Raw genomic sequence first — 55,940 nt, 5'->3', positions numbered from 1 at the left:
CGCGCAGGTCCGGCCCGGCCCGCCCCTGCATGGCCGCATAAAGGGCAGCGGCATCCTCGACCGTGCGCGCCAGCGGGCCGACGGTGTCGAACCGCGCGGCCAGCGGCACGACACCGTCAAGCGACAGCGCGGTGTGGGTGGGCTTGAACCCGACAAGATCGTTCCAGGCGGCAGGCAGGCGCACCGACCCGCCGGTATCCGACCCCACCCCTGCGGCGGCCAGGCCGTGGGCGATCGCGCTCGCCGTCCCCGAGGAAGACCCGCCCGGCGCCGCCTCCGGGTCGTGAACGTTGGGCGGCGTGGCGGTCATGGGGTTCACCCCCAGCCCGGAAAAGGCCAGTTCGGTCATGTGTGTCTTGCCCAGGCAGACCAGCCCCAGTGCCGTGGCATTTCGCAGCACGACCGCGTCGCGCGCAGGCACCCGCCCAGCCAGCAGCGCGCTTCCCGCCTCGGTAGCTACCCCGGCACTGTCGATATTGTCCTTCCAGCCGATGGGGACACCATCCAGAGCGGACCGGCGCTGGCCCAGCCGGGCGCGGTCGCTGGCGGCGCGGGCCTCGGCGCAGGCTCGGTCGGACGTCGTTCGGGCAAAGATCCGGTCACGGCGGGGGTTGGCCTCGATCGCCGCAAGAAACGCCTCGGTCAAATCGCGTGGGTCGACGTTGCCCGCCGCGATCTCCCGACCGAGGTCGGAGGCGCTCTTGTCGCGCATATCCTGCATGTTGCCTCGTGACCGGCCCTGATCCTGAGGAACCGTAGCGGCCAAGCGGCGCATGGACAATCCCGGCACAGGGCGCATATTGCGCCCCATGGCACCGGACTCGGATATCCTGATCGTCGGCGGCGGGTTGAACGGCCCTGCCCTCGCCCTTGCCCTGGCCCGCGCGGGAATGACCGTGACCGTGATCGACACTCTGCCGGCAGCGACCCGGGAACTGCCCGATTTCGACGGGCGCGGCTATGCCCTCGCGCTCGGCTCGACCCGCCTGCTGGATCACATCGGAATATGGGACCGGGTCGCGCCAAACAGCCAGCCCATGCTGGAGATCAAGGTCACTGACGGACGCGCCGGCGAAGGACCGGCCCCCTGGATGCTGCATTTCGACCATGCCGAGATCGAGGAAGGCCCCATGGGCCACCTGGTCGAGGATCGCCATTTGCGGCTGGCGCTGCTCGAGGCCATGGAAGGCGAACCGCGCATCACGCAAATCGACGCCGACACCGTGGTCGCCCAGCAAACAGCGCCAGATCAGGCCGCGGTCACGCTGACGTCGGGGCGCACGGTCACGGGCCGTGTGCTTGTCGGCTGCGACGGGCGGGCCAGCGGCACCGCGCGCCGGGCCGGCATTCGCCGCACCGGGTGGGACTACGGCCAGACGGCCATCGTCTGCGCCGTGGCGCACGACAAACCGCACGGCGGCATCGCCCACCAGTTCTTCATGCCCAACGGGCCGCTGGCGATCCTGCCGCTGCCGGGCAACCGGGCGTCGGTCGTCTGGTCGGAAGAGACCGCGCGCGCCGAGCGGATCATGGCACTGGAGGCCGAAGGGTTTCTCGGGGCGCTGCGTCCCGCCTTCGGGTCTTTCTTGGGCGAGATCGCGCTGGCCGGGAAACGGTTTTCCTACCCGCTCAGGCTCACGCTCGCGAACGCCTTCGTGGGCGACCGGCTGGCCTTGGTGGGCGACGCCGCCCACGGCGTGCACCCGATCGCGGGCCAGGGTCTGAATGCCGGTCTGCGCGACATCGCCGCCCTGGCCGAGGTTCTGACCGATGCACGCGCGCGTGGCGAGGACATCGCCAGCCCACAGGTGCTGGCACGCTACCAGCAATGGCGGCGCTTCGACACCGCCACGCTGGCGCTGGCGACCGACACCTTCAACAGGCTGTTCTCGAACGACAACAGTCTGCTGCGCGGCGTCCGCGACATCGGCATGGGCGCGGTCAACGCGATTCCCGGCCTGCGCCGCGGCATCATCCGCGAAGCTGCAGGCCTGACCGGCGATCTGCCGCGGTCCATGCGGGGGTGATGCGAGATCCGGTCGCGGATCAGGGCAAGTTCATCTGCCGGGTAGAGGTTTGGAACCATGACAGCCTCCTGCCGCTCGCCTTGCCGCAAGAGGTTACCACCGTCTTAATCCAGTTGCCGGGCCTCGTCGATCAGTAGCACCGGGATGCCGTCGCGGATCGGATAGGCCAGGTGCGCGGCCTTGCTGACCAGTTCCTGCCGCTGGGCGTCATAGCTCAGCACCGCGTGTGTCTGCGGGCAGACCAGCGCCTCGAGCATCTTGCGGTCGAACCCGGGCGCGTCCGCGTCGGTCACTGGATCATCTCGTCGCTGCTACCCCCGCGCAGGGCATATTCGATCAGGGTGACGAGCGTTTCGCGCCGGGTCGAGAGGCTGGGCGCTTCGAGAAGCGCTTGCTTGTCTTCCGGGTCCAGCGGCAAAAGCATGGACAAGGAGTTGATCAGAAGCTCGGGGTCGGCCTCCTTGAGGCTCTCCCAATCGGTGCTCAACCCGGTTTCGGTAAAATACCGGTTGAGCAGACCGAAGAGGGCATCACGGTCGAAGCCCGCGTCGCTTTCGGCGGCCTTGGCGCGGTCGGGCTCGAACCCGGCCCAGTCCACATCGCAGCGGCGATAGGGCGTGAAACCCTCCACCTCGTCGCGCACCCGGAAACGCGACCGCCCTGACAGGGTAATCATGTAGCGGCCATCCTCGGTTTCCGAAAACGCGGTCACGCGACCGGCGCAGCCGATGCTGTGCAGGCGCGGCTCGTCACGGCTGGCCCCACAGGGCTGGACCATGCCGATCAGCCGCTCCGGCGTCTTGAGCGCGTCTTCGAGCATGGCCAGGTAGCGCGGCTCGAAGATGTGAAGCGGCAGTTGCGCCCTCGGCAAGAGCAGTGCCCCCGTCAGGGGAAACACCGGGATGGTCGCGGGCAGATCGGGGAGGTTCGCCATGGCAAATGAGCTAGACCGAAGGCCCCCTCAGGCAACGCCGTCAGGCAAATATCATCGAAGACAACCGGCGGCGCCCGTTCAACACAACCGGGTCGTTCGGCTTGAGCGCGTCGAAGATTGTCAGCAATTGGGCCTTGGCCGCGCCGTCGTTCCAGTCGGGCGCGCGCCGGAACAGCTCCAGCAATTCGTCGACCGCGCCGGCCGCGTCGCCCGAGGCATGCAGCGCCGTGGCCAGGTCCAGCCGTGCCTGGTGGTCGTCCGGGTCGGACTCCAGCCGGGCGCGCAACTCGTCGACGGGGCCGGCCTGCTCGGCCTGGCGGGCCAGGTCGATGGCGGCGCGGGCGGCCTCGATCTCGGGCGCCTCGGCGATCTCGGCGGGCACGCCGTTGATGACGGCCTCGGCCTGGTCGGGCTGGTCGAGTGCGAGGTAGGCGCGCGCCATACCGCCGAAGGCCGCGGCGCTCTTCGGGTCTTCTTGGGCGATGGCGGCAAAGGTCTGGGCGGCATCCGAGGCCGCGCCGTCGGTCAGCATCTGCTCGGCCGCCTCCAGCGCCTGGGTCATGCCGTCGGCCTCGCCCGCGTCACCGGCCGTGGCGGCCAGCTTCTGGACGAACTCGTCGATCTGGCTTTGCGCCAACGCCCCCTGGAAACCATCGACCGGCTGGCCCTTGTGGAAGGCATAGACCGTGGGCAACGATTGCACCCGCAGCTGGCCGGCAATCTGCTGGTTCTCGTCCACGTTGACCTTGACCAGCTTCACCTTGCCGCTGGCTGCCGTGACCGCCTTTTCCAGCGCCGGCGTCAGCTGTTTGCAGGGCCCGCACCACGGCGCCCAGAAATCGACGATGACCGGCACCTCCTGGCTGGCCTCGACCACGTCGGCCATGAAGGTGGCGTCGCCGCCGTCCTTGATCAGATCGGCCGCGGGGGCGGCATTGCCTTGTCCGAGTTCGAGCATCCTGTCTCTCCGCCTTTTTCTGGAGTGTTGTCGCCTATATGGGGCGATTTGGACGCAAGCGAAAGGGGGGTGTGCCGCCGATAGCGCGCAGCCGCTGCAGGCCTAAAGGTCGAACGTCGCGAACACCGGCGCGTGGTCGCTGGGCTTGTCCCAGCCGCGCACGTCGCGGCGGATGCGGCTGGCATGGGCGGCGCTGGAAATGTCCGGCGTGGCCCAGACGTGATCCAGCCGGCGGCCCTTGTCGGCGGCGTCCCAGTCGGGCGAGCGGTAGGACCACCAGCTGTAAAGCCGCCCGTCGGGGATGTCGGCCCGGGTCACGTCGACCCAGCCCCCGGCCTCTTGCGCGTCGCCCAGGTGGGCGACCTCCTCGGGCGTGTGGCTGACGACGCGCAGCATCTTCTTGTGGTCCCAGACGTCATCTTCGCGCGGGGCAATGTTGAGATCGCCCACCAGGATGGATTTCGCGGGCCTGTCACCGTGGAACCAGTCGCGCATCTCGCTGAGGTAGTCGAGCTTCTGGCCGAATTTCTCGTTGACCGTGCGGTCGGGTTTGTCGCCGCCCGCGGGCACGTAGAAGTTGTGGATCGTCACCCCGTTGTCCAGTTGCCCGGCGATGTGGCGGGCGTGATCCAGCCCCGCAAAATTCTGGCTGCCGACCTCTCGGATCGGCAGCTTGGACAGGATCGCCACGCCGTTGTAGCCCTTCTGCCCGCGAGCGACCATGTGGGTGTAGCCCAGCGCGCGGAACTGCTCCATGGGGATCTTGTCGACCGGCGACTTGCATTCCTGCAGGCAGAGAATGTCGGGCGTTTCCTCCTGCATCAGTCGGACGACCAGCCCCTCGCGCAGGCGGACCGAGTTGATGTTCCACGTGGCGAGGGTGAAGGGCATGGCAGTCTCCTGGGCGGGGGTGCGGATGTGGCGGCAGGCATAGCCGATCGCACCGCGGCCCACCATCCCCGCGCGGCCCACGACGAAAAAAGACCCCGGCGCAGCGCGTCGGGGCCAAAGTCCTACAGGGAGGTGGTGACGAACCCGTCGCCACCGGGGATGAAGCTAACGGCCCGTGGCGCACCATGTCTTGATCTGCATCAAGGGATCGCGATTTTTCGCCCGCTCAGGGCAGCGGGTCGGTGCGGTAGAGCTTGACCGTCAACCCGCCGTGGGCCACCGGCGGGCCGGGCGGCAAAAGGGGCAGGCCCGTGGCATGGGCCAGTTTCGCCTGCGCGGTGATGATCCCGACGCGCCAGCCCTGGAAGCGGTCGCGCAGCACCGCCCCGAGGCTGCCGTAAAGCGCATAAAGCGGCTTGGCGTTGCCGATGCGCGCGCCGTAGGGCGGGTTGACGATGACGATGCCGGGCGGGCCCTCGGGGCGGGTCAGGGCGCTGACCGGGGCCGTGTCGAACCGCGTCAGGTCGCCGACCCCGGCGCGCGCGGCGTTGTCGGTGCTCATCCGCACGGCGCCGGCGTCGCGGTCGGCGCCGTGAAAGCGCAGGTCGGTCTGCCCCGGCGCGCGGGCTGCCGTCATCGCCGCCCAGGCGGGGGGGTCGAACGTGGCCAAGTCCTCGAAGGCAAAGCCGCGCGACCGCCCCGGGGCAAGGCCCGCCGCGATCTCGGCCGCCTCGATCACGAAGGTGCCCGAGCCGCACATCGGGTCGAGCACCGGCTCGGCCCCGGTATAGCCCATCTGGCGCAGGAAAAGCGCCGCCATGGTCTCGCGCATCGGGGCCTTGCCCACGGCCGCCTTGTGGCCGCGCTTGTGCAGCGGCGCGCCCGAGGTATCGACCGAGAGGGTCACGAGGTTGTCCTCGATCCGGGCCTTGAGCGTCAGCGCCGCCGCGTCGTCGAGCGGCGCACCCAGCGTTTCCGAGATGGCCCGCTCGATCCGCTGTTGGGCGGCCTTGGCGTGATAGATCTTGGACTTGCGCGTCGTGACCTCGACCCGCAGGGGCACGTCCGGGCGCAGCACCTCGGCCCAGGGAAACTTGCGCGCCCGCTTGTCCAGCTGCGCCAGGTGGAAGGCGCGAAAGCGGCCGATCCGCGCCAGCACGCGCCCGGCCCCGCGCAATTCGAGGTTGGCGCGCCAGACATCCGGCCAGGTTCCCATGAAGGCCACGCCGCCGGGCCGGGCCTCGGGCAGGGGAAAGCCCGCCGCGCGCGCCTCGTCAGCGAGGGTCGCCTCCAGCCCCGGCGGCGCTTGCAGGAAGATTTCGAACGGGTCGGCCATGCGGGCGTCATAGCGGGGAACGCGGGGCTGGGCGATGGCAAAAGCGGATTGGTTGAAGCGACATGCGCGCGTCAGCGCCCCGTGCGAAGCGCGAAGATCCCGCACGGCCGGGCTTTGACAGGCTCCGTCCCGCCCCGCAGCGAACCGCGCGCTCTTGGCCTGAGCGGGCTACACCGAATGGGACGCAAACGTCCGGGTGAGACGCCGTGACATCGACGGGCCGCGGCGCGGCGATCCCACCGGTCGTGCCTTGTGCTTTATCCGGCCGTGTCGGACGACGCGCGACACATGGCGCGGTCGGTCAAATATCGCCGGGCCGTGGGGGCGGCCCGTCGATGGCGCGGCGGCTTCGCCTTTGTCCCGCGCCGGGCGCAGCATACCCGAATCTCACGGCGGGTATCCATAGGGGCGGGTCTGGCTTGCCGCTTTCCCTGCCTACCAAGGAGGCGTTGCAGGTCGCGCAACCGTTGCTTTGCAGCCGATCACGCTGCGGGTGTCGGACACCCGGCACGGCCGCTGACCCTCCAAAAGCCCGCACAAAAAAGGCCCCGGAGGATCTCCGGGGCCAGTCCAACAGGGAGGGTGGCGGCGTGACCCGGCCGCCGGCGGGATCTCTCAGGCCATCAGCCGGTAGCCGCCGCTTTCGGTCACCAGCAGCCGCGCGTTGGCGGGATCTGGCTCGATCTTCTGGCGCAGGCGGTAGATATGGGTTTCCAGCGTGTGCGTCGTCACGCCCGCGTTGTAGCCCCAGACCTCGTGCAGCAGAACGTCGCGGGCCACCACGCCTTCCGTCGCGCGGTAGAGGAACTTGAGGATGTTGGTCTCCTTCTCGGTCAGGCGGATCTTGCGCTCCTCCTCGGTGACCAGCATCTTCTGCGCTGGCTTGAAGGTGTAGGGCCCTAGCGTGAACACCGCGTCCTCGGACTGTTCGTGCTGGCGCAGTTGCGCGCGGATGCGGGCCAGAAGCACGGGGAACTTGAAGGGCTTGCTGACGTAGTCGTTGGCCCCGGCATCAAGGCCGAGGATCGTGTCGCTGTCGCTGTCGTGCCCGGTCAGCATCAGCACCGGGCACTTGACCCCCTGCTTGCGCATCAGGCGGCACAGCTCGCGCCCGTCGGTGTCGGGCAGGCCGACGTCGAGGATGACTAAATCATAGAGACCTTCCTTGGCCTTCTGCATGGCCTCGGCGCCGTTGCCGGCCTCGAAGACGTCGAAATCCTCGGTCATGACCAGTTGCTCGCCCAGCGCCTCGCGCAGGTCCTCGTCGTCATCGACCAGTAGAATCCTCTTGAGCTGCGCCATGTTACGGCCCTCCTCGCTTGTGCTGCGAAAGACCTGCGCTTGCTCGCGTCAAAGGACAAGGAGTGCTGCACTGCGCTCACGCCGACGTGTCGGCACTGGCGGATATGTTTCATTTCCTGTCAGATGCGGCTATTCCGGCCGCCCGACCGAAGGACAGCGCATGAGTTTCGCCCCCGACCTGATCGAGATGCTGGCCCGCGCCCGCGCCGACATGCGGCTGGGCGTGCCCGTGGTGCTGTCGGACGGGGACCGGGCGGCGGTGGTCCTCGCGGTGGAAACGCTGGGGCCGCAGCGGCTGGCCGATGCGCTGGCGCTGGGCCAGGCCGACCTGGCGATCACTGAACACCGGGCGACGACGCTCAAGACCGCCGCCTACGACGGCGATCTTGTCCGGCTGGCGGTGCCCGAGGATGCGGCGCTGGGCTGGGTGCAGGCGGTGGCCGACCCCGCCGACGACCTGCGCCTGCCGATCAAGGGGCCATTCCGGGCCCGGCGCGGGGGCGACGCGGGGCTGCACCGCGCCGGCATCCGCCTGGCCAAGGCCGCGCGGCTGATCCCGGCGGTTCTGGTCGTGCCGGTCGCCGACGGCGCGGCGGTGGCGCGCGCAAATGGCCTGACCCTGATCGGCGCGGCACAGGCGATGACCACGGACCTGTCCCCGCTGGCGCCCGTGATTCATGCCAAGGTCCCGCTGGAAGTATCCGAGGCCGGGCGGCTGCACATCTTCCGCCCCGAGGACGGCGCCGAGGAACATTACGCCATCGAGATCGGCTGCCCCGACCGCTCGAAGCCGGTGCTGGCGCGCCTGCACTCGGCCTGTTTCACCGGCGACCTGCTGGGGTCGCTGAAATGCGATTGCGGCCCGCAGCTGCGCGGCGCGCTGGCCCAGATGGGATCCGAGGGCGAGGGCGTGCTTCTCTACCTCAACCAGGAGGGGCGCGGCATCGGGTTGGCCAACAAGATGCGCGCCTATTCGCTGCAGGACCAGGGCTTCGACACGGTCGAGGCCAATCACCGGCTGGGCTTCGAGGACGACGAACGCGATTTCCGCATCGGTGCCGAGATCCTGCGCAAGATGGGCTTTGCCCGGGTCCGCCTGCTGACCAACAATCCCGCCAAGGTCGAACGACTCGAACATTGCGGGATCGGGGTGGTGGACCGGGTGCCGCTGAAGGTCGGCGAGACCCGGTTCAACCACGACTACCTGGCGACCAAGGCCAGCAAGTCCGGCCATCTGCTGTGACCAACGCCGCGTGAGGCTTGAGCCCGCGCCACCCTGCTGGCACCTTCTACCCGGAGGACACGCCATGATCCCGACGCTGCGCATCCTGGTCAACATGGGCAGCCTGCAAAGGCTGTTTCCCGCCTGGCTGGGCGGTGTGGTCGCGATGATCACGTGGTTCACGCCATGGCTTCTGGTCGCCCTCGCCTACGGCGTGGTCCTGCAGTTCCTCGTGGAATACCTCATGCACCGGTTCCTGCTGCACCGCGAACCGCCCGTGGATCAGCAGACCTTCAACGCGCTCTACCGCAGCCACATCGGCCACCACGAGTTTCCCGACGACCCCGAGTTCTTCACGGGCGACGACAATTGGTATGCCCTGCGATTCGGCCTGGCCTCGATGGCGCTGCACACGCTGGCACTCTGGCCGGTCCTGGGCCTCGGGCCCGCGCTGCTGGCCGCCGCGACCGCGATCTTCGTCGGCTCGGTCAGCGCCTTCGCCTTCTACGAATACTGCCACACGCTGGCGCATCTGAACGTGCCCAAGGGCCGCTTCGGCAGGCGCGTCACCCGGCGGCACATGCTGCACCACTTCCACGACCACCGCGCCACCTATCACGTCAGCTTCGGGATGGGCTGGATCGACCGGCTGTTCGGCACCGGCCACGATGCCGCGGCCGCGAAGGCCCGCTTCGACCGGCAGACCATGCTGTCCATGGGCATGGACCCCGAGGACCTGCGCCTCGTCACCGCGCGCCAGGCCCACGGGATCACGCGCTGGCCGAAATGGGCCGGGCGCGGCCCGACCGCATGACCGGGCCGCCCCCCGGCCCGGCCGACATGGTCCTGATCCCGACGGGTCTGCGGTTCCACGGCCGTCGCCTGCCCTGCGTGATCGGCCGGGGCGGCGTCACGGCCCGCAAGCGCGAGGGCGACGGCGCGACCCCGCGCGGCCACCACCGCATCGTCGGCATGCTCTACCGCCCCGACCGCATGGCGCGGCCCACGGACTGGGCGCTGCCGATCCGGCCCGGCGACCTGTGGTCGGACGACCCCGCCCACGCGGATTACAACCTGATGGTCCGTGCCCCCTGCCCGCACGGCCACGAGGTGCTGCGCAGGGCCGATCCGCTCTATGACCTCGTCATCCTGACGGACTGGAACTGGCCCTACCCGGTCAAGGGGCGCGGCTCGGCCATCTTCGTCCACCGTTGGCGCCGGCCCGGCCACCCCACCGCGGGCTGCGTCGCGCTGCGGCCCGACCACCTGGCCTGGCTCGCCCGGCGCATCCAATACCGGACCCGCCTCGTCGTGCCCTGAAGGCGCGGGCGGGCGGGCTGTCGTTGCCGGGCGCAGCCCCGGCAACGCAGGTCACCCGTCCTCGCGCGCCCCGAAGATGGCCGAGCCGACGCGCAGGTGCGTCGCGCCCTGCGCCACGGCCTGTTCGAAATCGCCCGACATGCCCATGGACAGCCCTTCCAGCCCGTTGCGCGCGGCGATCTTGCCCAGCAGGGCGAAATGCAGGCTGGGCGCCTCGTCCACCGGCGGGATGCACATCAGCCCCGCCACGGGCAGGTCCATCCCGCGGCACTCGGCCACGAAATCATCGGCCTGCGCGGGCAGCACCCCGGCCTTCTGCGGCTCCTCGCCGGTGTTGACCTGGATGAACAGGTCGGGGCACGCGCCCATCTCCTGGGCCAGCCGCGCGAGGGTGCGGGCCAGCCTGGGCCGGTCCAGCGTGTGGATCGCCTGCGCCAGCTCCATCGCCTGCCGGGCCTTGTTGGTCTGCAGCGGGCCGATCAGGTGCAGCTCGATCCCGTCGAAGGCCTCGCGATAGCCGGGCCATTTGCCCGCCGCCTCCTGCACCCGATTCTCGCCGAAAACCCGGTGGCTCTGCTGCAGAATCGCCCGCACCCGCGCCTCGGGCTGTTTCTTGGACACGGCGATCAGCCGGGCCGACCCGGGCGCCCGCCCGGCGGCCGCTTCGGCGCGCTGGACGCGTTCGGTGATCTCGGCCAGTGACATGCTCAAGCTCCTGTTTCGGCGGCAGAATCGCCCCGTTTGACCAGACCGGCGCGGCCGTGGCAAGGGCCGGCCCCGAACCGCCCGCGCCGCGGTGTGTGGCACGGCTGCATCATTTTCGCGGCAGCCACTGCGCCACCCCGGCAATTCCCTTGAGTGTGTGCGCCATTAAGCGCAAAGACACTGGCAATGCTGGGAACACTGGCATTCTCGGGAATGCAAACACGAGGAACACAACCATGAAAAGCATCCTTCTCGCTTCGGCTTCGGTCTTCGCCTTCGCAGGCGCCGCCGCTGCCGAGGTTTCCTTCTCCGGCGATACGAAGCTGGGCTACAACGAAGACGACGGCCCGACCACCAACGGTTTCCCGGGTGATGACGAATTCGACGGCTTCTATTGGGAGGGCAATCTCGCCGTCGCCCTGTCCCAGGAACTTGACAACGGCCTGACCGCCGGCGCCACCTTCGACTTCGACTTCGTCACGTCTGATGGTACTGGCACATCCTCGCTGGGCGATTCGCTCGATGCTGGCGGCTACACTGTCTTCATCGAATCCGACACGGCCAGCCTGACCTTCGGCGACACCACCTTCGCCGCCGAAAACCGCTGGGTCAGCGCCGGCGACATGGAGCAGGACGCCTTCTCCGAGGCTGACGGCGAAGCCGCGCTGCGTGGCGACATGACCTACGGCAACATCGAGGGGTCGATCTCCTACGTGATCGCCAACAACGCCGATACCTACAACGCGTCCGAAGACCTGAACCAGCTGTCGCTGGGCGCTTCGGCCGATTTCGGCGGCGTCAACGTCGTGATGGCCTACCAGGCCGAGTCGGACGAGGCGGCCGGCTTCTACAGCGGCAACGGCGACTTCACCGACGACGAAATCTTCGGCCTGTCGGCCGGGACCACCTTCGCCGGCGCCGACGTGCGCGTGGCCTACGCCACCAACCAGACCGCCGACGAAGACTCCATCGGCATCGAGGGCAGCTACCCCTTCGGCCCTGTCACCGCGTCGGCCTACTTCGTCGCTGAATCGATGGGCGACGACAACTTCGGCGTGTCGGTCGACTACTCGGATGGCCCGATTGCCGTGACCGCGTCCTACGCCGACGAGCAGGGGACCGACATCGCCGGTGTCGAAGGTTCCTACGACGTGGGCAATGGCCTGATGGTGATGGCCGGCTACCTGACCGAGGAGGGCACCGAGGATCGTTTCTACGTCGCCGGTGACTACGACCTCGGCAGCGGCGCTGCCCTCCTCGTCTCCTACGCCGAAGACGACGACAACGTCGACGGCGACGAAATCGGTGGCCCCGAGTACCAGCGCGGCACCACCGTGGAAGTTTCCTTCGACTTCTGATAGACCCCGACCGGTTTTTCCAAGTCAGGGCGGCCCCGGCGCGGGCCGCCCTTTCCTTTTGCGGGGCGTGCCCCTCGCCATCCGGGCCTTGTGAGGGCGCCGCCCCTCGGCTACACATCCAACAGGCAACGGGACAGATCACTGAGTTTCGGGGGGGGGCAGACGTGACCGGCACATCCAGCATCAAGAGCGCCGTGGCAGGCCTTGCCATCCTGACCCTCGCCGGCTGCGGCGGTTCGGGCAGTCTCGGCTCGATCGGGTCCAGCCCCTTCGGCTCCATCGGATCAGGCATCGGCACCGGCGGGGTCGAACCCACCACCCGGCAGGCCGCGCGCGCCAGCTCCTCGGAAAACGTGGCGGTGAACCGCTATCTCTGGGCGGCGTCGCTCGACGTGCTGGACTTCCTGCCGGTCGAAAGCGTGGACCCCTTCACCGGCGTGATCGACTTCGGCTACGGCACCCCGCCGGGCAGCGGCCGCGCCTATCGCGCCACCGTCTTCATCAGCGACCCGGCGCTGGACGCCCGCGCGCTGAACCTCGCGATCCAGACCCGCGGCGGCCCCGCGGCGCAGGAAACCGTGCGCGCGGTCGAGGACGCGATCCTGTCGCGCGCGCGCCAGTTGCGCATCCGCGACGGCAGCCTGTAGACCCCCGCGGCCCGACGCGCTAACACCACGCCGGGCCATCGCGCCCGGCGTTTCATTTTGCAAGGATGGAAGATGTCCCGCTACAGCCCCGCAGAGATCGAAGCCAAGTGGCAGGCCGCATGGGACGCCGCCGGCACCTTCACCGCCCGCCGTGATCCGGGCAAGCCCAAGTACTACGTGCTGGAAATGTTCCCCTACCCCTCGGGGCGCATCCACATCGGGCACGTGCGCAACTACACCATGGGCGACGTGATCGCGCGCTACAAGCTGGCGACAGGGCACAACGTGCTGCACCCGATGGGTTTCGACGCCTTCGGGATGCCGGCCGAAAATGCGGCCATGGCCAGCGGCGGGCACCCGCGCGACTGGACCTATGGCAACATCGACGACATGGTCGCCCAGATGAAGCCGCTGGGCTTCGGGCTGGACTGGTCGCGCATGTTCGCCACCTGCGACCCGGAGTATTACGGCCAGCAGCAGGCGCTGTTTCTGGACTTCCTGCAGGCCGGCTTGGTCGAGCGCAAGAACGCCACCGTCAACTGGGACCCGGTCGACCGGACCGTGCTGGCCAACGAACAGGTGATCGACGGCAAGGGCTGGCGCTCGGGCGCCGAGGTGGAACGGCGCGAGCTGACGCAGTGGTTCTTCAAGATTTCCGACTTCTCCGAGGAGTTGCTGGAGGCGCTGGACACGCTCGATGACTGGCCCGCCAAGGTGCGGCTGATGCAGTCCAACTGGATCGGCAAGTCGCGCGGGCTGCAATTCAGTTTCTCGATGGTCGCGCCGCAGGGCGCGCACGACCGTATTGAGGTCTATACCACCCGCCCCGACACGCTGATGGGGGCGTCCTTCATCGGCATTTCGCCCGATCACCCGCTTGCCAAAGAGCTGGAGCGCGACAACGCGGAGGTAGCCGCCTTCTGCAAGCAGGCCCGCCAGGGCGGCACCACCGAGGAGGCGCTGGAAAAGGCCGAGAAGCTGGGCTTCGACACCGGGCTGACGGTGCGGCACCCCTTCGACACCGCCTGGGAACTGCCGGTCTACATCGCCAATTTCATCCTGATGGACTACGGCACCGGGGCGATCTTCGGCTGCCCGGCGCATGACCAGCGCGATCTGGATTTCGCCCGAAAGTACGACCTTCCAACACCTCTCGTTTTCACTGATCTTAGGGCGGGCGACCCTGCCGGCCCTGAGATTTATTCAGGGGGCAGCATTGGTGGGCTGCCAGTTACTGTTAATCCCGAGACTGGAGACAAAGCATTTGTTCCAGGGAAAAGCGAACGTGTGAGATACATCCGTGGCTTCGCGGGGGATGAAGTACAAACTGGCGACGAGGCCGTCGAAGCTGCCATCGCTGCCTGCGAAAGCCAGGGCGTGGGCCGGGGCGTGACGCAGTTCCGCCTGCGCGACTGGGGCCTGTCGCGGCAACGCTACTGGGGCTGCCCGATCCCGGTGGTCCATTGCGAGGCCTGCGGCGTGGTGCCCGAGCGCAAGGACAACCTGCCCATCGAACTGCCCTACGACGAGGATGGCACGCCCATCGACTTTTCCGTGCCCGGCAACCCGCTGGACCGTCACCCCAGCTGGCGTGACTGCGCCTGCCCCGCCTGCGGCGCGCCCGCGCAGCGGGAGACCGACACGATGGACACCTTCGTGGACAGCAGCTGGTATTTCGCCCGCTTCACCGCGCCGCGCGCCACCACGCCCACCGACAGGGCCGAGGCCGACTACTGGATGAACGTCGACCAGTACATCGGCGGCATCGAACACGCGATCCTGCACCTGCTCTATTCGCGGTTCTTCGCGCGGGCGATGCACATAACCGGCCACCTGCCCGAGAAGTCCAAGGAACCGTTTAACGCGCTGTTCACGCAAGGCATGGTGACGCACGCGATCTTCCAGACCCGCGACGCGGGCGGTCGGCCCGTCTACCACTACCCGGCGGACGTGGCGTTTCGCGACGGCAAGGGATTCCTCGAGGACGGCACCGAGGTCGAGATCATCCCCTCGGCCAAGATGTCGAAGTCCAAGAAGAACGTGGTCGATCCCGAACGGATCATCGCCACCTACGGCGCCGATACAGCGCGCTGGTTCGTCCTGTCCGACAGCCCGCCCGAGCGTGACGTGGAATGGACGGCCAGCGGGGCCGAGGCCGCCAACCGGCACCTGGCACGGGTGCATCGCATCGCCAGCGACATCGCGCAGGCCGATACGCCGGCCAACGCCGACGACGACGCGCTGCTGAAGGAAATGCACAAGACCATCTTCGACGTCACGCAGGGCATCGACTCTTTCGGGTTCAACGCCTCGATCGCCCGGCTCTACGCCTTTACCAACGTGCTGCAGAAATCCAAGGCCGGGGCCGAGGCCAAGCGCCGGGCGGCCCGGGTGCTGGCGCAACTGATGTCGCCGATGACGCCGCACCTGTCCGAGGAGCTTTGGGCCATGCTGGGCGGCACGGGCCTGATCGCCGAGCAGCCCTGGCCCGAGGCCGACGCGGCCATGCTGGTCGAGGACACGGTCACCATGCCGATCCAGATCAACGGCAAGCGCCGCGCCGAGATCGAGGTGCCCAAGGACCTGCCCAAGGACGAGGTTGAAAAGCTGGCCCTGGCCGAGGATGCCGTGCAACGCGCGCTCGGGGACGGGCCGCCCAAGAAACTGATCGTCGTGCCGGGGCGGATCGTGAATGTGGTGGTCTAGACGCCATCTGCTGACCCTGCTTACGGGCCTGCCGCTGGCGGCCTGCGGCTTCACACCCGTCCATGGCCCCGGGGCGGCGGCCACCGCCCTGCGCGGGCGCGTCGCCTACCGCGCGCCAGACACACCCGAGGGATTCCGCCTGCGCGCCCGGCTCGAGGATCGCCTGGGCCGTGTCGAGCGCGGCGATTACCTGCTGCGCGTCGATGTCGAGACCGAGGAGGTCGCGCTGGTCATTTCCTCGGACCAGGACATCAACCGCTACAACCTGCCGGGCCGCGCGAGCTGGGCACTTTACGCCGCCTACGACCTGCAGGCTGAGACACCGCGCGCCAGCGGCGAGGTGCGGACTTTCACCGCCTATTCCGCGTTTGGCAGCACCGTGGCCACGCAAGAGGCGCAGGACGACGCCCGCGACCGTCTGGCCGTGGCCCTGGCCGACCTGATCGTCACCGACCTGATCTTCGCCGCGCAAGACCTGCCATGAAGCTGACCCCGCGCGACGCCGCCCGCTACTGCCGCAAGCCCGACCCCGAGGCCGCGGGGCTTCTGATCTACGGCGCGGACGCGTTGCGCGTGGCGACCCGGCGGCAAGAGGTCATCGCCGCCCTCGCCGGCCCCGAGGCCGAGGCCGAGATGCGCCTGACCCGGATCAGCGGCGCGGACCTGCGCCGCGATGCCGCCTTGCTGCATGACGCCGTCAAGGCGCAGGGTTTCTTTCCCGGCCCGCGCGTCGCCTTCGTCGAAGAGGCCACCGACGGCATCACGAAAGCCATCGAGCCGGCGCTGGCCGACTGGGCGCCGGGTGATGCGCAGATCATCGTCACCGCCGGGGCGCTCAACGCCCGCTCCAGCCTGCGCAAGCTCTTCGAGGGGCACAAGCGCGTCTATGCGGTCGGGATCTACGATGACCCGCCCGACCGGGACGAGGTCGAGCGCCTGATGGCCGAGGCCGGCCTGACCCAGGTGCCCGACGATGTCATGGCCGCCATCACCGACCTGTCGCGCGCGCTGGACCCGGGCGATTTCCGCCAGACGCTGCAGAAACTGGGGCTCTACAAGATCGGCGACGCCGCGCCGGTCACAATCGAGGACCTGGACCAATGCGCGCCGCGCTCGAACGAGGCCGAGATGGACGACCTGCTGCATATCGTGGCCGAATCGCGCGTGGGCGAGATCGGCCCGGTGCTGAGCCGTCTCTATGCCCAGGGCACCAACCCGGTGGGCCTGTGCATCGGCACGACCCGGCATTTCCGCACCCTTCACGCCGCCGCATCGGACCCGGGCGGCCCGGCGGCGGGCATCGGCCGGCAGCGCCCCCCGATCCATGGCCCGCGGCGTGACCGCATGGCGCGCCAGGCCGGCAAATGGGGCCGCGCGCGGCTGGAACAGGCGCTGACCTACCTGACCGACACCGACCTGCGTCTGCGCTCGAGCAGCCATGCCCCGGCACAGGCCCTGATGGAGCGTGCCCTGATCCGGCTGGCCATGCTGGGCCGGTAGGCCAACCGCCGCTGTATGTAGAGACGAGCGCAAGGACGCCATTAGGCCCATGTTAAGCGCCGCGGCTTAGCCGTGGTGACGCGGGCCTTCGCGGATCCGACACGGCGGGTGTCATCCGGGGCGGCTTGCCGGACGACCTCGTGTTGAATCGGTTGGGACAGACGGCTTGACCACTGGTCCCTGCTTTTTTGTCGGAGTGATGAAATGTGCACCCTGTGTCAGGCGCTCTTGCCCGAAAGTGACTACCGGTTCCACGCAGACCTTGCCAATCCACCGGGGGCGGCGGCGCTGCCCGTCTTGGCCATCCAGTCCGCTACCATCACGGAAACGACGGATGCGCCGGCCACGGTGGCAACCCCCTATTCCCTGAGCGATGACGCCGTGTTCAGCGGGTCGGTAGACACCGCCGGCGACGTGGACTGGATCGAAGTGACCCTCGATCATGGCACGCATCTCTTTGTTCAGCAGGACAACGTCTCGCTGGGCCCCAGCAATACCTTCATCGAACTCTACGACAGCGACGGCGCGCTATTGTTCGGAGAAGACTACTGGGACAGCAACGAGTCGGCCCTGTCGTATTACAACGACACCGGCAGCAGCCAGACCTACTACATCGCGGCCACCAGCTTTGGCGGCGGCACGGGCGATTACCGGGTCACGGCCCTGATCCAGGACTACGGACCCGGTTCCACGGACGAGATCGCCGAATATCTGACGCATGGCTTCTTCGGAACGCCCGTGGCGTATGACGTCGCGCCCGGAGACACCATCCCGGTCGATCTGACCGACCTTGACCCCGACGAAGCGTCCCTCGCGCTCGATGCGCTGGAGGCCTGGACATTGGTCACCGGTATCGCCTTCGCGCCCGAGGATTTCGGCGCAACGGGCAATTCCGGCATCACCTTCCTGAACGATGATGGTGGCGACCCGACTAAAATGGCGGCCTACGCCGGGCCGGACAGTGTCAGCGACAACGTGATCGGCGGGTCTTCCGTGGTCGTCACGTCCGAGTGGGTCGACACCTATGGCACGAGCCGCGACGGCTATGCGTTCCTGACTTACATGCACGAGATCGGGCACGCGCTCGGCCTTTCCCACACCGGCCCCTACGATGGCAGCGCGACCTATTCGTCGGGTCCCGGCGGGGACACCCTGTTCTCGAACGACAGCTACATGATGACGATCATGTCCTACTTCAGCGTCTACGAGGTGACTGGCGACACGGGCGGCGACTGGTTGCCGGTAACCCCCATGCTTGCCGATATCCATGCCATTCAGGACCTCTACGGCGTCGATGGCGCCCTACGCGATGGGGACACGACCTATGGCCACGAGTCTACCGCAGGCGGCTATTACGACGATGTCATGTCGCTGACCGGTCCGGTCGGCCTGACCCTGATCGACGATGGCGGCACGGACACGGTGAACTTCACCGCGGTAAACGGGTCGCTGAACATTGATCTGACACCGGGGGCCGTCTCGTCGTTCGGGGGCCTGACGAACAACATGGTGATCTTTGACACCACCGTGATCGAGAACCTGATCGCCGGCGCCGGTGATGACATGATCACCGGCAACGCCGCGGCCAACGCCATAAGCGGCGGCGATGGCGACGATACCATCGACGGCGCAGGTGGCGCGGACCAGCTTGCAGGTGGCGGCGGTGCCGACGTCATCACTGGCGGGGCCGGCGACGACGGGCTGTCGGGTGACTCGGGCAACGACACCCTCGATGGCGGCGCCGGTGTGGACTGGCTTTACGGACGTGGCGGAAACGACATCCTGCGCGGCGACGGCCAGACCGATGCGCTGTTCGGCAACGCGGGTGACGATACCCTGACGGGCGAGGCCGGAGACGACGGGCTAAACGGTGGCGCGGGCGATGATACGCTCGAGGGTGGCGCGGGCGTCGACTGGCTATTCGGCGGCGACGGGGCCGATATCCTGCGCGGCGGCACGGACACCGATGCGCTTTTCGGGCAGGATGGGCATGATGCGCTTTCCGGCGATGCCGGCGACGACGGTCTCGATGGCGGCTATGGCAACGACCTGCTCGAAGGCGGGTCGGGTGTCGATTGGCTCTACGGCGGCTTCGGCGACGATGAACTCCACGGTGCCGCGTCCGGTGTGGACAGCACTGAAACCGATGCCCTCTTTGGCCAGGGTGGCGATGACAAGCTGTTCGGGGGCGGCGGTGGCGACAACCTTGACGGAGGCGCCGGAGACGACAGTCTGAACGGTGGCGATGGCGACGACTGGCTGTTCGGCCAGTCCGGCAACGACGCCTTGCATGGCGGTGCCGGCTCCGATGTCCTTTTCGCGGGCAGCGGGTCCGACACCCTTTTCGGCGGTGCCGGCGGCGATGCTCTCGATGGCGGCGACGGCGAAGATCATCTCCAGGGGGGCGCCGGTGTCGATGTCCTGGTGGGGGGGGCCGACGCGGATACCTTCTCTTTCGTGTCGCCGGGCGAGGGCGAAGACCTGATCCGGGACTTCGTCAGTGGCGTGGACGTGATCGAGCTGGATGCTGCGGCATTCGGTCTCGCCGCCGGCCCTCTGGCGGGTCAGGGCGCCTGGCAAACGGGATCGGGCCTTCCCGGTGACCTCGGCGCGAGCGGGCCAGCCCTCTTTTTCGACACGTTCTATGATGCCCTCTGGTTCGATGCCAACGGCAACGATAGCGGTGACGCCGTTGCGCTGTTCTCCCTCGAAACCGGCACCCTGACCGACTCTGACGTGGTCATGGTCTGAGCTTCGGCGGCCACCACCAAGAAAAAGACCTGAAACTTTGGCGGGAAAGGTAATTTTAACGCAGGTAGTGTGTCCTGATCGCCGAGAGGTCGACGCCTGCAGCCGGCCTTCCCTTCTGTCGATCCACATTCGGTGAGGACCTGTTTTGAAAATCCTGGTGTCTGTCGGAACCCGCCCCGAGGCGATAAAACTCGCACCCCTGATCGGCGCCCTGAAATGCGCGCCGGAAATCGACACCTCCGTCTGCCTGACCGGGCAGCACCCCGACATGGCACAGTCGGCCCTGCGGGAATTCGGCATCACCGGCGACACGACACTTCGGGTCGATGCAGACGGCCAGACCCTGCCGGATCGCTTCAGCCACTTTCAGCGCGCGCTCGGTCGGCACCTGCTGGACTCGAGCGCCGACTGGATCGTCGTGCACGGTGACACCACCTCGACGTTTGCCGGCGCTTTGGCCGCATTCCACAGCAAGGTAAAGGTCGCGCACGTGGAAGCGGGCCTGCGGACCGGCGACATCGCGAACCCCTGGCCGGAAGAGGCCTATCGAAAGTTGACCGCGGCCATCACCGAAACGCACTTCGCCCCGACCCGTCGGGCCGCCGACAACCTGATCGCCGAAGGGGTCGACCCGGATCGGATCCATGTCACCGGCAATACCGCCGTGGATGCCCTCTACGGGATGCGCGACCGGATTTCGCAGGACAGCGCGCTGCGCCAACGGCTCCAGCGCAGACTGAACCAGATCACCGGAGGGCGGCCGCACGTTCTGGTCACGGCACACCGCCGGGAAAATCACGGCGCCCCCATGCGCCAGATCGCCCGGAGCATCGCAGAACTCGCGCGCCAGTTTGCCGACCATGTTTTCGTCCTGCCGGTGCATCCGCATCCCGACGTCGGGGCAACCGTTCGCGCAGCACTGTCGCACATCGAAAACGTGAGATTGACGGCGCCCATGGGATACCTCGATTTCCTCTTCGCCCTCGAAAGTGCCACTCTCGTAATCAGCGACTCCGGGGGCGTGCAGGAAGAAGCGGCGACGTTCCGGACACCGCTGCTGGTCCTGAGAAAGACCACGGAACGGCCCGAGGCCCTGGAAACCGGCGCGGCAACGCTGGTGGGAACGGACGAGAGTTCCGTCATCCGGCTGGCCGGACGGATACTGCGAGACGGGTCCGATGGAAACGGCAACGTGGACTGGCTCAACAACCCGTTCGGCGACGGCCGCGCCGCCGATCGCATATCCCGGTATTTTCGAAATCTGGCGTTGCCGGATGCCATTGGCAGTTTTGCATCAGTCGCATCGATCGGGCCACGGCTGGGCGCCACGGCACTTGACTGAAACCGCGAAAAAATTTCTTTACGTCATCACGTGAGCGGGGTGTTCACATGAAATAATGCGGAAAGTGGTGGCAATGAGAAATCGCGCAATCGTTCGAACGCTCGTCGCGGCAGTTTTTGGTCTCGCCGCACAAGGGGCAGCCGCTCAGGAGAATTTCGCCAGATTGACCTTTGGACAGTTCGACGTCGACAGCGGGCTTTCCGACCGCAGTGTCGCCAGCCTCTACGTGCAGCAATCGGTTAGCCCTGCAACGGACCTGCAGTTCGAACTCGCCACCCAATCCCGCGAAGAAGACGCTTCCTATCTCTCGGCGGGAGCCAAAACCGAGGTGGGGAACGGAGTCTCCCTCAACTTTTCCATCGCGGGGTCGGATTCCGACCAGGGCATATATCCCGAGCGCATGATCGGGGCGGGCGTCGAGTATGTCGCTCCGGCCGAGACCGGCCTGGTCTACCGCCTTGAGACGACCTACGCCGAGTACGGCAACGATACCGAGAGCACGGCCTTGACGGGCGAAGTGGTGAGGTTCTTCCCGGCCTTCGAGGACGGCAGCTATCTCGTCGGCCAACTGGGGGGAACCGCGGTGCTCACCGATCCGGGTGGGGAAACCGGCGGAGAGTTCAAGACAGCCCTGACCTACGTCATGCCATCGAAATGGTCGGTCGGCCTGTCCGCCAGCACCGGCACGATCGGTTACGAGGCGTTCACCGGAGTCCCCGTCAGAAACGATTTCGTCGCCCTGCGCCCCTTTGCGACGTGGCAGGTTTCCGAGACGACCGAAGTCATACTGAATACCGAATTCGTCGACACCGACGCCTATGACATCACCGGCGTGTCCATTGGACTGAAGGTCGGCCTATGATGCTGCGCAGGCCCGATGATTGTCATTGAGCTCGTCATTGCGATCACATTCCTGATGATCGCGGCGATCATGATACGCCAAGTCTCGCTGACCCTTGCCTTCTGGCGCACGCGGCGCAGGCCCGCCACCGCCTGGTCGGATCAGGACCCGCCCACCGTCGCGGTGCTGATCCCCGCCCATAACGAGGCACAGGTCATAGACGGCTGTCTCGCTGCAATGCGGCAGGTGGACTATCCGCACGATCGCCTGAAGATCGTCGTGATCAACGACCGATCGGCCGACGGGACGGGCCGGATCGCGGATCGTCATGCCGCTGAGGATTCCCGTATCCGCGCGATCCACCGGACACAGGACATGCAGCCCGGCAAGCCCGCGGCGCTGTCCGGCGCAATCGAGACCCTGTCGGGCGACGTCGACATTTTCGTCTTTTTCGACGCCGACTATCTCCCGTCACCGCGTCTGATCAAGCAACTCGTGGCGCCCTTCAGTGACCCGAACGTCGGCGCCTCGATGGGACGGGTCGTGCCGTACAACACCGACAGGAACATCCTGACGAAACTCATCGATATCGAACGGCGCGGCGGATACGTCATCGATCAGGAAATGCGCCATCGCTTCGGTTTCCTGCCGCAATTCGGCGGAACCTGCGGCGCCGTGCGCGCCTCGGCGCTCGCCAAGGTGGGCGGATGGAACACGAAGGTCCTGACCGAAGACACCGATCTGACCTACCGGCTGTTCATCGCCGGGTACCGGGTCGAATACTTGCTTGACGCGACCTGTTACGAAGAAAGCCCGGAGGACTGGAAAGTGCGTTTCCGCCAGGTGCGGCGCTGGTCCTACGGTCACAACGACTGCCTGATCCGCTATTTCGTTCCGGTGCTGCTCGCCTCCAATCACTCGATCCTGGCCCGCCTCGACGCGGCGATCGTGCTACTGTTCTTTGCCGTTCCGGCCCTGTCGATCCTGTCGCTGGTCTTTCTCATCCTCTCGCCGGCCCTCGGCATCATGACCTCGGCGCCACTGGTCGCCGTCGTCTCACTTTTCGCCTTCACGGCGACCGGCAATTTCGCGCCCTACTTCCAGATGGCCTCGGGCAGCATCCACGACGGGCAGGCGGTGTCGGCACGGGCCATGCCCCTGATCTTCTTTTCCTCGTTCATCAGCATGATCGCTGCCTTCTCGGGTGTGTTCCAGCTCTTGCGCGATCGCCTCCTGGGCATGGCCCCGCACTGGGACAAGACAACCCGCTTCCGAAAGGGCGATGCCGTTTCCGCAGGCCAAGATGACGCGTGAATTCCTGCTGCTCATCGGGGTGTTTGCCGCGATTATCGTGGGGGCATCGCTCGTCCGCCGCCACGCCATGTCGAAAACCAGCCTGCTAGACATTTCCCGCCCCGGCGGTCGCGCCGGCCGGGCGACCGGGGCCGGCACCCTCCTTCCCGGTCTGCTCGCCATTCTCCTGGTCGTCACGGTACTTGTCTCCGCGCGCGCGATGGGGGCGATTTTACCGGACGTTTTCAGCGCATTCGGGTTCTCGACGCCCGTCCGGTTTGGCCCGGCGCGGATCGAGATCGACCATCGGCTCGGAGACCGCGAGGCGATCACCGGCATTCCCTGGTTCGCGGCGACCTGCACCCTCTGCCTGGGCACCCTGGCCATGGCGTTGCGCAAAAGCGCCGCGTTTGTCTTCGTTGCCTTCCATGCCGCGCTGTCGGGCCTCTGCCTGACCGTTGACTTCTTCCTGCAGGCGCCGGTCATCGACCGGGGCGCGGTGGCCGAGTCGATTCTGAACACGGCATTCGTGCTCATCCTGATCAGTCAGTTCATCTTTTCCTTCTTTTATCGCCGCACCCTGCGGCAGGTCGCGCTGGCCCTGGTTTCCGCCGTCGCCTCCGGCGCCGCGATCGCCCTTGGCGCCGCGATCGTGGCGACCCTCATCATTGTGGTGAACGAGACCTCGTTCATGCTCTTGATCTACCTGCTGGTTGCATACGGGATCGTCGCGTCGCACGTGACCGCGATCGCAATGGCCATCGCCAACGACTGACGTGGCGCGGCCGGCCAGCGCCTGCGCAACGCACGCCCGCTTCACTGGCTGGTGAAGATTGCGGCGCAGGGTCCTGCCCCGACGCAGCCCTCATCGAACAGGTTCCAAATGTCCGACACCACGCACACGCTCGGCCTGCCGCTGATCCAGCCCGCCCAGGCGCAGAAACACGTCACCCACAACGAGGCGCTGGCCCGTCTGGACACCCTGGCCCAACCCGTGGCGCAGTCGCGCGCCCTCTCCGCCCCGCCGGCCGCGGCGCAGGACGGCGACACGCATATCGTGGCCGCCGGGGCCACCGGCGACTGGGCAGGGCAGGACGGGGCCTTCGCGGTCATGCAGGGCGGCGCGTGGCAATTCCTTGCCCCGGCGCCCGGCTGGCAATGCTGGGTCCTGGACGAGGGCGCACTGGTGGTCTTCGACGGGGGCACCTGGTCGGTGGTCGAGATACCCGCGCCGCAGACCGTGCAACGCCTCGGCATTGCCACGAGCGCGGACGCGCAGAACCCGCTGTCGGCGGCCGGGCCGGGAACGCTGCTCAGCCATGCCGGGGACGATCACCGCCTCGCCATCAACAAGGCCGCCCCCGCGGACACGGCCAGCCTGCTTTTCCAGACGGGCTTTTCCGGCCACGCTGAAATGGGGCTGGCCGGCAATGACGACTGGTCGATCAAGGTCAGCCCGGACGGCAGCACCTGGATCCAGTCGCTGGTGATCGACAAGGACACGGGCCAGGTCAGCTTTCCCGCCGGGGGCGGCGCGCCACGCGTGGCCCAGCTGCGCAACACCGACACGACCACCGACCTGAACACGAGCAGCCTGACGGACGTGCCGGTCACCGGTGCGACTGACATCCTCGACGGCGACCGCTTCGCCGTTTCGGGAAACGGCGTCAGTTGTATCTCGGCCGGGCGCCTGCGCGTCTCGGCCAGCCTGCATGTCACCAGCGCGGCGGCGGATGCCAACCTGACCCTGCGCATCGCGGTCAACGGAATCGCGACGCCGGGTGCCGCGGCCTCGGGGCATATCAGCGCGCAGGCCGGCCACGCCGAGGCCTCTCTGCACCTGTCGCGCATCATCGAGGTCGCCGCCGGCGATGTCGTGACACTGCAGACCCTGCGCGAGGCGGCGGCCGGGCAGGTCACCATGACCGACGGCAACAGCCTGTTGCTGCTCGAACAATGGTGACGCGGCATCGGCGATACCCGTGACCAAATCGCGTTGACAGGTCCCCGGACTTGACCGACTACCAGGCGGGCAAGGACCTGGAGCAGCGTCATGAAAATCGCGGTTGTCGGCACCGGCTACGTGGGCCTGGTGTCAGGGGTGTGTTTCTCCGATTTCGGGCACGAGGTGGTCTGCGTGGACCGGGACGCGGACAAGGTCGCGCGACTGCGGGCCGGCGAGGTTCCGATCTACGAGCCGGGCCTCGACGAACTGATCGCCAAGAACGCGCAGGCCGAGCGGCTGTCCTTCACCACCGATCTGGCCGAGGCGCTGGACGGGGCCGAGGCCGCCTTCATCGCCGTGGGCACGCCCACGCGCCGCGGTGACGGGCATGCCGACCTGACCTATGTCATGGCCGTCGCCGAGGATATCGCCCGCACGGCCACCGGCTACCTGGTGATCGTCACCAAGTCGACGGTGCCCGTGGGCACCAACCGCAAGGTCAAGCAGGCGGTGGCCAAGGCCAACCCGGCGTTGGACTTCGACGTGGCGTCGAACCCCGAATTCCTGCGCGAAGGCGCCGCGATCGACGATTTCATGCGCCCCGATCGGGTGATCGTGGGCGTCCAGACCGACCGCGCCGGGGATGTCATGGGCGAAATCTACCGCCCGCTGTTCCTGCGCGATTTTCCGATCGTGACCACCGATCTCGAAAGCGCGGAAATGATCAAATACGCCGCCAACGCCTTTCTGGCGACCAAGATCACCTTCATCAACGAGATGGCGGCGCTGTGCGAAAAGGTCGGCGCCGACATCAAGCAGGTCAGCAAGGGCATGGGCCTGGACGGGCGCATCGGCAACAAGTTCCTGCACGCCGGTCCCGGCTTCGGCGGGTCGTGCTTTCCCAAGGACACGCGCGCGCTGGCCCGCATCGGGCAGGACCACGCGGTGCCCATGCAGATCACCGAGACCGTCATCAAGGTGAACGAGGAAACCAAGCGCCGCATGACCGACAAGCTGCTGGACATGTGTGACGGCAGCTTCAACGGCAAGCTGATCGCGGTGCTGGGCGTGACCTTCAAGCCCAACACCGACGACATGCGCGATGCGCCCAGCCTGGCGATCGTGCCCGCGCTGGTGGGTGGCGGGGCCAAGGTGCGTGTCACCGACCCCCAGGGCCGCCACGAGGGCGAGGCGCTGCTGCCCGGGGTCAACTGGGTCGAGGATGCCTACAAGGCTGCGCGCAATGCCGACCTCGTGGTGATCCTGACCGAGTGGAACGAGTTCCGCGGTCTCGACCTCAAGAAGATCGCGCGGCACATGACCACGCCGCGCATGGCCGACCTGCGCAACATCTATTCTGTCAAGGACGCCAAGCGCGCGGGCTTCGAGCGCTACGAGTCGATCGGCCGCACCGGGCTTGAAACAAATTGAAGTCACCCGCCGCCATGTCGACACAATAACGGCCCAGCCGGCGCAATAGTTTCCGCCATCCCGAAACCGGGTTTTTTCGGTGAGGGGGTCGGCGTGTCCGGTCTGGCGCAGGTGACGACGGTCGCGGCAGGGCCGCACACGGTGGGGATCGCCGCGCTCGAGGTTGCCTGGATCTCGGGAACGCCCCATCTTCTGACGGGTTCGGCCGCCGATGGCGGACTTGTCTCTTATGTCATCGACCCATCGGGCCTGACCCATGTCGACCATGACAGTGCCGGCCCCAACAGCGGAACCGGCGGGATCGCGGACCTGGACCTGATCGACGCGGCCGGCGCCCCCTTCCTGTTGCCCTCGGGTCGGTCCGACGACAACACCGCTCTGCATGCGATCGACGCCGGGGGCCGGTTCGACGGTTTCTTCAACCCGGATTTCCACGCCGGTTTGCTGGCCGGCGTTCAGGTGACGTCATCGGTCACGATCCTCGACACCACCTTCGTCATCAACAGCCAGTGGGGCCAGCCCGGGATCAATGTCTTTGCCCTGGACGACCACATGAACCTGACCCTGACAACAGCCGTGCCGGACACGGCAGACAGCCATGTCGGCGACGTCACCGATATCGAAACGCTGACAATCGCCGACCGCACCTTCGCCCTGTCCGTCTCGGGCGCGGATGCGGGCGTGACCAGCCACTGGGTCGGCCATACCGGCGCGATGCGCCTGATGGATGCGCTGGGGCCCGAGGACGGGCTTTGGGTTTCGGCGCCTACCGCACTCGCGACGGCCGAGCCGGGCGGCACGCCCATGGTGATCGTCGGGGCCGCCGGGTCGCACAGCCTGAGCGTGCTCAGGGTGGGGCTGCTGGGCGATCTGCAGGTCCTGAACCACGTCACCGACACCCGGGACACCCGGTTCGGTGACGTGCAGGCGGTCGAGACCTTCGGGGTCGGCAACCGCGCCTTCGTCGTCGCCGGCGGCGGCGATGATGGCATGTCGGTCTTCGAGCTTTCCCCGGACGGGCAGCTGTTCCACCTCGACACCGTGGCCGATCAGGTCGACACGACCCTGATGAACGTCTCGGACATCGCGACAACGGTTCTGGGCGGAACCGCGCATATCTTCGCCAGCGGCAGCGATACCGGGGTAACACACTTCACCCTGGACCTGAGCGGCCTTCGCGACAGCCTGAGCGGCACCGATGGGGGTGAAACACTGTCGGGCGGCGGCGGCGATGACCTGATCGCCGGGCTGGGCGGCGACGACACGCTTTCGGGCGGCGGCGGGGACGATCGGCTGATCGACGGGGCGGGACAGGACAGCCTGTCCGGCGGCGCGGGGGCCGATGTTTTCGTCTTCGTCGCCGACGGTGAAACCGACCGCGTCACCGATTTCGAGGACGGCCTCGACCGCATCGACCTGAGCGATCTGCCTATGCTCTACGGCGTCGGCCAGTTGACGCTGGCTCAGCAGGGCAATGACGTTCGGGTGACAGCCGGCACCGAGACGCTGCTCGTGTCCGCCAATGGCGGTCTGCAGGTGGCCGACCTGACGTCCGAGGATTTCGTCTTCGGGTTCTGACCCCCGGGCGGCTCAGGCCCCGGCCGACAGGGCCGCCACGTGGCGCGCGGCGGCCTGCCCGGCCCAGCGCCCGGTGGCCAGGCACGCGGTCAGGAGATAGCCGCCCGTCGGCGCCTCCCAGTCCAGCATTTCGCCGCAGGCAAAGACCCCTGGCCGGTCGCGCAGCATCAGGTCGGGCGTCAGCGCCTCAAACCGCAACCCCCCGGCGGTGGAGATTGCCTCGTCCAAGGGCCGCAGGCCGGCGTGGCGCACTGGCAGGGCCTTCAAAAAGGCGACCCAGTCCGACCGGGGCAGGCCCGCGCCGCCGGTCATCTCGAAAAACAGCGCCACCTTGACCGGTGGCAGGCGCAGCGTCTTCTTCAGCCAGGGCCCCAGCCGCGCCTTCGCCGGCAGGCGCGCGGCCAGCGCCGCGGGCGACAGGTCGGGCACCAGGTCCACGCTCAGGGCCGCGCCGGCGCGCAGGGCGGGCGTCAGGGTGTAAAGCCCGCCACCTTCCAGACCGCGGGTGCTGATCGTGGCCTCGCCGCGCGAGGTCACGCCACCCGCGCGCCATTCCACGGCCTTGAGCGGCGCGCCCATGTGGGGGGTCATATGCTGGGTCCACGCCATCGCGAGAGCAGCGTTGGCGGGGTGGAACGGCGCGGTGCCCGACATCCAGCCGGCCCAGGCCCCGTCAGACCCCAGCCGCGCCCAAGAGGCCCCACCGCAGGCCAGGACGAGCACCCGGGGATGCAGGCCCACCGGCCCCCCGGGCGTGTCGAAACGCACCGCCCCGTCCGCGCCCCAGCCGACCCAGCGCCAGCGGCGGCGCAGAGTAACGCCCTGCCCCTCCAGCCGCTGCAGCCAGGCCCGCAGCAGGGGCGAGGCTTTCATGGCCCGCGGGAAGACCCGCCCGGTCGTTCCGGTGAACAGCGGCTGGCCCAGCGTCTCGGCCCAGTGCATCACCTGCGTGGGGCCGAAGTCCGCGAGCATCGGGCGCAGGGCCTCGGCCCGGTCGCCATAGGCGGACAGGGCGTCCACGAGGGGGATGTCCTTTGTCAGGTTCAGCCCGGATTTACCGGCCATAAGGAACTTGCGCGCGGGCGATGGCATGGCCTCTGCCACCGTCACCCGGCGCCCGGCGCGGGCCAGTTCCTCGGCCGCCATCAGGCCGGCCGGCCCGGCCCCGATTACCAGCGCGTCGGTCTCGTTCGTCAAAGCCATGTCTCTCCCCTTGGCGGGCCCGGCCCTGCCATTACACTCGACCCATGGAAGACGAAACGCCCCTCTGCGCGCTCTGCGGGCGGCCCATTCCGAAGGATGCGCCGCAAAGCCTGCACCATCTTGTCCCCAAGCTTAAGGGCGGCAAGGGCGGGCCGACGGTTCGGCTGCATCACATCTGCCACAAGGAAATCCACGCCACCCTGACCGAGGCCGAGCTGGCGCGCAGCTATACCACCCCCGAGGCCCTGCGCGCCCACCCCCGGCTGGCACGGTTCATCGCCTGGGTGCGCAAGCGCCCGCCGGGCTTCAACGCGCGCAGCACCGGCGGACGGCGCAAACGCTAGGGGCGGCACCCGACGGACGAGTCCCGGCCTGCCTCCGGTGTGCCGCTGCCGGCCGACGGAGAGCCGAGCGGCAGTTTTGCGCAGGGAGCGGGGTTTGCAAAGGAAACGGAAATAGCGCGTCGCGCGAATAGCGCCGAAGGCACCGCGCGATCGGTCATGCCAGAGGCATGCTTCCAGCATGACCCGCCCCCGGGCTGGCGATCGCGCGGCTCATACCGCACCGCAGCCGAGGCCACATGGCTGCCTCGGACGCGTCCGCAACCGAAGGGCTGACTGTCGTCATCCAACGCTTTCACTCGGATTACTTGGCTCCTAACCTCGGGCCTGCTGTCACACGGGACTCCGGCGTCAGGTTAGGACCACTCGGGCCGTCTAGCGCCAGTCGGCTGGACCCAAGAGGCAGCGCCGGTGGCCTTTGGCGCCCTTCGTCAGATCATCCCCTTGATCGCGGTGACGTGGTCCACCCCGGCGGCGAGGACATCCGCGGCAATGTCGCGGGCGGCGTCGACCGGCGCGTCGCAGATGCGGTCGGTCAGGCCGAAGGCGCGCGCCTCGTCCGCGGTGATCTTCTGCCCGCCCATCAGGATCAGCTTGGCCCGCGCCGGGCCGACCAGCGCCGACAGGCGGGCCGGGTCGCCGGGCTGGGGCAGGTGGCCCAGCTTCATCACCGGGTAGAAGAATTTCGCCCCCGGCACGCAAAGCCGCAGGTCGCAGGCCAGCACCATGCCCATGGCGCCCCCGGCCACCGTGCCGTTCAGCGCGGCGACGGACAGGCCGCGGAACCCGGCGACCGCGCCGGAGAGACGGTCCCAGTCGGGCGACAGGGCCAGGGAACCGGCCGCGACCTCGTCAAGGTCCGCGCCCGCGCTGAACACCTTGCCGGCGCCGGTCAGGATCAGCACCCGCTCGCGCGCCGCCTCGACCGCGTCCGCGAGCGTCGCCAGCATGTCCTCGGTCAGCGCGTTGGCCTTTTCGGGCCGTGCCAGCGTCAGCGTCAGAACATCACCCGCCCGGTCGGCCTCGATCACGACAGGCCCACCTGCGCGCGCACGTCAGGGTCGCGTAGCGACACGTCCTGGCCCAGCCAGCCGTCGGCCCCGGCCCCGCACATCCAGACCAGCGCCCGGGCCGGCCAGTCGGGCGGGATATGGTCGGACCAGTCCAGCTGGCTGACCGGATTGATGCCCGAGGCCTTGATCTCGCGCTGCATCTGCGTGGCGACGGTGCCGGGCGACAGGCCCATGACCCGGATGCCCCTGTCGCGGTATTCCATGTCCGCCGACCGGGTCAGCATGTAGGCCCCGGCCTTGGACGCGCAGTAGTGCGACCAGCCCTCGACCGGGCCATGCGCGGCGCCGGACGAGATCGTCAGGATGGTGCCGCCGCCCTGATCCAGCATCCCCGGCAGAACCGCGCGCATGCCGTTGAAGACACCCTTGAGGTTGATGTCGACCACCTTGCCCCAGTCGTCCGGCTCGACCTCGGCCAGGTGGGAAATCGGCTCGATCACCCCGGCGTTGCCGACCAGAACGTCGATCCGCCCGAAGGCCTGCAGGGTGGCATCGACCGCCGCCTGCATTTCCCAGTAGCGGCTGACATCGCAGGGGATGGCGATGGCCGCCGCGCCGATCTCGCCGGCCAGTTCGGCGATCCGGTCCTCGGTCCGGGCCAGCAGGGCAACCTTCGCCCCGGCCCCGGCAAAGGCGCGCGCCGCCTCGGCCCCGATCCCGCGGCTGGCCCCGGTGATCAGTACCACCTTGTCCGTCATCGTTCTGTCACTTGTCCGGGCCATTGATTCCCCATCCGTTCGCGACCGTCTCGGGTGAAATGATATCTATACCTTGACCGCGGCGACAGGGCTTGGAAAGCTTGCAACCGTATTATTCAGAGGAGCACCCGCAAAATGACGAAACCGTTTGTCCTGCGCATGGGCGGTCTGGGGGCCGCCCTGCTGTGCGGCTCCGCCGCCAGCGCCGATGTCACCGCCCAGCAGGTCTGGGACAACTGGAAGACCCAGATCGACGCCTATGGCGAGGGCGTGGCCGTCGGCGACGAGACCACGTCGGGCGACACCCTGACCGTCGAGTCGCTGACCATGAACATGACCGAGGATGGCGCGACCGTCATGGCCGAACTGGGCCCGCTGACCTTCACCGAACAGGGCGACGGCACCGTTCGCGTCGGCATGCCCGAAAGCTATCCCATGACCTTCGAGATCGACGGCAACCCGGTCCAGGTCACGCTGAGCAACGAGGGGCTCGACCTCGTCGCCTCGGGCACGCCCGAGGCGATTGCCTATGACCTGAGCGTCGACCGTTACGCGATCACGCTCGACAGCCTCGGGCCGGAATTCGAGGAAGAGGGCATCCTGAATGCCGGGATGATCGCCATGAACGACATTCAGGGCGATTACACGGTGACCACAGGTGAACTGACCGAGATGGATTACACGCTAGACGTCGGCAGTGCCGAGGTCGACGTCGACCTGCGCGAGCGTGAAGGCTCGGGTATCATCCTTGTGGCGGCGCAGATGGACGATCTCGGCTTGACTGCCGACATCGCCATGCCCGAGGCAATGGACACCGAGGCCCCCGAAACCATGTTCGCCGAGGGGTTCGCCTTCGAGGGCGGCTATGCCATCGGGCCGTCCGACTACGAGTTCGAGATCGACGAGGCGGGCGACGCCATGTCGGGCACCGTCGCCGCCGACAGCACCGACCTGACCGTCGCCGCCAGTTATGACGGCATGACCTACCGCTCGCAGACCCAGGGGCTGGACATCAACCTGTCGGTGCCGGATGAACTGCCCTTCCCGGTCGAGGCGGCGCTATCGACCTTCGAATTCACCTTCGACGTACCGCTCAGTCAGTCGCTGGAGCCGCAAGACTTCGAACTCGGCATGGAGCTGCGCGATCTGACCGTCGGCGACGGCTTGTGGAACATCTTCGACCCCGGCGAGGCGCTGCCGCGAGATCCCGCGACCGTGGCGCTGAACCTGACCGGCGAGGTCATACCGCTGTTCGACTTCATGGACCCGCAGCAGGCTCAGCAGGCCGCCATGTCGGACCTTCCAGCCGAGATTCACGCCGCCGTGCTGAACGAGTTGGTCCTGCGCGTGGCCGGGGCCGAGGTCACAGGCGACGGCGCCTTCACCTTCGACAATTCCGATCTGCAGACCATTCCCGGCGTGCCGCGCCCCGAGGGGCAGGCCGATTTCCGGATGGTCGGGGTGAACGGGCTGATTGACAAGCTGATCCAGATGGGCCTGATCCCCGAGCAACAGGCGGCAGCGCCGCGCATGATGCTGGGCATGTTCGCCACGCCGGTGGGCGATGACGAGCTGACCTCGACCATCGAGATCAACGAACAGGGCCACATCCTGGCCAACGGCCAGCGCATCCAGTAACACCGCCGCAGTGTGCTTTCGCGGGGCGTCCGGGGAACCGGGCGCCCCCATTTCTTTCGTGTTCCGCCCGCCGTGGGGCGCACTTGCGGTGCGGGGCCGCGCGGGCTACCTCTGCGCCAACCCAGACACGCCCGCAAAGGAAAAGCATGTCCCGCCCCCCTGCCGAGCTGACCGAAACCCTGCTGCGCGCCGCCCGCGCCGCCGGGGCCGACAGCGCCGATGCGCTCGTCGTGAGTGGCGCATCGTCCTCCATCGACGTGCGCGCCGGGGCGCTGGAACAGGCCGAGCGGTCGGAGAGCATCGACATGGGCCTGCGCGTCTTAATCGGGAACCGGCAGGCCAATGTCTCGGCCTCCGACACCAAGGATGCCACCATCGCGGAAATGGCCGACCGCGCCGTTGCCATGGCCCGGATCGCACCGGAGGACCCCCATGCCGGGCTGGCCGCGCCCGACCAACTGGCCACCGATCTGGACGCCACTCCACTGGACCTTGTGGACGCCAAGCCGGAACCGGACCCGGCGATACTGCAGAGCTGGGCCGAGGCCGCCGAGGCCGCGGCGCTGTCCACCGACGGGGTCACACAGGTTCAATCGTCCAGCGCCACGCACGGTAGCCGCAGCGTTCACCTGGCGACAAGCACCGGATTTTCGGCAGGCTATGACAGCACGGGCGTGTCCCTCTCCTGCGTCGCGATCAGCGGCAGCGGCACCGGGATGGAACGCGACTACGACTTCGACAGCCGCACCCATGTCGCCGACCTGCGCGACCCCGCCGACATCGGCCGGCGCGCGGCCGAACGGGCGGTGGCCCGGCACGGGGCCCGCAGACCGGCAACGGGCAGCTACCCGGTGATTTTCGACGAACGCGTCGCCAGCAGCCTGATCGGCCACCTCGTGCAGGCGATCAACGGCACCGCCGTCGCGCGCGGGGCGACCTGGCTGCTGGACGGGATCGGCCAGCAGGTCCTGCCGGCCGGGCTGTCGCTGATCGAGGACCCGCACCGCGCCCGTGTGCAGGGCTCGCGCCTCTTCGATGCCGAGGGTCTGCCGACCCGCCGCCGGGCCATCGTCGAAAACGGCGTCCTGACCGGCTGGACCCTGGACCTGGCCACCGCGCGCAAGCTGGGCATGGACAGCACCGGCAACGCCATGCGCGGCATCTCGGCCCCGCCCTCGCCGGGCGTCACGCACCTTGCGCTGACCCAGGGCGCCCGCGGCCGGGCCGAACTGCTTTCCGACATGGGCACGGGGCTTCTGGTGACCTCGATGATCGGCTCGACCATCAATCCCAACACCGGGGACTATTCGCGCGGCGCCTCGGGCTTCTGGGTCGAGAACGGCGAGATCGCCTACCCGGTCAACGAATGCACCATCGCTGGCAACCTGCGCGAAATGCTGCGCACCCTCGTGCCGGCTGATGACGCCCAGCCGCACCTGAGCCGCGTCGTGCCGTCGCTGCTGGTCGAAGGGCTGACCCTTGCCGGTGATTGATGACCTGACCCTGCTGGAACAGGCCGCGCAGGAGGCCGGCGAGATCGCCTTGCGCCACTTTCGCGCCGATCCGCAGGTCTGGGAAAAGGACGGTGACGCCGGACCGGTGACCGATGCCGACCTCGCCGTCGACCACTACCTGCGCGACAAGCTGCTGACCGCGCGGCCAGGGCACGGCTGGCTGTCCGAGGAAACCGAGGACGACGCCGACCGGCTGGGCGCCGATCACGTCTTCATCGTCGACCCCATCGACGGCACCCGGGCCTTCATCGACCACAGCGAGGACTGGGCGCTGTCGCTTGCCGTGGCCGAGCGGGGGGCCATTTCCGCGGCCGTCGTCCATTTGCCCGCGCGCGGGCAGACCTACAGCGCCGCCCGGGGCGGCGGCGCGACGCGCAACGGCGCGCCCATCACGGTGACCGGCACGACGGACGCCGCCGCGGCGGACGTCCTGACCACCAAGCCCAACCTGGCGCCGGGCTTCTGGCGCGGGCCGGTGCCGGGGTTCAAGCGCAGCTTTCGTACCTCGCTGGCCTATCGGCTCTGTCTCGTGGCCGAGGGGCGCTTCGACGCCATGCTGACCCTGCGCCCGACCTGGGAATGGGACGTCGCCGCCGGCAGCCTGATCGTGGCCGAGGCGGGCGGCCGCGCCACCGACGGCAACGGCGCGGCGCCGCACTTCAACACGCCCGGCCGCCGCATCGCGGGCATGGTGGCGGGCGGCGCCCTGCACGGCGGGCTGATCGGCGCGCTGCGCCGCGACCTGTCTCGGCCCGATCACTTTACCCTGCCCGGCTGAGCGCCTAGGCTTCGCTGGAAACGCAGCCTTTGCAGGAGCATGGACATGGCACAGCGCCTTCACCTGGTGTTCGGCGGCGAACTCGTCGATCCGACCAAGAACACCTTCAAGAACGTCGAGGACATCCATCTCGTGGGGATCTACCCCAGTTACGAGGCCGCTTATGACGCCTGGAAGGCAGAGGCCCAGCGCACCGTGGACAACGCCCACATGCGTTATTTCATCGCCCACCTGCACCGCCTGCGCGAGGATGGCACCGAGGCCGCGCCGAGCGATCAGCCCGGCTGAGCCGCGCCCGGCCGGACGCGCGAGATGACGGAGCCCAAGCCACCGCTTGTCTGGATCTGCAGCGACGATGCCGGCAACCTCGCCGTCGCGGTCGCATTAGCGCGGCATCTGCATCTGGCCGAGACCGAGCTGCGTTTGCTGCTGAGCGCCCCACGCGAGGTCCTGGGCGATGTCGCCGGGCTGGGCTGCCCCCGTGCCGATCTGGTCGAGTCGCCCGCGGACAACGGCCCGGCGGCGCGCGCCTTTCTGGACCGGCACGCGCCCGTGGTCCTGGTCTGGTTCGGCGGCCTTAGCCCGGCCCTGATGACGGCGCTGGCCCGGCGTGGACTGCCCATGATCCTTGTCAATGTCACACTTCCCGACCTGGCACCGCGGGGTCTGGGCCTTGGCGCACGCAAGCTGCGCCAACCGCTGGCCGGGTTCGGCCGCATCCTCGGCGTTGACGGGGCCACGAGCAGCCGCCTTCAGAAGCTGGGGGTCCCGGCCGGCCGGATCACCGTGACCGGCCCCCTGCACGAGGACGCCGCCCCCCCGGGCCACGATCCCAACGAGTTGACCGTCATGGCCGAGGCCGTGGGCAGCCGCCCGGCGTGGTTCGCCAATGCCATCGTCCCCGGCGAGATCGCCCAGATCGAAGCCGCCCACAAGGCCGCCAGCCGACGCAGTCACCGCCTGCTGACCGTCGCCGCGCCCCGCGCCGCCGAGGACGGCCCGGAGCTGGCCCGCCGGCTGGCGCAGTCCGGGCTGCGCACCGCCCTGCGCTCGGCCGAGGAGCCGCCCGAGGAGGAGGTCCAGGCGCTGGTGGCCGATCGGCCGGGCGAGGCCGGTCTTTGGTACCGTCTGGCGCCGGTCTGCTTTCTGGGCGGCACGCTGTCGGGGCCGGATGGGCCGGCCCCCTTCGCGGCCGCCGCGGTCGGCTCGGCGGTCCTGCACGGCCCCTTCGTGACCCCCTGGCAGGACCAGTATCGGCGCCTCGGCCTTGCCGGCGCCGCGCGCAAGGTGCGCAGCGGGTCCGAACTGGGGGTGGCCCTGGGCGAGTTGATCGGGCCGGACCGGCCCGCCACCATGGCCCATGCCGGTTGGGACGAGGTCACGCGAAGCTCCGTGGCCCTGCACGACCTGACGACCCTGATCGAGGACACGGTCCTCGACGGAGTGATCGCCTGATGCGCGCGCCCGGTTTCTGGAACAGGGCCCCTGAAACCCCCGGTCTGCGCGCCCGGCTGCTGGCCCCGCTGGGCCGGCTTTTTGCCGCCCTGACCGCCCGGCGCGTCGCACGAGGCCCCGCCCACCGTGCGGGTGTCCCGGTGATCTGCATCGGCAACATCAATGCGGGCGGCACCGGCAAGACGCCCACGGTGATTGCACTGGCCCGGCACCTGGCGGATCGGGGCGCGCGCGTGCATGTCGTCAGCCGCGGCCATGGCGGAAAAGAGACCGGCCCGCTGCGCGTGGACCCGACCCGCCACAGCGCCGCCGACGTGGGCGACGAGCCTCTGCTGATCGCCGCCTTCGCGCCCGCCTGGATCGCGCGCGACCGCGCCGCGGGGGTACGCGCTGCCGAGGCCGCCGGGGCCGGGATCATCCTGCTCGACGACGGGTTCCAGAACCCGACCGTCGCCAAGGACCTGTCCATCGTCGTGGTGGATGCGGTGCGGGGCTTCGGCAATGGCCGCGTCCTGCCCGCCGGGCCGCTGCGCGAGCCGGTTTCGGCGGGTCTGGCCCGGGCCGATGCGCTGCTGGTGATCGGCGCGCCGCGGCATCGCCGAGCCGTCCGGCCCGAGCTGCCCGGCCACTGCCTGCGGCTGGACGGCGCGCTGGCCCCGCTGCCCACGGGCATGCCCTGGCAGGGGATGCCCGTGCTGGCCTTCGCCGGGATTGGCCACCCGGAAAAGTTCTTTGCCACCCTGCGCGCGCTGGGGGCGGAGGTCGTGCGGGGCGAGGCGCTCGCCGATCACCAGCCGCTGACCGAGGCGCTGATGCTGCGGCTGGAGCGCGAGGCGGCGCTGCGCAACGCCCAGCTTGTCACTACAGAAAAGGACGCGGTGCGCCTGCCGCCCGCGTTCCGGCGGAAGGTCATCACCCTGCCGGTGCGGCTGGAGCTGACGGATTGGTCGGGCCTGGACGCCCGGCTCGATGCGCTGCTGGCTCAGGGGTCGGCCAGGTCCTGATCCTGACCCAGCCGCGGCGCGGCGCGGTCCATCGCCAGGTCGGCCCCGGAAAAGCGCAGCGGCGCGCGCACGCCCGGCACGCCCTGAGGGGCGATGCGTAGCCCGCGCGCAATCACCTGCGGGTCGGCAAAGACCTCGGCCATGTCGTTGATCGGCCCGGCGGGCACACCCGCCGCTTCGCAGGCGGCCAGAAGGTCGGCCTTGGCCCACGGCGCGATCGCCTGCGCCAGCCGCTCCACCAGGACCGCGCGGTTGTCCAGCCGTGCGGGGTTCGTGGCGAATCGCGCGTCCTCGGCCAGATCGCCCAGGCCCAGAAGATCGCAGAACCGGCGAAATTGCCCGTCGTTACCGACAGCCACGATCACATGGCCATCGGCGCAGTCAAACACCTGGTAGGGCACGATATTGGGATGCGCATTGCCCAGCCGCACCGGGGCCGCACCGGTCGCCAGATAATTCATCGCCTGGTTGGCGGTGGCGGCGACGGCCACGTCCAGCAGGGCCATGTCGATATGCTGTCCTTCGCCGGTGCGGTCGCGCTGATGCAGCGCCGCCAGCACCGCGTTGCTGGCGTACAGACCGGTCAGGATGTCGGTAACGGCCACCCCGACCTTCTGGGGCTGGCCGCCGGGATCACCCGTGACCGACATCAGTCCCGACATTCCCTGGATGATGTAGTCATAGCCCGCGCGCGCGGCGTAGGGACCATCCTGGCCGAAGCCGGTGATGGAACAGTAGATCAGCCCGGGGTTGACCGCCTTCAGGCTGTCGTAATCCAGCCCGTGGCGCGCCAGCCCGCCGACCTTGAAATTCTCGATCACCACATCGGCCCCGGCGATCAGCCGCCGGGCCGCGGCTAGATCCTCGGGCACCGTGAAATCCAGCACCACCGAGCGTTTGCCGCGGTTGCAGCCGTGGAAATAGGCGGCCGCCCTGTCGCCGTCGCGATCGATGAAGGGCGGCCCCCAGTGGCGGGTATCGTCGCCCGCCGGGGACTCGATCTTGATGACCTCGGCGCCGAGGTCGGCCAGCAACTGCCCGGCCCAGGGGCCGGCCAGGATGCGGGCCAGTTCCACGACCCTGAGCCCGCCAAGAGGCGTCATTCGGCCGCGTCGGCCTCGGCCAGCTTCTCGTCCAGCACGGCGGCGAAATCGTCGTAGGACATGTTGGAATATTTCTCGCCCGCGATGACGAAGCTGGGCGTGCCTTGCACGTCATCCGCCTCGGCATTGGCCTGGAACCAGCCGTAAAGGGTCTGCGCCGTCTCGCCATCGCTCAGGCAGCTGTCCAGGTCCTCGTCGGTCAGCCCCGCGACCTTGCCGATGCGGCGCAGGTCGGAAATGATCGCTTCGCCGCTGTCCTGCCGGGCCCAGTCCTGCTGGCGCTCGTAGATCAGGTCGGTGATGCCGAAGAAGCGGTCCTCGCCGCCGCAGCGCGCCACCATCGAGGCCCAGAGGCCGGGCCGGTCGAAATAGACCTCGCGGTAGACGAAGCGCACCTTGCCGGTCTCGACATAGTTTTCCTCGATCTGCGGCCACTGGGTCTCGTGGAAGGTGGCGCAATGCGGGCAGGTGAACGAGGCGTATTCGATCACCTCGACGGGGGCGTCTTCATCGCCCTTGGCCATCTCGGTGACCTGGCTGGTGTCGACCTCGGCATCCTGCGCCATCGCGGCGCCGACAACGCTGTCGGACGGCACGGCCGGGCGGGTCAGGAACCAGGCGCCACCGGCGACGGCGGCAACGGCGGTGGCGGCGATAAGGGCGTTTTTCATGGGCTCTCTTTCATTTCCTGGCGTTTCGCTTGCCCAGCACATTGGTGCCGAGCGCCTCGAGGGCAAGCCGCAACCGCTCGTCACCGACGTCGTCGGCAATCTCTCGCGCGGTCTCGACGGTGGCGGGATCGGGGCCCGGCGGGGCCTTGGGGCCGTGATCGAAAGCCAGCTGCCCCTCGGCAAAGCCGGTGGGCGCGGTCTGTGTGATATGGATGCGCGCGATGGCGTTGTAGCCGTAGCAGGCGTTCACCTTCTCGCGGATTTGTTCCTTCTGCATCTCCAGCATGGGGGCCTGCGCGCCGCTGGTCAGCAGCGACAGGGTCGCGCCCATGCCGCCCTGGGCATAGCTGACCTTGACCGGATGCGCGACGCGCGCCGTGGCCTCTCCCACGATCTCCGACCAGTGCGTCAACAGCCGCGACACGGCAAAGCCCCGCGACTCCGAAGCGCGCCGGATTCGCGATTGCATCAGCTTTGCGGCGCGGGAAAAGCCGCGTGTCGTGCCGGTCTTCCGGGATGGCTGGTGTGGTTGTCTCATGGCTGTCGCCTATCTTAAGCACATGTGCGGCAGACGCCAGAGTCAGCCGACGAAGGGGGCATAAAGAATGCGTGACGCGGCGATATCCCGACACCTGCTGGCCTGGTACGATCACCACGCGCGCGATCTGCCCTGGCGGATCGGTCCCTCGGCCCGTGCGGCGGGGGTCCGGCCCGACCCGTATCGCGTCTGGCTGTCCGAGATCATGCTGCAACAGACCACGGTCGCCGCCGTCCGATCCTATTTCCACGCCTTCACGACACGCTGGCCCACGGTGGCCGACCTGGCCGCGGCCGAAGACGCCGAGGTCATGGCCGCCTGGGCAGGGCTGGGCTACTATGCCCGCGCCCGCAACCTGCTGAAATGCGCGCGGCAGGTGGTGGCCGACCACGGCGGCCGGTTTCCCGAGAGCCGGGCCGCGTTGCTGACCCTGCCGGGCATCGGCCCCTATACTGCCAGCGCCATTGCCGCCATCGCCTTTGACGAGGCGGCGACGGTGGTGGACGGCAACGTCGAACGGGTCATGGCCCGCCTGCACGACGTGCAGACCCCTCTGCCCACGGCCAAGCCCGAGCTGACCACCCTCGCCGCGCGTCACACGCCAAGCGATCGGCCCGGCGACTACGCCCAGGCGGTGATGGACCTTGGCGCGACGATCTGCACGCCGAAATCGCCCGCCTGCGGCATCTGCCCCCTGCGCGGGGAGTGCGCGGCCCGTGCCCAAGGCCACGCCGCCGATCTGCCCCGCAAACTGCCCAAGAAACCCAAGCCGACTCGCCGGGGCATCGCCTATGTCGCCCGGCGCGACGACGGCGCCTGGCTGCTGGAGACCCGGCCCGACACGGGTCTTCTGGGCGGGATGCTGGGCTGGCCCACGTCCGACTGGGACGAGGACCCGGCCCCCGCCCCGCCGATGGCGGCGGACTGGCAGCCGCTGGAGGCCGAGGCGCGCCATACCTTCACGCATTTCCACCTGCGGCTGGCGGTGCATGTGGCATCGGTTCCGCGGGATGCCACGCCCGACCGCGGGCGCTTCCACCCGGCCGGGGCCTTTCGGCGCAGCGACCTGCCCACGGTGATGCGCAAGGCCCATGACCTTGCCGCCGCGACGTTGCGCGACCTTTGAGTTTCCGGCCATTTCCCCTAGGTTGTGACCACCCCGACGTGTGAGGATCCCATGACCGCGACCGACCGCATTCCCAATTCCGAACTGACCCGGATCGGGCGCGCCCTGCCCTTCTGGGCCTCGCTCCTGCTGGTGCCGCTGGCGTGGCTGGCCGCCTTGCAGGGCGGCTGGTACATCGCGCTGCTGCCACTGGCAACATGGCACCTGTTCACGCTGCTCGACGCGCTGCTGGGCCGCTATACAGAGAATGCCGACCCCGAGACCGAGACGGCCCAGCTGTTCTGGTACCGCGCGATCACCCTGATCTGGACGCCGGTTCAGGCTGTCACGATCTTCGGCATACTGTTTCATGTCAGCCAGTCCGGGCACCTGCACCCGGTTGAGGAATGGCTGCTCTTTGCCGCGCTCGGCATCGCCTCGGGCACGATCGGCATCAACTACGCCCACGAGTTGCTGCACCAGAAGCCGAAGCTGGAACGCTGGCTGGGCGATATGCTGCTGGCGATGGTGATGTATTCGCATTTCCGCTCGGAGCACCTGCTGGTGCATCACCGCCACGTCGGCACCCCGCGCGACCCGGTGACGGCGCGCTACAACGAGGGGTTCCACCGCTATTTTCCGCGGGTGCTGCGCCAGTGCCCGCCGTCGGCCTTTCGCGCCGAGGCGGCGATGCTGGCGCGCAAGGGGCTGCCCTGGCACCACCTGTCGAACCCCTTCTGGCGCTACGCGGCGCTACAACTGGCCTTTGTTCTACTGGCGCTGGCCATCGGCGGGCCGTGGGGCCTGTTCCTGTTCCTGACACAGGCCTTCTGGGCGGTCTTTCAGCTCGAATTGGTCAACTACGTCGAACACTACGGGCTGACGCGCAAATACCTCGGCGACGGGAAATACGACCATGTCCAGCCGCGCCACAGCTGGAACGCCGCGCACAAGGCGTCAAACTGGCTGCTGATCAACCTGCAGCGCCATTCCGACCATCATTACAAGCCCGACCGGCGGTTCCCCCTGCTGCAGACCTATGAAGAGGACACAGCGCCGCAGCTTCCCTACGGCTATCCGGTCATGACGTTGGCGGCGCTGATCCCGCCGCTCTGGCGCCGGGTCATGAACCCGCGGGTCAAGGCGTGGCGCCGGCAGTACTACCCCGAGATCGAGGACTGGACCCCATACATACAGGGCACAACACCCATGCCGCGCGGGGCCAGTTAACTGTTCGCGATCTGGCCGCTGACCCAGGCCCAGCTTGACCGGCACATGTCGTCTAGGGTGCGGCGGGCCTCGAACCCGATGAGGTCGCGCGCCTTGTCCGGTCGCGCCGTAAGGACGGCCACGTCGCCCGGGCGCCGATCGACGATGTCATAGGGCAGATCGCGCCCGCAGGCGGCCGAATAGGCCCGGATCACCTCCAGCACCGTGGACCCTGTCCCGGTACCAAGGTTCACGGCGTGGCTTTGGCCCGTCTCGATCAGGGCATTCAGCGAAAGAACATGCCCCTGCGCCAAATCCTCGACGTGGATGTAATCCCGCACGCCGGTGCCGTCAGAGGTATCGTAGTCATCGCCGAAGACACTGATCTTGGGCAACTCACCGGTGGCGACCTTGGCGATATAGGGCATCAGGTTATTGGGAATGTCGCCCGGATCCTCGCCGATCAGGGCGGAGCGATGCGCGCCCACCGGGTTGAAATAGCGCAGGATGCCGACCGCCCAGCGCGAATCCGCCGCTGCCACCTGTTCCAGCGCGGTCTCGCCGGTGATCTTGGTGTAGGCGTAGGGTGAGGCATAGGTCCGCGGATGGTCCTCGGGAATGGGCTGGATATCTGTATCGCCATAGACAGTGGCCGAGGATGAAAAGACGATGCGCCGAACGTCCGCGGCCTCCATCGCGGCCATCAGGGTCAGAAGCCCGCCCACGTTGGTATGGATATAATCCAGCGGCTTCTGCACGCTTTCGCCCACGGCCTTGAGCGCGGCGAAATGGACCACCCCGTCGATCGCCTGCTCAGCGAAGACCCTGTCAAGAAGCACGCGATCCCGCACGTCACCGCGGTAAACCGTCACCGGGTGGCCCGAGATCCGTTCCAGCCGTTCCGGTACGTCGTCGCGTGCGTTCATGAAATTGTCTAGGATCACCACCTGGTGGCCCGCCTCGACCAACCTCAGGTAGGTGTGGGAGCCGATATACCCCGCCCCTCCGGTCAATAGAATCCGCGACAATTGCCTTCACCTCACTCGTATACTAGGCCATCCCGACCGGGGGTGCGCGTGTCCGAACACGGCATGACCGGCCGCTCGACCGGGTCAATCAAAAGGAAAAGCTGACGCCGAGGTTGATCGCGTTGGTGACCAGATTTGTTTCAAGTGTTCCGCCCGACCCGAGATCCATGGTGTGCATGGAATAGGTGCCCTGGTAGTCGGCAAAGACCGACCAGCTGTCACCGAGAGGGTAACTCGCCCCCGCGGTCCACCGCGCCGCCGGTCCGGTGAGTTGATATTCGAATGTCTTCTGGCCACGGTCCTCGACATCCACATGCGGAATGGCCACGCCGATACCACCCCCGACATAGGGCGTGACAGGCCCCCACTGACCCGGCCAGCGCCGCATGGCGTTCACCGTCAGGACGTTCACACCGTCGGTGAGTTCCAGTCTCTCGAAGCCGGACTCGGCCAGCGTCTCGTCATCGGCGTAGACCTTGGAATGGGTGAACTCGACCCCCCAGCCGAAGGTCTCGCTGCGCCAGCGGGTCCAGCGGAACCCATAGTAGACGGGCGCCTCGAAAGAGCGACCCTCCCAGCCGGCGGTGAAGTCGTCGCCGCTCGGAATGTCGCCGGTCACGACGCTATGCGGCGACTCCTGGACGCCGAGGTAAAAGCCGATCTCGTCTTCCGCGGCCGCCGCGCCTGCCAGAACCGAGGCGGCGAGGGCGGCCGCCGCGGCCCGCGCCCCGACTGTCGTTTGGGTCATTACACATCTCCACTGTTGATGTTCAGACTTAGTGGGGACGGTCGATTCCGGCAAGGCGGAAAACACTGGGCTTGCGGGGCAACGCGGCCGCAGGGCACGGGCGACGGGTCGGCCCGGTCGCAACTTGGCCCGCCCAAGGGCGTGCCATGGTCCCGGCCGCGGGCTCGGGTGAGCCCCCCTCGGGCTTACCCGGTCCGCATCTCGGCGCGAATCTGTTGGCGCAGCAGGTCGATGGGCACGGTCTTGCCATCCCGGCGGAAGTGCCAGTAGGTCCAGCCGTTGCAGCTGGGCGCGCCCTCCAGGTGGGCGCCCACCTGGTGGATCGAGCCCTTGACGTCCTCGCCGATCAAGGTGCCATCGGCGCGCACCTTGACCTTGTGGCGTCCGTTCATGCTCCAGAGTTCCTCGCCCGGGCGCAGCATGCCGCGTTCGACCAGCTGGCCGAAGGGGACGCGCGGCTCGGCCCGCTTGGGCGTACTGACCTGCAGCGCGTCGCGGTCGAACCGGCGGATATCGGCCAGGCGTTTCGCAGCCGCGGCGCGATAGCCTGCGTCGCGTTCGATCCCGATGTAATCGCGCCCCAGCATCTTGGCCACGGCCCCAGTGGTGCCGGTGCCGAAGAACGGGTCGAGCACCACGTCGCCGGGGTTGGTCGTGCCAACCAGCACCCGATGCAGCAGGCTTTCGGGTTTCTGCGTCGGATGCGCCTTGTCGCCGGCCGCATCCTTGAGCCGCTCGTGCCCGGTGCACAGAGGCAGCACCCAGTCCGAGCGCATCTGCGTGCCCTCGTTGAGCGCCTTGAGCGCCTCGTAATTGAAGGTGTAGCGCGACCTGTCGGTCTTGCTGGCCCAGATCAGCGTCTCGTGCGCATTGGTCAGCCGCTTGCCGCGGAAATTGGGCATGGGGTTGGACTTGCGCCAGACCACGTCGTTGAGAATCCAGAACCCCTGGTTCTGCAACTCGGCGCCCATGCGGAACACGTTGTGATAGCTGCCGATCACCCAGATCGCGCCGTCGGGTTTCAGCAGCCGCCGCGCCGCCGCCAGCCACGCGCGCGTGAAATCGTCGTAGATCTTGAAGCTGTCGAACCGGTCCCAGGCGTCGTCCACCGCATCGACACGGGAATTGTCGGGGCGGTGGAGATCGCCGCGCAATTGCAGGTTGTAAGGCGGGTCAGCAAAGATCAGATCGACCGACTCCGCGGGAAGGGTGTTCATGACCTCGATGCAGTCACCATCGAGAATCGCGTTGAGCGAGAGCGCCGGGGCACTCGCACCAGGGGTCTTGTTCATCGTTTTCTGCCTCTGTCCCGGCGGATTGTCCGCTCGTTCTTGGCAGCAAGAATGAGTCAGAGGCGATTCGGTGTCAAAAGTATTTTTGAATCAGGGGGTTAGGTTTTTTCTTGATACAAGATATTGTGCACCGGCCTGAAGGATCGCCTATGGTGTGGGCTGACACCGATATCTCGGAGCGCCTGCAGATGCGCCCGAGAGCCATAACCGGCGTTGCTGTCCCATCCATAGCCCGGGTGCTGTTGCGCCAAATCCACCATGAGCGCGTCGCGGCACACTTTCGCCACGATCGAGGCCGCCGCGATCGAGAGGCAGCGCGCGTCGCCCTTGACCACGGATTGCGCCGCGCAGGGCAGGTCTTCGGGAAGGCTGTTGCCGTCGATCAGCGCGTGATCGACGCCGTCCAGCCCGCCCACCGCGCGACACATCGCGAGATGCGCGGCGCGCAAGATGTTGAGCCTGTCGATCTCGGCGACGCTGCAATGCGCGATGCTGACCTCGGCCGTGGCGTGGATGTCGGCGGCCAAGGCGACGCGCCGCCGGGCGGTCAACCGCTTGCTGTCCTGCAGGCCTGGCGGAATGCGGGCCGGGTCCAGGATCACCGCCGCCGCCGTGACCGGCCCGGCCAGCGGCCCGCGGCCGACCTCGTCCACCCCGGCAATGCGGGCAGCCCCGCCCCGGCGGGCGGCGTCTTCCAAGCTGAAATCGGGCGCCTCTGTCATGCCCCCGAAAGATCAGAGCTTGGTGTCCTCGGCAAGGTCACGATCCGGTTTCGCATCCCCCCGCCGTCGGTCGCGCATCGATCTGGATGCGGCGTCGCGCTTGATCACCATCAACTCAGACACGTCAAAGTAGGCGAGTTCGGCAATTCCGGGAATGTAGGGATCTTTGGTCATTTCAGGCCTCATCTTTCAAGGTGTGGCCTCCCTAGTTCGAAAATTACGCCATGCAGGCGCATGTCACAACGCTGATCAGGCCTGACCATAAAGACCCTCGGCCGGGTGCCACGCTTGGGCAACTTACGCGCTGACGGGGCGAGCGCCGCCCGGCCCCGTCATGCCGGTGCCCTGGCCTTTCAGTGCCGCATCCGGTCGATCCGGAAGCCGGCGTGGCGCAGGCAGCGCGGGGTGTAGCCGTGCCGCAGGTGGCGCGGTCCGCGGACCGAGATTTCGCAGCGCTCCGGCAGGCGGTTCGCATGGGCGTAATGGCGAGTCATGCAGCGCTTGCCGAACATCCGGACGTGGCCGTGGCGCGTGCGAACGCCGGTCAGGCAGCGGGCCGGCACGATCCGCCAGCCGGGATCGCGCCGCGTGGTCCGGGCGGTGTCGCGATCGTCGTTGTGCTGCGCGACCGCCGCCCCCAGCAGGAAAAGGCCCAGCAGGCCGATGACTTTCTCCTCATCCGACAGCGTCGCATGGGCGGGGGTGGCGGTCACGGTGGTCAATCCAAGGGTCAGGGCCAGCACGGCGGCCGAGGCTGTCTTCAACATGGGGGGCGGTCCTTTCGGTCAGGGCGTCGGCCCGCCGCGGGCCGATCGATGCCCCCATGCTGGCCGCGGCCCCACAGGTCGCTCAATATCGCGGCGCCGTTATCGGATGACGGGCGAGACAATCGGCGCGATATTGCATAGCATGGTTCCGAAAAGGCAGTGATCGCGCATGAAACACGGTTTTTCCCTTCTGGTTGTTGGCCTGATGGCCGCCGGCCCTGCCGGCGCCGATTGCTATGCCGACTACAAGGCCAAGCGCGACGATCCGCTGCGCCTGCATTACGGCGTTGCCGAGCTTCGCGGCGCCTGCACGACAGAGGGTGCGGCAGAAGAGCTTGCGCCGCGGCTTGCGGCCGATGACTGGCAATTGTTGACAATCCTCGGCGTCTTCAAGGCGGCCGGGTTGGAGGAAAGGCGGGACAGTGCGGGAGACTACTTCCTCCGCTATTGAGGCACGGCAATGGGGCAACCGGGTCGTGCTGGCGGGCATCGTCGCGATCGTGGCCATCCTCGCGTTGGCCGCCGCCGTCCTGTTTCTCAACCTGCCCGACGCCAATGCCTTCAACGCGCGGGTCGAGCGGCTGTTCGTCGAGAACGACATGCTGACCGGCCAAGCCGAGGTCAAGCTGCTGGAAATCCTCGCCCAGTCCGGCACGGCCTTCTCGGAAACGCTCGACAGCTATCGCTTCGTGATCTTCGTGCTGCTGGTCTTCGCCACCGCGCTGCTGATCGCCGCCGTGGCCTTCCTGGTGATGCTGATAGCGCTGAACCGCCGGATGAGCCTGATCGAACGACAGGGCATCGAGGTGAACACCCTTATGATCGCCCGAGACCAGAAAACGGTGATGCTCAACAATTTCGAGTTCAAGCTGACCGACGCCGCGATCGAGACGCTGGCGGTGCTGGCCGAGGCACGCATGGACGACGAGGTGCTGTCGGGCGCCGAGATCGAGGCGGTGATCTCGGGGCGCAGCGCCGCGCAATGCGACGAGGCCGCGGGCGCCACCCGCATCAAGCGCCTGCGCGACTCGCTCGGCAACCAGATGATAAGCGAACTGCTGGTAAAGAACGTGGCGCGCAAGGGCTACATGCTGGCCATCGACAAGGCCGTGATCCGCATGGTCTGAGGCCGCGGCGCTAGATTACCACGCTTTCGTCGAAGCGCTCGCCGCGCAGGATGCGGTCGATATGGAAGGGGCGCAGGTCGAGCGTGCGATAGCCCCCAAACGCTATCAATTCGGCCAGCCCCCGCCCCATGCCCGGGGCCTGTTGCAGTCCGTGGCCGGAAAACCCGTTCATGTAGAAGAAATTGCCCACCTCCGGGTCCGGCCCGAGGATTGCGTTGTGGTCGAAGGCGTTGAAGGCATAGTGCCCGGCCCATTCGTTGATGACCCGGATCGCCTCGAAGGCCGGGATGCGCGCGGCAAGCGCCGGCCATACGACGTCCATCCAGACGTCCGAATCCATCGCGAAATCGTCGGGGTCGGCGGGCAAATCCTCGGCAGTATGCCCCCCGGCCAGATAGGTGTCGGGGCCATCCTGCCTCACGTGCACGCCCGAGGGGTCGACGGTCAGCGGCAAGGTCGCGGGCAGGGTCCGTTCCGCCTTGAACACCCAGGAAAACCGCTTGCGCGGCTCCACCGGGATCGCGCGCCCCGCCATGGCGGCGACCCGGGCGGCGCGCGGCCCGGCGGCATTGACGACCGTTCCGCAGGCAATGCGCCCGCCGCCCGCAAGGCGCACCGCCTCGACCGCCGTTCCGGCGCGGCTCACCTCCAGCCCCGTGACCTCGCCCGCGACATACTCGACACCCTGCTCGCGGGCCTTGCGCCGGAACCATTCGAAGACGCCGCCGCCGTCCCAGTAGCCTTCATCGCGGGTATTGTGACTGCCCAGAACAATGTCGTCCAACGCGTAGAAGGGATAGGCCGCCGCTATTTCATCGGGCGTCATCAGGCGGGCCGGCACACCGCAGTCACGTTGCGCGGCGTGAGCGCGCCGCAGGCGGGTGGCACCGGACTGATCCCCGGCCAGGTAGAGATAGCCGAAGGCGTGTATCTGTTGATGGGGAACGCGCGCGTCACCACCCATGTAGGCCGGAAAATCGCGCAGCACCTCGGCCGTGTGTTGCGACAGGCGGATGTTGAGCGCATTTGCGAACTGCTGTCGGATACAGGAGTTCGTGTGCGCCGTGGAACACGACGCAAAGCCTGGGTCGCGCTCGACCACCAGGACAGATCCGTCGAAATCCGGCGCCACGGCCAGGTTCCAGGCCAGCGCCGAGCCCATCATGGCCCCACCGACGATCACGACATCGTAGCTGTCCCGTTGCGGGTCATTGGGAAACTGGGGCATGATCAACCACCGATGACGGGTCCGTTCAGCATGGCGTGTCCGCAAGGTCGCCGTAAAGGGCATTCGGCGCGCGCAGCATGTTCAAATGTGCCGGGCTTTGCTAGGCAGGGGCACGCAACCCGAGGGAAACGCCAGATGAGCACGCCGGTTCTTATCCTCAACGGCCCCAACCTGAACCTGCTTGGCCAGCGCGAGCCCGAGACCTACGGACGCGAGACGCTTCAGGATGTCGCGGCGCGCTGCGCGGGCGTGGCCGAGGACCTTGGGCTGAGCGTGGAGTTGCGCCAGTCCAATCACGAGGGCCAGCTGATCGACTGGATCCAGGAGGCCCGCACCGAGGCCGCCGGGATCATCATAAACCCGGGCGCCTATACCCATACCTCGATCGCGATCCTCGATGCGCTCAATGCCTACGAAGGGCCGGTGATCGAATTGCACATCAGCCAGGTGCACCGCCGCGAGAGCTTTCGCCACCAGTCTTACGTCAGCCGCCGCGCAGACGCTGTTATGGCGGGGGTCGGCGTGCACGGCTACGACCTGGCCCTGCGGCATATCGCGACCCTGCTGGCATGATGCTGGCGACCCCGGCAGGATTCGAACCTGCAACCTGCCCCTTAGGAGGGGGCTGCTCTATCCGGTTGAGCCACGGGGCCGCTGCGCCCTGAATGCCCGGATTGACGGGCTGGGGCAAGGGCTTGGACACGGCCGCCGAAGCGCGGTAACAAGGCGAACCAGACATTGCACAGGCCGGACAGTTGACCAGATCGAACAAGCGCCCGCTCACGCTGCGCGACGTCTCCGAGGCCTCGGGCGTCAGCGAGATGACCGTCAGCCGGGTGCTGCGCAATAAGGGCGACGTCAGCCGGGCCACCCGCGACCGGGTGCAGGATGCCGCCCGTGCCCTGGGCTATGTGCCCAACAAGATCGCCGGTGCGTTGGCCTCGCAGCGGGTCAACCTGGTGGGCGTCATCATTCCCAGCCTCAAGAACATGGTCTTTCCCGAGGTCCTGTCGGGCGTTTCGGCCGCGCTGGAGGGCACCGACCTGCAGCCCGTGGTCGGCGTGACGGACTATTCCCCGGAGAAAGAGGAAAAGGTCCTTTTCGAGATGCTGTCCTGGCGGCCCTCGGGGATCATCATCGCCGGGCTGGAACATACCGAGCCCGCCCGCGCCATGCTGGAACGCGCCGGTATTCCCGTTGTCGAGATCATGGATACCGACGGCGAGGCGGTGGATGCCAATGTGGGCATTTCCCATCGCCGCGCCGGGCGCCTGATGGGCGAGGCCATTTTCGAGGCGGGCTATCGCCGGATCGGGTTTCTTGGCACCAAGATGCCGCTGGACCATCGCGCGCGCAAACGCTTCGAGGGTCTGACCCGGGCGCTGGCCGGCCACGGAATCGAGATCGCCGACCAGGAATTCTATTCCGGCGGCTCGGCGCTGTCCAAGGGCCGCGAGATGACCGAGGCCATGCTGGCGCGCTCGTCGGACCTCGATTTCCTGTATTATTCCAACGACATGATCGGGGCCGGCGGCTTGCTCTACCTGCACGATGCGGGGGTCGATATCCCGGGCCGGATCGGGCTGGCCGGGTTCAACGGCGTAGAGCTGCTCGACGGTCTGCCGCTGCAGCTGGCGACCATGGACGCCTGTCGCGCCGACATCGGCGAGGCCGCGGCACGGATCATCGCCGACCGCAACGCGGGAACGGTCAAACAGGCCGGTCAGCGGATCGAGCTGGAGCCTAAGCTGGCACCGGGCCAGACGCTCCGGCGCGGATAGCGCAGGCGCCGGGCCCGGCCCGGAAAAAAAGCTGCAGGAGCGGGACACGTTTGATCTGCGTCAATGATCGCGCCCCGGCTTATGCAATAAATAACATGTTTACATGTTTCTCCGGTTGCAGCCGGAGAAGGGAACGCGGCGACTGCCCTGCGCAGCCGCCTCCCCTGCGGCGCCCCACCGGTTCCCTGGGTGTGTCGCGGGGGCGTTCCGAAAGACCCGAAGCGAACGGAGAGTGCCGTGCCCGACGATAAATCGCCCCTCGCCCACCATGCCGCCGCGCCCAGCCGCCGCGCGTTCCTTGGACTGGCCGCCGGCGGGGCCGCCTTCGCCGCCGCCGGGGCCGGGCGTGCCCAGCCGGTGCGGACAAGCGCGCGGATCGTCATCATCGGCGCCGGGGCCGGGGGCACGGCGCTGGCCAACCGCCTCGTCGATCGGCTTGACGGGGCCGAGATCACCCTGATCGACCCGCGCCCGCAGCACCTCTACCAGCCGGGGCTGTCGCTGGTGGCCGCGGGCCTCAAGCCCGCCGACTATGTCGTCTCGCGCACCGCGGACTGGCTGCCCGACAACGTGACGCTGATCGCCGAGAAAGCCGCCGCCATCGACCCCGAGGGCAAGACCGTCGCCACCGAGGGCGGCCGGACCCTCAATTACGATTTCCTCGTGGTCGCACCGGGGCTGATACAGGACTACGACGCCATCGCGGGATTCGACCTCGACATGGTGGGCGAGAACGGGATCGGCGCGCTTTACGCCGGGCCGGATCACGCCGCCCGCACGTGGCAGGCCGCCGCACGCTTTGCCGAAGAGGGCGGACAGGGCCTGTTCACCCGCCCGTCTACCGAGATGAAATGCGCCGGCGCGCCGCTCAAGCATACCTTCCTGATCGACGACATCGCCCGCCGGGGCGGCAATCGCGGCAAGGCGGAATTCCTCTATGCCGCGCCGCAGACTGCGCTTTTCGGGGTGCCCATCGTGGCCGAGAAGGTTCGGATGCTCTTCGGCGACCGCAACATCGACACGGCCATGCAGCACACCCTGCAGGCCATCGACCCCGGCGCCAAGCGCGCCACCTTCGCCGATGCCGATGGCGCGCCGGTCGAGATGGACTACGATTATATCCACGTGATCCCGCCCCAGCGCGCGCCCGAGGTGATCCGCCAGTCCGGCCTGTCGTGGGCCGACAAGTGGACCGACCAGGGCTGGGTCGCATGCGACCAGCACAGCCTGCGCCACCTGCGCTACGACGACATCTGGGCGCTCGGCGACGTGGCCGGCGTGCCCAAGGGCAAGACCGCCGCCAGCGTCAAGTGGCAGGTGCCCGTGGTCGAGGACGGCATCGTCAGCGCCATCGCGGGCCGGGACCCGACCGAGCGCTACAACGGCTACACCTCCTGCCCGATGATCACCCGTGTCGGGCGCGCCATGCTGATCGAGTTCGACTACAACAACGACCTGACGCCCTCGTTCCCGGGCTTCATCGCCCCGCTGGAGGAACTCTGGATCAGCTGGCTGATGAAAGAGGTCGCGCTCAAGGCCACCTACAACGCGATGCTGCGCGGCCGCGCGTAAGGAGAGATCGACATGCAAGAGCTTACCCTCGGCACCCTCATCGCCGTCTTCGAGGAGATCTTCGGGCGTGGCCTGTTCTGGATCATGGTCGCGCTGGCCGGGCTGGTGACACTGGCCTATGCCTACGTGCTCGTGCGCGACCACGCGGTCAGTTGGCGCAAGTTCCTCTGGGCGCAGCTTTCCATGCCGCTGGGCGCCGTGGCCGCGGTCTGGTTCCTGCTGGCCATGACGGACTCGCGCCTGTCCGACATGGGCGGCCCCATCGACGTGATCGTCCTGCTGGGTGTGGGCGCCCTGGGCGCGGTCGGGCTGGCGATCCTGGTCTATACCGTGCAATCGCTGCTTCGCCCACCAGCGCGGGACCGCTAGGGCCTCTTCCACTGGCGCGCGGCCGCTGCTAGGACACGTCCGACCGTCGCAAAGAGAGGCCCGCGCGCCATGACCTTCGACCGTTCGATCAAGATCGCCCCTTCGATCCTGTCGGCCGACTTCGCCGATTTCGGCCGCGAGATCTGCGCGATCGAGGCGCAGGGCGCCGATTGGGTCCATGTCGACGTGATGGACGGCCACTTCGTGCCCAACCTGACCTTCGGGCCACCGGCAGTGGCCGCCGTTCGGCACCATGTCACCACAGTGATGGACGTGCACCTGATGATCGCGCCAGTCGATCCGCATATCGACGCCTACGCGACCGCCGGGGCCGACATCCTGACCGCCCATGTCGAGGCCGGCCCGCATATCCACCGCACCCTGCAGGCCATCCGGGCCGCCGGAATTAAGGCGGGCGTCGCGCTCAACCCCGGCACCCCGGCCGAGGCCGTCGCGCACCTGCTGGACCTGACCGATCTGGTCTGCGTCATGACGGTGAACCCCGGCTTCGGCGGGCAGAAGTTCATCGACATGAGCGACAAGGTGCGCGCCCTGCGCGCGATGATCGGCGACCGCCCCGTCCACATCGAGATCGACGGCGGCATCGACCCCGCAACAGCACCGCTTGTCACCGCGGCCGGGGCCGACGTGCTGGTGGCCGGCTCGGCGGTGTTTCGCGGCGGCTCCGCCGATGCCCCCGCCGCCTACGGCGACAACATCCGCGCCATCCGCGCCGCCGCTACAGGGTAGTTCAACCTGGCACGTTCGTCCCGCTTACCCCTGAAGGCAACTCTTAGAAGAGCGCGTTTTCACGATACCGTTTGACGGCAACGTGGCCATGTCGCTGGCTGTTGTCACGGTCGCAACCGCGCCGATCGGCGCCCCGGCGCATCCCGTGACCGAGGGCAGCAGAACACATGGCGTTCATTTCTTTTCGGATCACGTGGAGCGCCACCCTTGCATGTTGCGGTTTGATCCATGGTGCATGATCGACCTCTGATACAATGTTGCCTTGCTGTCTGGCGCGGGCGAAAGCTATCCCAAGGCGCTGCGCGGCAAGACCCTGTAGTCGACGTTCCATTGTTCGATGGGAATTCGCGCGTCTCTGAGCGCACGGAGGGTTACACCGTTGAGCTCCGCGTTTCGGAGTCTGTCAGCGAAGTTCTCGCAGAGACCATTCTCCCGGGGTGGTCCCGGCGCGATGAATTTGGCACCGACGGCCGCGACCTGCTCCGGCACTTTGCGGGCAATGCATATTGGACCTTTATCCGCTCGGCTGATCGAGGGAGAACCGCGCAGGATGAACAGGTCGGTCGGCGTATCCATGATGTCAGTGGCGTTGCGCTTACGCCCGACAGGGATAATGCAGGCCCCTTTGATGATTGCGTCGATCATGTTGGGCGTGCGGCCGGTCACGGCCGTCCTCGGTCCCGTCCTGAGCGACGTCCCGCGATCGGACATGGTCGGATGCTCCGGCCGAGGTCGGGCGCACGCGTGTTCGTTGCGCCACAGACGACCTTTCCAGGATTTTTCCGCGGGTCCTTCAGCACCCCGCACACCGCCAGACGCGTTCGACACGCCTGTGCGTGATATGCCAACCTGCGTCGGCCAGTTACCGTTCGATACCCGTGGCGCCCTTACTGGGACGCCAACTCAAGAGATCCGCAATGCGCCGCCCCTTGTCAGAACGGTCTTGCGGCCCCTTGCGTCGGGTTGACCGCTGCTGTCCCAATCTACGGCTGGCGCGGCGCGCCACTCAGGGGCTGGCGGGGAAAGCAGAGATCGTGGCGCGGACCGTGCCTTGCACACTGCCGATGTCGGAGCCTAGGAATTGCCAGAACTGGCCGGTCTGGTTCGCTGGCAGGATGGCGTTATCGGGGATAAGCGCGGCGGTGCTGAGCGGCTGCGGGCTGGTCAGTGCCATGACGAGAAAGCGCGCCCCGGCGTCGGCCCCGCTGCGCGTTATGAAGGCGTTCAGCGCGCGGCGCGATCCGGGCCCCCAGATGCCATCAACCCCGACCCGGTAACAGCCCAGCCGTGCCAGCTCGGTCTGGACCGCGCGCGGCAGATCGTCAGGGGCAAAGAAAAGGTCGGTCACGTCCTTGCCGGTTAACCGAGAGCCGCGGCCGAGCGCGGGCGCCGCGCGTAGGGTCCGCGAGGGATCAAGCGCGGTGGGCACGAAGCTTTCGCGGCTCGCCTGGATGCGGGCGATCGGAGCGTCGGCCACCGCCGGGCTGATCTGCGCGTCCCGCGCCGCGACGGCGGCGACAGTCACCCCGCGCGATGCGGGCTGGGCTGCAGGGGTGGATTGCTCAGGAGCGGTTTCCGACGCCGTCTCGTCGTCCTCGATATACTCGAACGTGAATCGCGGTGTCTCGGTTGTCGTGGCCCCCGCGGCCTGATCAGCATCGGCTGTCGCCATGGGTTCGTCCGGAGAGGGAGTGTCGGTGCCGTCAGTGACGCCGTCACCCGGATCAACCGGTTCAGCCGCGGCCGTCTCGGCGGTGTCAGCGGGCGGCGCGTCTGCGAGTGGGTCGGATGCGGCGGTGTCTGCAGTCTTTCCGGTCCGGTCAATCGAGGCGGTATCGGCGGCTTGCCCGGCGCTATCCGTGGTTGCGGTTGGATCGAGATTGCGGGCGACCGTCGCCGGGTCGAGCCGCGCGCCCTGACTGCGCCAGATATCGAGCAGGAATTCCTGCCGCGCCTCGGGCAATGCCGCGAGCCGGGCGAAATCCTCCGCGTCGGGCTGAAACGGATGCAGAAAAAGAGGTTCCGAAAGGCTCGACCTGATCCATGGGGTCTGACGCCCGTCGCTCGTACTGCTTATGCGAGCAGCGAGGTCCTGAAGCGCCGGCTCCAACGGCTGACCGGAGAGGGCGAACACCTCGC

At 67.8% G+C, this 55,940-nt stretch carries 57 protein-coding genes and 1 tRNA gene (2 of these 58 cut by a window edge); 34 read left to right on the top strand and 24 right to left on the bottom strand.

From position 1 onward, the window contains the following. On the bottom strand, window positions 1–721 hold the 5' portion of the coding sequence (locus BU124_RS02570) for an amidase (RefSeq protein ID WP_084860880.1). The gene continues 608 nt to the left of window position 1, outside the view; only the first 721 of its 1,329 coding nucleotides appear in the window; the start codon lies at window positions 719–721; its stop codon lies beyond the left edge, outside the window. A gap of 52 nt (window positions 722–773) precedes the next feature. Here BU124_RS02570 and BU124_RS02565 point away from each other — a divergent pair, with 52 nt between their 5' ends. Next, the gene (locus tag BU124_RS02565) at window positions 774–2,027 is read left to right on the top strand and encodes a UbiH/UbiF/VisC/COQ6 family ubiquinone biosynthesis hydroxylase (RefSeq protein WP_084860879.1); all 1,254 of its coding nucleotides are present in this window, start codon (window positions 774–776) and stop codon (window positions 2,025–2,027) included. A gap of 104 nt (window positions 2,028–2,131) precedes the next feature. Here the strand turns inward: BU124_RS02565 and BU124_RS02560 are convergent, their stop codons facing one another. From BU124_RS02560 to BU124_RS02535, 6 genes are all read right to left on the bottom strand, one after another. Further along, window positions 2,132–2,284, bottom strand: a complete 153-nt coding sequence (locus tag BU124_RS02560) for a Trm112 family protein (RefSeq protein WP_084860949.1) — start codon at window positions 2,282–2,284, stop codon at window positions 2,132–2,134. Window positions 2,285–2,316: 32 nt separating this feature from the next. Then, entirely contained in the window at window positions 2,317–2,961 is a 645-nt protein-coding gene (locus BU124_RS02555; RefSeq protein WP_084860878.1) for an LON peptidase substrate-binding domain-containing protein, read from the bottom strand. A gap of 40 nt (window positions 2,962–3,001) precedes the next feature. After that, window positions 3,002–3,919 carry a thioredoxin gene (trxA, locus tag BU124_RS02550; RefSeq protein WP_084860877.1) on the bottom strand — a complete coding sequence of 306 codons (918 nt, stop codon included), beginning with the start codon at window positions 3,917–3,919 and terminating at the stop codon, window positions 3,002–3,004. Window positions 3,920–4,021: 102 nt separating this feature from the next. Next, complete coding sequence (locus tag BU124_RS02545) at window positions 4,022–4,810, bottom strand: exodeoxyribonuclease III (RefSeq protein ID WP_084860948.1); 789 nt, start codon at window positions 4,808–4,810, stop codon at window positions 4,022–4,024. A gap of 226 nt (window positions 4,811–5,036) precedes the next feature. Then, window positions 5,037–6,146: a THUMP domain-containing class I SAM-dependent RNA methyltransferase gene (locus BU124_RS02540; RefSeq protein WP_084860876.1), complete on the bottom strand. Its 1,110-nt coding sequence runs from the start codon at window positions 6,144–6,146 to the stop codon at window positions 5,037–5,039. 615 nt (window positions 6,147–6,761) lie between these two features. Beyond that, entirely contained in the window at window positions 6,762–7,448 is a 687-nt protein-coding gene (locus BU124_RS02535) for a response regulator transcription factor (RefSeq protein WP_084860875.1), read from the bottom strand. 160 nt (window positions 7,449–7,608) lie between these two features. Here BU124_RS02535 and ribA point away from each other — a divergent pair, with 160 nt between their 5' ends. The 3 genes from ribA to BU124_RS02520 all read left to right on the top strand — a co-directional run bounded on the left by ribA (window position 7,609) and on the right by BU124_RS02520 (window position 9,990). Continuing rightward, the gene (gene ribA / locus BU124_RS02530) at window positions 7,609–8,691 is read left to right on the top strand and encodes a GTP cyclohydrolase II (protein WP_084860874.1); all 1,083 of its coding nucleotides are present in this window, start codon (window positions 7,609–7,611) and stop codon (window positions 8,689–8,691) included. 64 nt (window positions 8,692–8,755) lie between these two features. Beyond that, on the top strand, window positions 8,756–9,484 hold the full coding sequence (locus BU124_RS02525; protein WP_084860873.1) for a sterol desaturase family protein: 729 nt from the start codon (window positions 8,756–8,758) through the stop codon (window positions 9,482–9,484). Continuing rightward, a complete protein-coding gene (locus BU124_RS02520) occupies window positions 9,481–9,990 on the top strand; it encodes a L,D-transpeptidase family protein (RefSeq protein ID WP_245831587.1) in 510 nt (169 codons plus the stop codon). Before BU124_RS02525 ends, BU124_RS02520 begins: the two co-directional genes overlap by 4 nt. A 51-nt stretch (window positions 9,991–10,041) precedes the next feature. Here BU124_RS02520 and BU124_RS02515 read toward each other — a convergent pair whose 3' ends face one another. After that, on the bottom strand, window positions 10,042–10,695 hold the full coding sequence (locus BU124_RS02515) for a YggS family pyridoxal phosphate-dependent enzyme (protein ID WP_084860872.1): 654 nt from the start codon (window positions 10,693–10,695) through the stop codon (window positions 10,042–10,044). Window positions 10,696–10,931: 236 nt separating this feature from the next. Between BU124_RS02515 and BU124_RS02510 the strand changes: the two genes are divergently transcribed. The 13 genes from BU124_RS02510 to BU124_RS02450 all read left to right on the top strand — a co-directional run bounded on the left by BU124_RS02510 (window position 10,932) and on the right by BU124_RS02450 (window position 28,087). Further along, window positions 10,932–12,053, top strand: coding sequence for a porin (locus tag BU124_RS02510; protein WP_084860871.1), 1,122 nt, complete (start codon window positions 10,932–10,934; stop codon window positions 12,051–12,053). 164 nt (window positions 12,054–12,217) lie between these two features. Further along, on the top strand, window positions 12,218–12,700 hold the full coding sequence (locus BU124_RS02505) for a DUF3576 domain-containing protein (protein ID WP_084860870.1): 483 nt from the start codon (window positions 12,218–12,220) through the stop codon (window positions 12,698–12,700). A gap of 72 nt (window positions 12,701–12,772) precedes the next feature. Continuing rightward, window positions 12,773–15,406 (top strand): leucine--tRNA ligase, encoded by a 2,634-nt coding sequence (leuS, locus tag BU124_RS02500; RefSeq protein WP_084860869.1) that lies wholly within the window; start codon window positions 12,773–12,775, stop codon window positions 15,404–15,406. Then, window positions 15,393–15,890, top strand: coding sequence for a hypothetical protein (locus BU124_RS02495; protein ID WP_084860868.1), 498 nt, complete (start codon window positions 15,393–15,395; stop codon window positions 15,888–15,890). Before leuS ends, BU124_RS02495 begins: the two co-directional genes overlap by 14 nt. Next, entirely contained in the window at window positions 15,887–16,906 is a 1,020-nt protein-coding gene (gene holA / locus BU124_RS02490; RefSeq protein WP_084860867.1) for a DNA polymerase III subunit delta, read from the top strand. Before BU124_RS02495 ends, holA begins: the two co-directional genes overlap by 4 nt. 204 nt (window positions 16,907–17,110) lie before the next feature. After that, a complete protein-coding gene (locus BU124_RS02485) occupies window positions 17,111–19,657 on the top strand; it encodes a M10 family metallopeptidase (RefSeq protein WP_084860866.1) in 2,547 nt (848 codons plus the stop codon). Between the two features lie 145 nt (window positions 19,658–19,802). Further along, window positions 19,803–20,999: a non-hydrolyzing UDP-N-acetylglucosamine 2-epimerase gene (gene wecB / locus BU124_RS02480; RefSeq protein WP_084860865.1), complete on the top strand. Its 1,197-nt coding sequence runs from the start codon at window positions 19,803–19,805 to the stop codon at window positions 20,997–20,999. A gap of 73 nt (window positions 21,000–21,072) precedes the next feature. Beyond that, window positions 21,073–21,861, top strand: coding sequence for a YaiO family outer membrane beta-barrel protein (locus BU124_RS02475; protein ID WP_179141851.1), 789 nt, complete (start codon window positions 21,073–21,075; stop codon window positions 21,859–21,861). Window positions 21,862–21,915: 54 nt separating this feature from the next. Further along, window positions 21,916–23,154, top strand: a complete 1,239-nt coding sequence (locus tag BU124_RS02470; protein ID WP_179141850.1) for a glycosyltransferase family 2 protein — start codon at window positions 21,916–21,918, stop codon at window positions 23,152–23,154. Next, window positions 23,144–23,908: a hypothetical protein gene (locus tag BU124_RS02465; RefSeq protein ID WP_143529861.1), complete on the top strand. Its 765-nt coding sequence runs from the start codon at window positions 23,144–23,146 to the stop codon at window positions 23,906–23,908. The genes BU124_RS02470 and BU124_RS02465 overlap by 11 nt, the downstream gene beginning before the upstream one ends. A gap of 108 nt (window positions 23,909–24,016) precedes the next feature. Then, complete coding sequence (locus BU124_RS02460; RefSeq protein WP_084860861.1) at window positions 24,017–25,096, top strand: DUF2793 domain-containing protein; 1,080 nt, start codon at window positions 24,017–24,019, stop codon at window positions 25,094–25,096. Between the two features lie 90 nt (window positions 25,097–25,186). Beyond that, complete coding sequence (locus BU124_RS02455; protein ID WP_084860860.1) at window positions 25,187–26,509, top strand: UDP-glucose dehydrogenase family protein; 1,323 nt, start codon at window positions 25,187–25,189, stop codon at window positions 26,507–26,509. Window positions 26,510–26,602: 93 nt separating this feature from the next. Next, entirely contained in the window at window positions 26,603–28,087 is a 1,485-nt protein-coding gene (locus tag BU124_RS02450; RefSeq protein WP_084860859.1) for a calcium-binding protein, read from the top strand. A gap of 12 nt (window positions 28,088–28,099) precedes the next feature. On the opposite strand, the gene BU124_RS02445 is transcribed toward BU124_RS02450, so the two are convergent. Next, window positions 28,100–29,290, bottom strand: a complete 1,191-nt coding sequence (locus BU124_RS02445; protein WP_084860858.1) for a TIGR03862 family flavoprotein — start codon at window positions 29,288–29,290, stop codon at window positions 28,100–28,102. A 44-nt stretch (window positions 29,291–29,334) separates the two neighbouring features. Between BU124_RS02445 and BU124_RS02440 the strand changes: the two genes are divergently transcribed. Beyond that, on the top strand, window positions 29,335–29,634 hold the full coding sequence (locus tag BU124_RS02440; RefSeq protein ID WP_084860857.1) for an HNH endonuclease: 300 nt from the start codon (window positions 29,335–29,337) through the stop codon (window positions 29,632–29,634). 428 nt (window positions 29,635–30,062) lie between these two features. Here BU124_RS02440 and BU124_RS02435 read toward each other — a convergent pair whose 3' ends face one another. Together BU124_RS02435 and BU124_RS02430 are read right to left on the bottom strand one after the other, a co-directional pair. After that, window positions 30,063–30,662 (bottom strand): enoyl-CoA hydratase/isomerase family protein, encoded by a 600-nt coding sequence (locus BU124_RS02435; RefSeq protein WP_084860856.1) that lies wholly within the window; start codon window positions 30,660–30,662, stop codon window positions 30,063–30,065. Further along, complete coding sequence (locus BU124_RS02430; protein WP_084860855.1) at window positions 30,659–31,402, bottom strand: SDR family oxidoreductase; 744 nt, start codon at window positions 31,400–31,402, stop codon at window positions 30,659–30,661. The genes BU124_RS02435 and BU124_RS02430 overlap by 4 nt, the downstream gene beginning before the upstream one ends. A 135-nt stretch (window positions 31,403–31,537) precedes the next feature. On the opposite strand from BU124_RS02430, the gene BU124_RS02425 reads away from it, so the two are divergent. From BU124_RS02425 to lpxK, 6 genes are all read left to right on the top strand, one after another. Then, on the top strand, window positions 31,538–33,040 hold the full coding sequence (locus BU124_RS02425; RefSeq protein ID WP_084860854.1) for a DUF2125 domain-containing protein: 1,503 nt from the start codon (window positions 31,538–31,540) through the stop codon (window positions 33,038–33,040). A gap of 146 nt (window positions 33,041–33,186) precedes the next feature. Further along, window positions 33,187–34,533 carry a TldD/PmbA family protein gene (locus tag BU124_RS02420; RefSeq protein ID WP_084860853.1) on the top strand — a complete coding sequence of 449 codons (1,347 nt, stop codon included), beginning with the start codon at window positions 33,187–33,189 and terminating at the stop codon, window positions 34,531–34,533. Further along, window positions 34,526–35,332 carry a 3'(2'),5'-bisphosphate nucleotidase CysQ gene (locus tag BU124_RS02415; RefSeq protein WP_342743714.1) on the top strand — a complete coding sequence of 269 codons (807 nt, stop codon included), beginning with the start codon at window positions 34,526–34,528 and terminating at the stop codon, window positions 35,330–35,332. The genes BU124_RS02420 and BU124_RS02415 overlap by 8 nt, the downstream gene beginning before the upstream one ends. Window positions 35,333–35,377: 45 nt before the next feature. After that, complete coding sequence (locus tag BU124_RS02410) at window positions 35,378–35,620, top strand: DUF4170 domain-containing protein (RefSeq protein WP_084860946.1); 243 nt, start codon at window positions 35,378–35,380, stop codon at window positions 35,618–35,620. Window positions 35,621–35,644: 24 nt separating this feature from the next. Beyond that, window positions 35,645–36,787, top strand: a complete 1,143-nt coding sequence (locus BU124_RS02405) for a 3-deoxy-D-manno-octulosonic acid transferase (RefSeq protein WP_084860851.1) — start codon at window positions 35,645–35,647, stop codon at window positions 36,785–36,787. Then, a complete protein-coding gene (gene lpxK, locus BU124_RS02400; RefSeq protein ID WP_084860850.1) occupies window positions 36,787–37,791 on the top strand; it encodes a tetraacyldisaccharide 4'-kinase in 1,005 nt (334 codons plus the stop codon). Before BU124_RS02405 ends, lpxK begins: the two co-directional genes overlap by 1 nt. Here the strand turns inward: lpxK and BU124_RS02395 are convergent. The 3 genes from BU124_RS02395 to BU124_RS02385 are packed head-to-tail and all read right to left on the bottom strand — an operon-like array spanning window position 37,770 to window position 40,103. Further along, the gene (locus tag BU124_RS02395) at window positions 37,770–38,894 is read right to left on the bottom strand and encodes a CaiB/BaiF CoA transferase family protein (RefSeq protein ID WP_084860849.1); all 1,125 of its coding nucleotides are present in this window, start codon (window positions 38,892–38,894) and stop codon (window positions 37,770–37,772) included. The two genes, lpxK and BU124_RS02395, sit on opposite strands and share 22 nt — an antisense overlap. Further along, window positions 38,891–39,565: a DsbA family protein gene (locus tag BU124_RS02390; RefSeq protein ID WP_084860848.1), complete on the bottom strand. Its 675-nt coding sequence runs from the start codon at window positions 39,563–39,565 to the stop codon at window positions 38,891–38,893. The genes BU124_RS02395 and BU124_RS02390 overlap by 4 nt, the downstream gene beginning before the upstream one ends. Window positions 39,566–39,575: 10 nt before the next feature. Further along, on the bottom strand, window positions 39,576–40,103 hold the full coding sequence (locus tag BU124_RS02385; protein WP_084860847.1) for a DUF721 domain-containing protein: 528 nt from the start codon (window positions 40,101–40,103) through the stop codon (window positions 39,576–39,578). A 67-nt stretch (window positions 40,104–40,170) separates the two neighbouring features. Here BU124_RS02385 and mutY point away from each other — a divergent pair, with 67 nt between their 5' ends. Further along, entirely contained in the window at window positions 40,171–41,229 is a 1,059-nt protein-coding gene (gene mutY, locus BU124_RS02380; RefSeq protein ID WP_084860846.1) for an A/G-specific adenine glycosylase, read from the top strand. 51 nt (window positions 41,230–41,280) lie between these two features. Beyond that, the gene (locus BU124_RS02375; RefSeq protein WP_084860845.1) at window positions 41,281–42,438 is read left to right on the top strand and encodes an alkane 1-monooxygenase; all 1,158 of its coding nucleotides are present in this window, start codon (window positions 41,281–41,283) and stop codon (window positions 42,436–42,438) included. Here BU124_RS02375 and galE read toward each other — a convergent pair. The 6 genes from galE to BU124_RS02350 all read right to left on the bottom strand — a co-directional run bounded on the left by galE (window position 42,435) and on the right by BU124_RS02350 (window position 46,974). Further along, window positions 42,435–43,445, bottom strand: coding sequence for a UDP-glucose 4-epimerase GalE (gene galE / locus BU124_RS02370; protein ID WP_084860844.1), 1,011 nt, complete (start codon window positions 43,443–43,445; stop codon window positions 42,435–42,437). The genes BU124_RS02375 and galE overlap by 4 nt on opposite strands. 88 nt (window positions 43,446–43,533) lie before the next feature. Further along, window positions 43,534–44,193, bottom strand: a complete 660-nt coding sequence (locus BU124_RS02365) for an outer membrane protein (RefSeq protein WP_084860843.1) — start codon at window positions 44,191–44,193, stop codon at window positions 43,534–43,536. Window positions 44,194–44,378: 185 nt separating this feature from the next. Further along, window positions 44,379–45,485, bottom strand: coding sequence for a site-specific DNA-methyltransferase (locus BU124_RS02360; protein WP_084860842.1), 1,107 nt, complete (start codon window positions 45,483–45,485; stop codon window positions 44,379–44,381). A gap of 98 nt (window positions 45,486–45,583) precedes the next feature. Beyond that, a complete protein-coding gene (locus tag BU124_RS02355) occupies window positions 45,584–46,207 on the bottom strand; it encodes a ribonuclease HII (RefSeq protein WP_084860841.1) in 624 nt (207 codons plus the stop codon). Between the two features lie 12 nt (window positions 46,208–46,219). Then, window positions 46,220–46,381 carry a hypothetical protein gene (locus BU124_RS14720; RefSeq protein WP_179141849.1) on the bottom strand — a complete coding sequence of 54 codons (162 nt, stop codon included), beginning with the start codon at window positions 46,379–46,381 and terminating at the stop codon, window positions 46,220–46,222. Between the two features lie 179 nt (window positions 46,382–46,560). Continuing rightward, window positions 46,561–46,974, bottom strand: coding sequence for a hypothetical protein (locus BU124_RS02350; protein WP_084860840.1), 414 nt, complete (start codon window positions 46,972–46,974; stop codon window positions 46,561–46,563). 169 nt (window positions 46,975–47,143) lie between these two features. On the opposite strand from BU124_RS02350, the gene BU124_RS02345 reads away from it, so the two are divergent. Beyond that, window positions 47,144–47,425 (top strand): hypothetical protein, encoded by a 282-nt coding sequence (locus BU124_RS02345; protein WP_084860839.1) that lies wholly within the window; start codon window positions 47,144–47,146, stop codon window positions 47,423–47,425. Further along, window positions 47,397–48,101, top strand: coding sequence for a winged helix-turn-helix domain-containing protein (locus BU124_RS02340; RefSeq protein WP_179141848.1), 705 nt, complete (start codon window positions 47,397–47,399; stop codon window positions 48,099–48,101). Before BU124_RS02345 ends, BU124_RS02340 begins: the two co-directional genes overlap by 29 nt. 10 nt (window positions 48,102–48,111) lie before the next feature. Here the strand turns inward: BU124_RS02340 and BU124_RS02335 are convergent, their stop codons facing one another. Further along, the gene (locus BU124_RS02335; protein ID WP_084860945.1) at window positions 48,112–49,329 is read right to left on the bottom strand and encodes an NAD(P)/FAD-dependent oxidoreductase; all 1,218 of its coding nucleotides are present in this window, start codon (window positions 49,327–49,329) and stop codon (window positions 48,112–48,114) included. Between the two features lie 135 nt (window positions 49,330–49,464). On the opposite strand from BU124_RS02335, the gene aroQ reads away from it, so the two are divergent. Beyond that, complete coding sequence (gene aroQ, locus BU124_RS02330; protein ID WP_084860837.1) at window positions 49,465–49,902, top strand: type II 3-dehydroquinate dehydratase; 438 nt, start codon at window positions 49,465–49,467, stop codon at window positions 49,900–49,902. A 3-nt stretch (window positions 49,903–49,905) separates the two neighbouring features. Here aroQ and BU124_RS02325 read toward each other — a convergent pair. Next, window positions 49,906–49,982 (bottom strand) — tRNA-Arg (locus tag BU124_RS02325). Between the two features lie 102 nt (window positions 49,983–50,084). Between BU124_RS02325 and BU124_RS02320 the strand changes: the two genes are divergently transcribed. From BU124_RS02320 to BU124_RS14715, 5 genes are all read left to right on the top strand, one after another. Further along, a complete protein-coding gene (locus BU124_RS02320; protein WP_084860836.1) occupies window positions 50,085–51,110 on the top strand; it encodes a LacI family DNA-binding transcriptional regulator in 1,026 nt (341 codons plus the stop codon). A gap of 237 nt (window positions 51,111–51,347) precedes the next feature. Beyond that, window positions 51,348–52,682 (top strand): NAD(P)/FAD-dependent oxidoreductase, encoded by a 1,335-nt coding sequence (locus BU124_RS02315; RefSeq protein ID WP_084860835.1) that lies wholly within the window; start codon window positions 51,348–51,350, stop codon window positions 52,680–52,682. A 12-nt stretch (window positions 52,683–52,694) separates the two neighbouring features. Beyond that, window positions 52,695–53,051, top strand: coding sequence for a DUF5368 domain-containing protein (locus BU124_RS02310; protein WP_084860834.1), 357 nt, complete (start codon window positions 52,695–52,697; stop codon window positions 53,049–53,051). A gap of 69 nt (window positions 53,052–53,120) precedes the next feature. Beyond that, window positions 53,121–53,801 carry a ribulose-phosphate 3-epimerase gene (gene rpe / locus BU124_RS02305; protein ID WP_084860833.1) on the top strand — a complete coding sequence of 227 codons (681 nt, stop codon included), beginning with the start codon at window positions 53,121–53,123 and terminating at the stop codon, window positions 53,799–53,801. An 88-nt stretch (window positions 53,802–53,889) separates the two neighbouring features. Next, a complete protein-coding gene (locus BU124_RS14715) occupies window positions 53,890–54,051 on the top strand; it encodes a hypothetical protein (RefSeq protein ID WP_179141847.1) in 162 nt (53 codons plus the stop codon). A gap of 35 nt (window positions 54,052–54,086) precedes the next feature. Here BU124_RS14715 and BU124_RS02300 read toward each other — a convergent pair whose 3' ends face one another. After that, the gene (locus BU124_RS02300; RefSeq protein ID WP_179141846.1) at window positions 54,087–54,467 is read right to left on the bottom strand and encodes an integrase core domain-containing protein; all 381 of its coding nucleotides are present in this window, start codon (window positions 54,465–54,467) and stop codon (window positions 54,087–54,089) included. Window positions 54,468–54,807: 340 nt separating this feature from the next. Then, window positions 54,808–55,940, bottom strand: partial view of a caspase family protein gene (locus BU124_RS02295; RefSeq protein ID WP_179141845.1) — the 3' portion only. The gene runs 592 nt beyond the window's last position; only the last 1,133 of its 1,725 coding nucleotides appear in the window; the start codon falls outside the window, past its right edge; its stop codon occupies window positions 54,808–54,810.

This window comes from Salibaculum halophilum, assembly GCF_002094885.1.
Classification (GTDB): Bacteria; Pseudomonadota; Alphaproteobacteria; order Rhodobacterales; family Rhodobacteraceae; genus Salibaculum; species Salibaculum halophilum.
The sequence above is the reverse complement of the archived record's forward strand: the minus strand, read 5'-3'. Positions and strand labels throughout refer to the sequence as shown.

Coding starts and splice junctions, on each gene's coding strand:
- BU124_RS02565 (WP_084860879.1), top strand. CDS start 774: ATGGACAATCCCGGCACAGGGCGCATATTGCGCCCCATGGCACCGGAC.
- BU124_RS02560 (WP_084860949.1), bottom strand. CDS start 2,284: ATGCTCGAGGCGCTGGTCTGCCCGCAGACACACGCGGTGCTGAGCTAT.
- BU124_RS02555 (WP_084860878.1), bottom strand. CDS start 2,961: ATGGCGAACCTCCCCGATCTGCCCGCGACCATCCCGGTGTTTCCCCTG.
- trxA (WP_084860877.1), bottom strand. CDS start 3,919: ATGCTCGAACTCGGACAAGGCAATGCCGCCCCCGCGGCCGATCTGATC.
- BU124_RS02545 (WP_084860948.1), bottom strand. CDS start 4,810: ATGCCCTTCACCCTCGCCACGTGGAACATCAACTCGGTCCGCCTGCGC.
- BU124_RS02540 (WP_084860876.1), bottom strand. CDS start 6,146: ATGGCCGACCCGTTCGAAATCTTCCTGCAAGCGCCGCCGGGGCTGGAG.
- BU124_RS02535 (WP_084860875.1), bottom strand. CDS start 7,448: ATGGCGCAGCTCAAGAGGATTCTACTGGTCGATGACGACGAGGACCTG.
- ribA (WP_084860874.1), top strand. CDS start 7,609: ATGAGTTTCGCCCCCGACCTGATCGAGATGCTGGCCCGCGCCCGCGCC.
- BU124_RS02525 (WP_084860873.1), top strand. CDS start 8,756: ATGATCCCGACGCTGCGCATCCTGGTCAACATGGGCAGCCTGCAAAGG.
- BU124_RS02520 (WP_245831587.1), top strand. CDS start 9,481: ATGACCGGGCCGCCCCCCGGCCCGGCCGACATGGTCCTGATCCCGACG.
- BU124_RS02515 (WP_084860872.1), bottom strand. CDS start 10,695: ATGTCACTGGCCGAGATCACCGAACGCGTCCAGCGCGCCGAAGCGGCC.
- BU124_RS02510 (WP_084860871.1), top strand. CDS start 10,932: ATGAAAAGCATCCTTCTCGCTTCGGCTTCGGTCTTCGCCTTCGCAGGC.
- leuS (WP_084860869.1), top strand. CDS start 12,773: ATGTCCCGCTACAGCCCCGCAGAGATCGAAGCCAAGTGGCAGGCCGCA.
- BU124_RS02495 (WP_084860868.1), top strand. CDS start 15,393: ATGTGGTGGTCTAGACGCCATCTGCTGACCCTGCTTACGGGCCTGCCG.
- holA (WP_084860867.1), top strand. CDS start 15,887: ATGAAGCTGACCCCGCGCGACGCCGCCCGCTACTGCCGCAAGCCCGAC.
- BU124_RS02485 (WP_084860866.1), top strand. CDS start 17,111: ATGTGCACCCTGTGTCAGGCGCTCTTGCCCGAAAGTGACTACCGGTTC.
- BU124_RS02475 (WP_179141851.1), top strand. CDS start 21,073: ATGAGAAATCGCGCAATCGTTCGAACGCTCGTCGCGGCAGTTTTTGGT.
- BU124_RS02470 (WP_179141850.1), top strand. CDS start 21,916: ATGATCGCGGCGATCATGATACGCCAAGTCTCGCTGACCCTTGCCTTC.
- BU124_RS02465 (WP_143529861.1), top strand. CDS start 23,144: ATGACGCGTGAATTCCTGCTGCTCATCGGGGTGTTTGCCGCGATTATC.
- BU124_RS02460 (WP_084860861.1), top strand. CDS start 24,017: ATGTCCGACACCACGCACACGCTCGGCCTGCCGCTGATCCAGCCCGCC.
- BU124_RS02455 (WP_084860860.1), top strand. CDS start 25,187: ATGAAAATCGCGGTTGTCGGCACCGGCTACGTGGGCCTGGTGTCAGGG.
- BU124_RS02445 (WP_084860858.1), bottom strand. CDS start 29,290: ATGGCTTTGACGAACGAGACCGACGCGCTGGTAATCGGGGCCGGGCCG.
- BU124_RS02440 (WP_084860857.1), top strand. CDS start 29,335: ATGGAAGACGAAACGCCCCTCTGCGCGCTCTGCGGGCGGCCCATTCCG.
- BU124_RS02430 (WP_084860855.1), bottom strand. CDS start 31,402: ATGACGGACAAGGTGGTACTGATCACCGGGGCCAGCCGCGGGATCGGG.
- BU124_RS02425 (WP_084860854.1), top strand. CDS start 31,538: ATGACGAAACCGTTTGTCCTGCGCATGGGCGGTCTGGGGGCCGCCCTG.
- BU124_RS02420 (WP_084860853.1), top strand. CDS start 33,187: ATGTCCCGCCCCCCTGCCGAGCTGACCGAAACCCTGCTGCGCGCCGCC.
- BU124_RS02410 (WP_084860946.1), top strand. CDS start 35,378: ATGGCACAGCGCCTTCACCTGGTGTTCGGCGGCGAACTCGTCGATCCG.
- BU124_RS02405 (WP_084860851.1), top strand. CDS start 35,645: ATGACGGAGCCCAAGCCACCGCTTGTCTGGATCTGCAGCGACGATGCC.
- lpxK (WP_084860850.1), top strand. CDS start 36,787: ATGCGCGCGCCCGGTTTCTGGAACAGGGCCCCTGAAACCCCCGGTCTG.
- BU124_RS02395 (WP_084860849.1), bottom strand. CDS start 38,894: ATGACGCCTCTTGGCGGGCTCAGGGTCGTGGAACTGGCCCGCATCCTG.
- BU124_RS02390 (WP_084860848.1), bottom strand. CDS start 39,565: ATGAAAAACGCCCTTATCGCCGCCACCGCCGTTGCCGCCGTCGCCGGT.
- BU124_RS02385 (WP_084860847.1), bottom strand. CDS start 40,103: ATGAGACAACCACACCAGCCATCCCGGAAGACCGGCACGACACGCGGC.
- mutY (WP_084860846.1), top strand. CDS start 40,171: ATGCGTGACGCGGCGATATCCCGACACCTGCTGGCCTGGTACGATCAC.
- BU124_RS02375 (WP_084860845.1), top strand. CDS start 41,281: ATGACCGCGACCGACCGCATTCCCAATTCCGAACTGACCCGGATCGGG.
- BU124_RS02365 (WP_084860843.1), bottom strand. CDS start 44,193: ATGACCCAAACGACAGTCGGGGCGCGGGCCGCGGCGGCCGCCCTCGCC.
- BU124_RS02360 (WP_084860842.1), bottom strand. CDS start 45,485: ATGAACAAGACCCCTGGTGCGAGTGCCCCGGCGCTCTCGCTCAACGCG.
- BU124_RS02355 (WP_084860841.1), bottom strand. CDS start 46,207: ATGACAGAGGCGCCCGATTTCAGCTTGGAAGACGCCGCCCGCCGGGGC.
- BU124_RS14720 (WP_179141849.1), bottom strand. CDS start 46,381: ATGACCAAAGATCCCTACATTCCCGGAATTGCCGAACTCGCCTACTTT.
- BU124_RS02350 (WP_084860840.1), bottom strand. CDS start 46,974: ATGTTGAAGACAGCCTCGGCCGCCGTGCTGGCCCTGACCCTTGGATTG.
- BU124_RS02345 (WP_084860839.1), top strand. CDS start 47,144: ATGAAACACGGTTTTTCCCTTCTGGTTGTTGGCCTGATGGCCGCCGGC.
- BU124_RS02335 (WP_084860945.1), bottom strand. CDS start 49,329: ATGCCCCAGTTTCCCAATGACCCGCAACGGGACAGCTACGATGTCGTG.
- aroQ (WP_084860837.1), top strand. CDS start 49,465: ATGAGCACGCCGGTTCTTATCCTCAACGGCCCCAACCTGAACCTGCTT.
- BU124_RS02310 (WP_084860834.1), top strand. CDS start 52,695: ATGCAAGAGCTTACCCTCGGCACCCTCATCGCCGTCTTCGAGGAGATC.
- rpe (WP_084860833.1), top strand. CDS start 53,121: ATGACCTTCGACCGTTCGATCAAGATCGCCCCTTCGATCCTGTCGGCC.
- BU124_RS14715 (WP_179141847.1), top strand. CDS start 53,890: ATGTCGCTGGCTGTTGTCACGGTCGCAACCGCGCCGATCGGCGCCCCG.